General features: G+C 53.0%; 58 protein-coding genes (2 of these 58 cut by a window edge). 24 read left to right on the forward strand and 34 right to left on the reverse strand.

What is annotated here, in order from left to right:
* Positions 1-265: the end of a helix-turn-helix domain-containing protein gene (locus tag TH19_RS06195; RefSeq protein WP_114101461.1), read on the forward strand. 530 nt of this gene lie to the left of the window's left edge; only the last 265 of its 795 coding nucleotides appear in the window; the start codon falls outside the window, past its left edge; it ends in the stop codon at positions 263-265.
* Positions 266-297: 32 nt separating this feature from the next.
* Here the strand turns inward: TH19_RS06195 and TH19_RS06200 are convergent, their stop codons facing one another.
* On the reverse strand, positions 298-990 hold the full coding sequence (locus TH19_RS06200) for a substrate-binding periplasmic protein (protein ID WP_181846327.1): 693 nt from the start codon (positions 988-990) through the stop codon (positions 298-300).
* Positions 991-1,007: 17 nt separating this feature from the next.
* Between TH19_RS06200 and TH19_RS22705 the strand changes: the two genes are divergently transcribed.
* Positions 1,008-1,205: a hypothetical protein gene (locus TH19_RS22705; RefSeq protein ID WP_181846328.1), complete on the forward strand. Its 198-nt coding sequence runs from the start codon at positions 1,008-1,010 to the stop codon at positions 1,203-1,205.
* A 17-nt stretch (positions 1,206-1,222) separates the two neighbouring features.
* On the opposite strand, the gene purL is transcribed toward TH19_RS22705, so the two are convergent.
* The 5 genes from purL to TH19_RS06225 all read right to left on the reverse strand — a co-directional run bounded on the left by purL (position 1,223) and on the right by TH19_RS06225 (position 6,329).
* Positions 1,223-3,436 carry a phosphoribosylformylglycinamidine synthase subunit PurL gene (gene purL, locus TH19_RS06205; protein ID WP_404969479.1) on the reverse strand — a complete coding sequence of 738 codons (2,214 nt, stop codon included), beginning with the start codon at positions 3,434-3,436 and terminating at the stop codon, positions 1,223-1,225.
* Positions 3,430-4,119, reverse strand: a complete 690-nt coding sequence (gene purQ, locus TH19_RS06210; RefSeq protein ID WP_114101464.1) for a phosphoribosylformylglycinamidine synthase subunit PurQ — start codon at positions 4,117-4,119, stop codon at positions 3,430-3,432. Before purQ ends, purL begins: the two co-directional genes overlap by 7 nt.
* Before the next feature lie 80 nt (positions 4,120-4,199).
* Positions 4,200-4,439 carry a phosphoribosylformylglycinamidine synthase subunit PurS gene (gene purS, locus TH19_RS06215; RefSeq protein ID WP_008891731.1) on the reverse strand — a complete coding sequence of 80 codons (240 nt, stop codon included), beginning with the start codon at positions 4,437-4,439 and terminating at the stop codon, positions 4,200-4,202.
* A gap of 123 nt (positions 4,440-4,562) precedes the next feature.
* Positions 4,563-5,327, reverse strand: a complete 765-nt coding sequence (gene purC / locus TH19_RS06220; protein WP_114101465.1) for a phosphoribosylaminoimidazolesuccinocarboxamide synthase — start codon at positions 5,325-5,327, stop codon at positions 4,563-4,565.
* A gap of 222 nt (positions 5,328-5,549) precedes the next feature.
* Positions 5,550-6,329 (reverse strand): NRDE family protein, encoded by a 780-nt coding sequence (locus tag TH19_RS06225; RefSeq protein WP_114101466.1) that lies wholly within the window; start codon positions 6,327-6,329, stop codon positions 5,550-5,552.
* 155 nt (positions 6,330-6,484) lie between these two features.
* Between TH19_RS06225 and TH19_RS06230 the strand changes: the two genes are divergently transcribed.
* From TH19_RS06230 to TH19_RS06240, 3 genes are all read left to right on the forward strand, one after another.
* Complete coding sequence (locus tag TH19_RS06230) at positions 6,485-6,802, forward strand: DUF1476 domain-containing protein (protein WP_114101556.1); 318 nt, start codon at positions 6,485-6,487, stop codon at positions 6,800-6,802.
* Between the two features lie 162 nt (positions 6,803-6,964).
* Positions 6,965-7,642: a response regulator gene (locus TH19_RS06235; RefSeq protein WP_114101467.1), complete on the forward strand. Its 678-nt coding sequence runs from the start codon at positions 6,965-6,967 to the stop codon at positions 7,640-7,642.
* A gap of 123 nt (positions 7,643-7,765) precedes the next feature.
* Positions 7,766-8,473, forward strand: a complete 708-nt coding sequence (locus TH19_RS06240; protein WP_114101468.1) for a CTP synthase C-terminal region-related (seleno)protein — start codon at positions 7,766-7,768, stop codon at positions 8,471-8,473.
* Between the two features lie 66 nt (positions 8,474-8,539).
* Here TH19_RS06240 and TH19_RS06245 read toward each other — a convergent pair whose 3' ends face one another.
* Positions 8,540-9,481, reverse strand: a complete 942-nt coding sequence (locus TH19_RS06245) for a DMT family transporter (protein ID WP_114101469.1) — start codon at positions 9,479-9,481, stop codon at positions 8,540-8,542.
* Between the two features lie 98 nt (positions 9,482-9,579).
* On the opposite strand from TH19_RS06245, the gene TH19_RS06250 reads away from it, so the two are divergent.
* Positions 9,580-10,512 (forward strand): LysR substrate-binding domain-containing protein, encoded by a 933-nt coding sequence (locus TH19_RS06250; protein ID WP_114101470.1) that lies wholly within the window; start codon positions 9,580-9,582, stop codon positions 10,510-10,512.
* On the opposite strand, the gene TH19_RS06255 is transcribed toward TH19_RS06250, so the two are convergent.
* The gene (locus TH19_RS06255) at positions 10,513-11,133 is read right to left on the reverse strand and encodes a YbhB/YbcL family Raf kinase inhibitor-like protein (protein WP_114101471.1); all 621 of its coding nucleotides are present in this window, start codon (positions 11,131-11,133) and stop codon (positions 10,513-10,515) included.
* Positions 11,134-11,283: 150 nt separating this feature from the next.
* Positions 11,284-12,069, reverse strand: a complete 786-nt coding sequence (locus TH19_RS06260) for a maleate cis-trans isomerase family protein (RefSeq protein ID WP_278006877.1) — start codon at positions 12,067-12,069, stop codon at positions 11,284-11,286.
* 418 nt (positions 12,070-12,487) lie between these two features.
* Between TH19_RS06260 and TH19_RS06265 the strand changes: the two genes are divergently transcribed.
* Positions 12,488-13,135 carry a GntR family transcriptional regulator gene (locus tag TH19_RS06265; protein ID WP_114101472.1) on the forward strand — a complete coding sequence of 216 codons (648 nt, stop codon included), beginning with the start codon at positions 12,488-12,490 and terminating at the stop codon, positions 13,133-13,135.
* A gap of 61 nt (positions 13,136-13,196) precedes the next feature.
* Here TH19_RS06265 and purB read toward each other — a convergent pair whose 3' ends face one another.
* A complete protein-coding gene (gene purB, locus TH19_RS06270; RefSeq protein ID WP_114099202.1) occupies positions 13,197-14,507 on the reverse strand; it encodes an adenylosuccinate lyase in 1,311 nt (436 codons plus the stop codon).
* 291 nt (positions 14,508-14,798) lie between these two features.
* On the opposite strand from purB, the gene TH19_RS06275 reads away from it, so the two are divergent.
* The 5 genes from TH19_RS06275 (at position 14,799) to TH19_RS06295 (ending at position 22,983) form a co-directional block, all read left to right on the forward strand.
* Positions 14,799-16,553 (forward strand): HD family phosphohydrolase, encoded by a 1,755-nt coding sequence (locus TH19_RS06275; protein ID WP_114101473.1) that lies wholly within the window; start codon positions 14,799-14,801, stop codon positions 16,551-16,553.
* A gap of 149 nt (positions 16,554-16,702) precedes the next feature.
* The gene (locus TH19_RS06280; protein WP_114101474.1) at positions 16,703-17,227 is read left to right on the forward strand and encodes an RNA polymerase sigma factor; all 525 of its coding nucleotides are present in this window, start codon (positions 16,703-16,705) and stop codon (positions 17,225-17,227) included.
* Between the two features lie 9 nt (positions 17,228-17,236).
* The gene (locus TH19_RS06285; protein ID WP_181846329.1) at positions 17,237-18,337 is read left to right on the forward strand and encodes a FecR family protein; all 1,101 of its coding nucleotides are present in this window, start codon (positions 17,237-17,239) and stop codon (positions 18,335-18,337) included.
* A 139-nt stretch (positions 18,338-18,476) separates the two neighbouring features.
* Complete coding sequence (locus TH19_RS06290) at positions 18,477-21,383, forward strand: TonB-dependent receptor (RefSeq protein WP_147250720.1); 2,907 nt, start codon at positions 18,477-18,479, stop codon at positions 21,381-21,383.
* 67 nt (positions 21,384-21,450) lie between these two features.
* Entirely contained in the window at positions 21,451-22,983 is a 1,533-nt protein-coding gene (locus TH19_RS06295) for a trypsin-like peptidase domain-containing protein (protein ID WP_181846330.1), read from the forward strand.
* 141 nt (positions 22,984-23,124) lie between these two features.
* Here TH19_RS06295 and TH19_RS06300 read toward each other — a convergent pair whose 3' ends face one another.
* The 5 genes from TH19_RS06300 to TH19_RS06320 form a co-directional block, all read right to left on the reverse strand.
* Positions 23,125-24,141: an ABC transporter ATP-binding protein gene (locus TH19_RS06300; protein WP_114101478.1), complete on the reverse strand. Its 1,017-nt coding sequence runs from the start codon at positions 24,139-24,141 to the stop codon at positions 23,125-23,127.
* Positions 24,138-25,112, reverse strand: coding sequence for an ABC transporter ATP-binding protein (locus TH19_RS06305; RefSeq protein ID WP_114101479.1), 975 nt, complete (start codon positions 25,110-25,112; stop codon positions 24,138-24,140). Before TH19_RS06305 ends, TH19_RS06300 begins: the two co-directional genes overlap by 4 nt.
* 21 nt (positions 25,113-25,133) lie before the next feature.
* Positions 25,134-26,042, reverse strand: coding sequence for an ABC transporter permease subunit (locus TH19_RS06310; protein ID WP_114101480.1), 909 nt, complete (start codon positions 26,040-26,042; stop codon positions 25,134-25,136).
* Positions 26,042-26,965 carry an oligopeptide ABC transporter permease OppB gene (gene oppB, locus TH19_RS06315; protein ID WP_114101481.1) on the reverse strand — a complete coding sequence of 308 codons (924 nt, stop codon included), beginning with the start codon at positions 26,963-26,965 and terminating at the stop codon, positions 26,042-26,044. The genes TH19_RS06310 and oppB overlap by 1 nt, the downstream gene beginning before the upstream one ends.
* An 83-nt stretch (positions 26,966-27,048) precedes the next feature.
* Positions 27,049-28,683, reverse strand: a complete 1,635-nt coding sequence (locus tag TH19_RS06320) for a peptide ABC transporter substrate-binding protein (RefSeq protein WP_114101482.1) — start codon at positions 28,681-28,683, stop codon at positions 27,049-27,051.
* Between the two features lie 489 nt (positions 28,684-29,172).
* Here TH19_RS06320 and TH19_RS06325 point away from each other — a divergent pair, with 489 nt between their 5' ends.
* The 3 genes from TH19_RS06325 (at position 29,173) to TH19_RS06335 (ending at position 32,626) form a co-directional block, all read left to right on the forward strand.
* Positions 29,173-30,396, forward strand: a complete 1,224-nt coding sequence (locus TH19_RS06325; RefSeq protein ID WP_114101483.1) for an AraC family transcriptional regulator — start codon at positions 29,173-29,175, stop codon at positions 30,394-30,396.
* Positions 30,397-30,418: 22 nt separating this feature from the next.
* Positions 30,419-31,645, forward strand: a complete 1,227-nt coding sequence (locus TH19_RS06330) for an AraC family transcriptional regulator (protein ID WP_114101484.1) — start codon at positions 30,419-30,421, stop codon at positions 31,643-31,645.
* Positions 31,646-31,771: 126 nt separating this feature from the next.
* Complete coding sequence (locus TH19_RS06335) at positions 31,772-32,626, forward strand: MipA/OmpV family protein (RefSeq protein ID WP_258547845.1); 855 nt, start codon at positions 31,772-31,774, stop codon at positions 32,624-32,626.
* Between the two features lie 113 nt (positions 32,627-32,739).
* Here the strand turns inward: TH19_RS06335 and TH19_RS06340 are convergent, their stop codons facing one another.
* The 4 genes from TH19_RS06340 to sfsA form a co-directional block, all read right to left on the reverse strand.
* Positions 32,740-33,132, reverse strand: coding sequence for a VOC family protein (locus TH19_RS06340; protein WP_114101485.1), 393 nt, complete (start codon positions 33,130-33,132; stop codon positions 32,740-32,742).
* A gap of 36 nt (positions 33,133-33,168) precedes the next feature.
* Positions 33,169-34,029: a RadC family protein gene (gene radC, locus TH19_RS06345; RefSeq protein WP_114101486.1), complete on the reverse strand. Its 861-nt coding sequence runs from the start codon at positions 34,027-34,029 to the stop codon at positions 33,169-33,171.
* Positions 34,030-34,056: 27 nt separating this feature from the next.
* Positions 34,057-34,863 (reverse strand): type I methionyl aminopeptidase, encoded by an 807-nt coding sequence (map, locus tag TH19_RS06350; RefSeq protein WP_114101487.1) that lies wholly within the window; start codon positions 34,861-34,863, stop codon positions 34,057-34,059.
* A gap of 114 nt (positions 34,864-34,977) precedes the next feature.
* On the reverse strand, positions 34,978-35,691 hold the full coding sequence (gene sfsA, locus TH19_RS06355) for a DNA/RNA nuclease SfsA (RefSeq protein WP_114101488.1): 714 nt from the start codon (positions 35,689-35,691) through the stop codon (positions 34,978-34,980).
* A gap of 128 nt (positions 35,692-35,819) precedes the next feature.
* On the opposite strand from sfsA, the gene TH19_RS06360 reads away from it, so the two are divergent.
* Entirely contained in the window at positions 35,820-36,038 is a 219-nt protein-coding gene (locus TH19_RS06360; protein WP_114101489.1) for a DUF6500 family protein, read from the forward strand.
* Between the two features lie 15 nt (positions 36,039-36,053).
* On the opposite strand, the gene TH19_RS06365 is transcribed toward TH19_RS06360, so the two are convergent.
* The 3 genes from TH19_RS06365 to TH19_RS06375 form a co-directional block, all read right to left on the reverse strand.
* On the reverse strand, positions 36,054-36,953 hold the full coding sequence (locus tag TH19_RS06365; protein WP_114101490.1) for a methyltransferase domain-containing protein: 900 nt from the start codon (positions 36,951-36,953) through the stop codon (positions 36,054-36,056).
* 88 nt (positions 36,954-37,041) lie between these two features.
* Positions 37,042-38,007, reverse strand: a complete 966-nt coding sequence (locus tag TH19_RS06370) for a pyridoxamine 5'-phosphate oxidase family protein (RefSeq protein ID WP_114101491.1) — start codon at positions 38,005-38,007, stop codon at positions 37,042-37,044.
* A 24-nt stretch (positions 38,008-38,031) separates the two neighbouring features.
* Complete coding sequence (locus tag TH19_RS06375) at positions 38,032-38,649, reverse strand: glutathione S-transferase family protein (RefSeq protein WP_114101492.1); 618 nt, start codon at positions 38,647-38,649, stop codon at positions 38,032-38,034.
* Between the two features lie 131 nt (positions 38,650-38,780).
* On the opposite strand from TH19_RS06375, the gene TH19_RS06380 reads away from it, so the two are divergent.
* The 3 genes from TH19_RS06380 (at position 38,781) to grxC (ending at position 40,900) form a co-directional block, all read left to right on the forward strand.
* Positions 38,781-39,692 (forward strand): LysR family transcriptional regulator, encoded by a 912-nt coding sequence (locus tag TH19_RS06380; protein ID WP_114101493.1) that lies wholly within the window; start codon positions 38,781-38,783, stop codon positions 39,690-39,692.
* A 62-nt stretch (positions 39,693-39,754) separates the two neighbouring features.
* Complete coding sequence (locus TH19_RS06385; RefSeq protein WP_258547846.1) at positions 39,755-40,519, forward strand: ComF family protein; 765 nt, start codon at positions 39,755-39,757, stop codon at positions 40,517-40,519.
* A 123-nt stretch (positions 40,520-40,642) separates the two neighbouring features.
* Positions 40,643-40,900, forward strand: coding sequence for a glutaredoxin 3 (gene grxC, locus TH19_RS06390; protein WP_114101495.1), 258 nt, complete (start codon positions 40,643-40,645; stop codon positions 40,898-40,900).
* Between the two features lie 108 nt (positions 40,901-41,008).
* Here grxC and TH19_RS06395 read toward each other — a convergent pair whose 3' ends face one another.
* Positions 41,009-41,893, reverse strand: a complete 885-nt coding sequence (locus TH19_RS06395; protein ID WP_114101496.1) for a LysR substrate-binding domain-containing protein — start codon at positions 41,891-41,893, stop codon at positions 41,009-41,011.
* Positions 41,894-42,020: 127 nt separating this feature from the next.
* On the opposite strand from TH19_RS06395, the gene TH19_RS06400 reads away from it, so the two are divergent.
* On the forward strand, positions 42,021-43,082 hold the full coding sequence (locus TH19_RS06400) for an NAD(P)H-dependent flavin oxidoreductase (protein WP_114101497.1): 1,062 nt from the start codon (positions 42,021-42,023) through the stop codon (positions 43,080-43,082).
* A gap of 27 nt (positions 43,083-43,109) precedes the next feature.
* Here TH19_RS06400 and TH19_RS06405 read toward each other — a convergent pair whose 3' ends face one another.
* The 3 genes from TH19_RS06405 to TH19_RS06415 form a co-directional block, all read right to left on the reverse strand.
* Complete coding sequence (locus tag TH19_RS06405) at positions 43,110-44,450, reverse strand: NAD(P)H-dependent oxidoreductase (protein WP_114101498.1); 1,341 nt, start codon at positions 44,448-44,450, stop codon at positions 43,110-43,112.
* A gap of 25 nt (positions 44,451-44,475) precedes the next feature.
* Positions 44,476-45,270 (reverse strand): phytanoyl-CoA dioxygenase family protein, encoded by a 795-nt coding sequence (locus TH19_RS06410; RefSeq protein ID WP_114101499.1) that lies wholly within the window; start codon positions 45,268-45,270, stop codon positions 44,476-44,478.
* A 64-nt stretch (positions 45,271-45,334) separates the two neighbouring features.
* The gene (locus TH19_RS06415) at positions 45,335-46,006 is read right to left on the reverse strand and encodes a GntR family transcriptional regulator (RefSeq protein WP_114101500.1); all 672 of its coding nucleotides are present in this window, start codon (positions 46,004-46,006) and stop codon (positions 45,335-45,337) included.
* Positions 46,007-46,270: 264 nt separating this feature from the next.
* Here TH19_RS06415 and TH19_RS06420 point away from each other — a divergent pair, with 264 nt between their 5' ends.
* Entirely contained in the window at positions 46,271-47,095 is an 825-nt protein-coding gene (locus TH19_RS06420; protein WP_114101501.1) for a carbon-nitrogen hydrolase family protein, read from the forward strand.
* A gap of 81 nt (positions 47,096-47,176) precedes the next feature.
* Here the strand turns inward: TH19_RS06420 and TH19_RS06425 are convergent, their stop codons facing one another.
* Together TH19_RS06425 and TH19_RS06430 are read right to left on the reverse strand one after the other, a co-directional pair.
* Positions 47,177-48,400, reverse strand: a complete 1,224-nt coding sequence (locus TH19_RS06425; RefSeq protein ID WP_147250721.1) for a hypothetical protein — start codon at positions 48,398-48,400, stop codon at positions 47,177-47,179.
* A 113-nt stretch (positions 48,401-48,513) separates the two neighbouring features.
* Positions 48,514-48,915, reverse strand: coding sequence for a VOC family protein (locus TH19_RS06430; protein WP_114101503.1), 402 nt, complete (start codon positions 48,913-48,915; stop codon positions 48,514-48,516).
* 230 nt (positions 48,916-49,145) lie between these two features.
* Here TH19_RS06430 and TH19_RS06435 point away from each other — a divergent pair, with 230 nt between their 5' ends.
* Positions 49,146-49,685 carry a YHS domain-containing (seleno)protein gene (locus TH19_RS06435; RefSeq protein ID WP_114101504.1) on the forward strand — a complete coding sequence of 180 codons (540 nt, stop codon included), beginning with the start codon at positions 49,146-49,148 and terminating at the stop codon, positions 49,683-49,685.
* Positions 49,686-49,760: 75 nt separating this feature from the next.
* Here TH19_RS06435 and TH19_RS06440 read toward each other — a convergent pair whose 3' ends face one another.
* The 5 genes from TH19_RS06440 to TH19_RS06460 form a co-directional block, all read right to left on the reverse strand.
* Positions 49,761-51,077: an FtsX-like permease family protein gene (locus TH19_RS06440; protein WP_181846331.1), complete on the reverse strand. Its 1,317-nt coding sequence runs from the start codon at positions 51,075-51,077 to the stop codon at positions 49,761-49,763.
* A gap of 44 nt (positions 51,078-51,121) precedes the next feature.
* Entirely contained in the window at positions 51,122-51,877 is a 756-nt protein-coding gene (locus TH19_RS06445; protein ID WP_181846332.1) for an ABC transporter ATP-binding protein, read from the reverse strand.
* Entirely contained in the window at positions 51,831-52,271 is a 441-nt protein-coding gene (locus tag TH19_RS06450; RefSeq protein WP_114101559.1) for a hypothetical protein, read from the reverse strand. Before TH19_RS06450 ends, TH19_RS06445 begins: the two co-directional genes overlap by 47 nt.
* Before the next feature lie 74 nt (positions 52,272-52,345).
* A complete protein-coding gene (locus tag TH19_RS06455) occupies positions 52,346-53,839 on the reverse strand; it encodes an alkaline phosphatase (protein ID WP_114101507.1) in 1,494 nt (497 codons plus the stop codon).
* A 383-nt stretch (positions 53,840-54,222) separates the two neighbouring features.
* On the reverse strand, positions 54,223-54,744 hold the full coding sequence (locus TH19_RS06460; protein ID WP_114101508.1) for a class I SAM-dependent methyltransferase: 522 nt from the start codon (positions 54,742-54,744) through the stop codon (positions 54,223-54,225).
* A gap of 116 nt (positions 54,745-54,860) precedes the next feature.
* On the opposite strand from TH19_RS06460, the gene TH19_RS06465 reads away from it, so the two are divergent.
* Positions 54,861-55,295, forward strand: coding sequence for a DUF1178 family protein (locus TH19_RS06465; protein WP_114101509.1), 435 nt, complete (start codon positions 54,861-54,863; stop codon positions 55,293-55,295).
* Between the two features lie 334 nt (positions 55,296-55,629).
* Positions 55,630-57,057, forward strand: a complete 1,428-nt coding sequence (locus TH19_RS06470; protein WP_114101510.1) for a GGDEF domain-containing protein — start codon at positions 55,630-55,632, stop codon at positions 57,055-57,057.
* Here TH19_RS06470 and ubiG read toward each other — a convergent pair.
* Positions 57,054-57,500, reverse strand: partial view of a bifunctional 2-polyprenyl-6-hydroxyphenol methylase/3-demethylubiquinol 3-O-methyltransferase UbiG gene (gene ubiG, locus TH19_RS06475; RefSeq protein WP_114101511.1) — the 3' portion only. Its footprint extends 318 nt past the window's final position; only the last 447 of its 765 coding nucleotides appear in the window; the start codon falls outside the window, past its right edge — the gene reads right to left on this strand; the stop codon is at positions 57,054-57,056. The two genes, TH19_RS06470 and ubiG, sit on opposite strands and share 4 nt — an antisense overlap.

Raw genomic sequence — 57,500 nt, forward strand, 5'->3', positions numbered from 1 at the left:
TCGGGAACTGGTCGTGCTTTATGACGAGGTCACCCGTTATCGCGAACCCGACCATCATCAGGACGCGACGGGCGATGATGCAATCAACAGCCTGATCGTCCCGCTTGTTCTTAAAACCGATGCCGGAACATTGCGTTTTGTCAGTACGACGACGGTTTTTGGTACGCCGGTTGAAGTTACGTTGTCAGAATTGGCAATTGAAACGTTGCTTCCTGCCGATGATGGCACACGAACGATCTTGAAACAGCTTGCCGCTCGTATGTAGCTGGGAAAATCACGGATGTTTCTGTGCGTGATCTAGTGAAATGCCGACCCGATTGCCTGATGGACAGCATTCGTCACTACGGCTTCAATGGTTCCGTCTTCGACCATTTCTGCGATGGCACGATTGATCAGTGCAATTGCCGACATCTCTTTTGATTTTCTGTTGAACGCGATGAAGGTCTGATTTTCATACATCGCACGTTCGCCGCGCACGATCTGGTTTTCAAGTTGAAGTTTCTGGATCCAGATGTCGCCAGCTTCGCGTACGGCAATCACGGCATCGACGCGCTTGCTGATCAGCATAGAGAAATTCTGATCATCGCTTGCTGCCTCTGATGCGAAAAACAGTTCGGCCTGTCGGGCGTTGTCGAACGCATCGCCATAGCTCCATCCGCGAATAACCCCGACATTCAATCCTTCAAGGTCTTTGAGTTCGCTCTCGCTGGTGAACGCTGTCTTGGAACGGTAGATCATCAATCTTTCGCGGTGGATCGGGTCACTAAAGGCGTACTTTTTCTGACGTTCCAGATTTTTGTAGATCCCGGCAACGCCGCCTTCGGCATTTTCCAGATGAAGAAGTGCCCGGCGCCAAGGGACAGCGATGATCTCGACGGGTATCCCGGCCCGGACGAATATCGCCCGAACGAGATCGGGATAGATGCCTGCTGCCAGATCATCATCGCGATACATGAACGGGGGATTGGCTTCATCAACATAGATTGTCATGTTTCGGGCGTGCCCTGATGGTAGAAAAACCACCATGGCACAGCCGAAGCAAAAAAGTATCGCCCAGACAATTGGTCGACAAAGGTACGCCATTTGATCCCCGCCAATCCATGCACAACCAACATATGGGAAGCAGGGCTCGTACAGGCAATAAAGGTCAAACACCTGTCATCGGCAAAGAAAAACCCCGCCAGATTGCTCTGACGGGGTTTTGATTTTCGAGGCGCCTTGCTTACTGAACGGCTTCTGCCATGAAGGATGGCATCCAGCCTTCGTTCAGTTCGCGCAGCTCGGCCAGCGATACTTTGTCACCGCCATCGATGGCAACAGAATCACCACCGGCCTGACCGATGATCACTGCTGCAACATTCGAGCTACCTGCCGCATTAAGAACCTTGTCCGGGTCGCGGGTTGCGATCACATAACGGCCCTGGTCTTCACCAAACAGCCATGCGACTTCGCTGCCAGCTTCCGGAAGGTGCAGGTCAGCACCGATATTGCCTGCAAGGCACATCTCGGCAACCGTTACCAGAAGGCCACCATCGGCAATATCGTGGCAGGTACGAACCAGACCCAGTTCGATCAGTTCACGAACCAGCGTACCGGCACGCTTTTCAGCGTTCAGATCAACCGGCGGCGGTGCGCCTTCTTCGCGACCTTCGATGGTCTTGAGATACAGCGACTGGCCAAGTTCACCGGTTGCAGCACCGATCATGATCAGGGCGCTGTCATCGCGTTTGATGCCAATCGTTGCATGGTGACCAAGGTCGGAAATCACACCAACGCCACCAATTGCCGGGGTCGGCATGATGCCAACGCCGTTGGTTTCGTTGTAAAGCGACACGTTACCCGAAACGACCGGGAATTCCAGTGCGATACAGGCTTCGCCGATGCCCTGACATGCGCCAACAAACTGGCCCATGATGCGCGGACGTTCCGGATTGCCGAAGTTCATGTTGTCCGTGATGGCAAGCGGCTTGGCGCCGGTTGCAACCAGGTTACGATATGCTTCGGCAACGGCCTGTTTGCCGCCTTCGACCGGATCGGCCATGACATAACGCGGGGTGCAGTCGGTGGTGGCTGCAATGCCCTTGTTCGTGCCCTGTACGCGCACAACACCGGCATCGCCACCCGGACGAACAATGGTGTTGCCCATGACCAGATGGTCATACTGTTCCCAAATCCAGCGACGCGATGCAAGGTCAGGCGACGCAATCAGGGTTTTCAGCGCGTCAACATGGCTGACCTTTGCCGAAATGCTGTTCGGGTCAATACGATCCTGTTTCGGGGTCGGTTCCCACGGACGATCATATTCAGGCGATGCTTCGGCCAGCGGATCAATCGGAAGATCACCGGCAACGTCACCATGCCATTTCAGGACCATGCGTTTGGTATCGGTCAGAACACCGATGACGGCAAAGTCGAGTTCCCATTTGTCAAAGATTGCCTTGGCGGCATCTTCGCAACCGGGTTTCAGAACCATCAGCATGCGTTCCTGCGATTCCGAAAGCATCAGCTCATAGGGCGTCATGCCTTCTTCGCGCATCGGGACCTTATCAAGCCACAGTTCGACACCAACGCCGCCTTTGGACGCCATTTCGAACGAGGAAGAGGTCAGACCGGCCGCACCCATATCCTGGATTGCGACGATCATGTCGGTTGCCATCAGTTCAAGGCAGGCTTCAAGCAGAAGCTTTTCGGTGAACGGATCGCCAACCTGAACGGTAGGACGCTTTTCTTCGCTGTCGTCATCAAACTCGGCCGATGCCATGGTCGCACCATGGATACCGTCACGACCGGTTTTCGAACCGACATAGACAACCGGGTTACCGATACCGGCTGCTGCCGAATAGAAAATGTTGTCGGCATCTGCCAGACCCACGGTCATCGCATTGACAAGGATGTTGCCATTGTATGATGCGTGGAAGTTGGTTTCCCCGCCGATGGTCGGAACACCCATGCAGTTACCGTAACCGCCGATACCTTCGACAACGCCGCTCAGAAGATGGCTGGTTTTCGGATGGTCGGCCTCGCCAAAGCGCAGGGCGTTCAGGTTTGCAATCGGACGTGCGCCCATGGTGAACACGTCACGCATGATGCCGCCAACACCGGTTGCCGCACCCTGATAGGGTTCGATAAAGGACGGGTGGTTGTGGCTTTCCATCTTGAAGACAGCAGCCTGACCATCACCAATGTCGATGACACCGGCGTTTTCACCCGGACCCTGAATGACCCAGTCAGCCTTGGTCGGAAGGGTTTTCAGCCATTTCTTCGAGGACTTGTAGGAGCAATGCTCCGACCACATGACCGAGAAAATGCCAAGTTCGTTGATGTTGGGTTCGCGACCCATGATTTCGAGAACGAGATTGTACTCTTCCTCGTTCAGGCCGTGTTCCTTGACCAGTTCCGGCGTGATCGGGGTGTTGAAATCAATAGCACTCACGATGCTGCCTCCACCAAGCTTTTGAACAGATTGCGGCCATCGGTGCCACCATGGAGCGGATCAATCGCGTTTTCCGGATGCGGCATCATGCCAAGGACGTTACCTGCCTCGTTGATGATGCCGGCAATGTTGCGCTGGGAACCATTAAGGTTGGTTGCCGGATCAACAACACCGTTCGCATCGCAATAGCGCAGAATAACGCGACCTTCGCCTTCAAGGCGGTCAAGCGTTTCGCTATCGGCAAAGAAGTTGCCGTCATGGTGCGCGACCGGATAGTCGACAACGTCGCCAGCCTGATACTGGTTGGTAAAGCGGGTGTCAGCGTTTTCGATTTTCAGATGCGTGTTTTTGCAGATGAATTTCAGGCTGGCATTGCGCATCAGCGCACCGGGCAGCAGGCCTGCTTCTGTCAAGATCTGGAAACCGTTACAAACGCCAAGGATGGTCACACCGGCTTTGGCGCGTTCAGCAACAGCGCGCATGATCGGGGACTTGGCAGCCATGGCGCCGCAACGCAGATAGTCGCCATAGGAAAAACCACCCGGGACCATGATGATGTCGGTCTTTGGCAGCTCGGTCTCGCCATGCCAGACCACAACCGGTTTGGTGCCGGTGGCCTGTTCGAGTGCTGCGATGGCGTCATTCTCCCGGTTGATGCCGGGGAAGAGGATGACAGCGGATTTCATGAAATACCGTCTCTCGATTAATGTCCGTTACTAGATCGCGATAGACAGGGATGCGGGTGTGCAAATCCCCGTCAAGGCGCTTAGGCCAGCTCGATGCTGTAGTCTTCGATCACGGTGTTGGCGAGAAGCTTCTCGCACATTTCCTTGACCTCGGCTTCGGCCTTGGCGGCATCGGTGCCATCCAGTTCGAGTTCGATGAATTTGCCCTGACGGACGTCGTTGACGCCATCAAAACCCAGGCCCTGAAGGGCGTGGTGAACGGCTTTGCCCTGGGGGTCAAGAACACCGTTCTTCAGGGTGACATGAACACGTGCTTTCACGAGAAGCTCCTTTAAGTTCGCAGGCGCGGGGCTCGCGCGACTTTGTTTGCAAACAAAACGCTGTCCGATGCGCAATGTATCGGCAGCCATAAGAAAAGGCCGCGCGAGCGCGGCCTTGGGGTGTTATTTGGTCGCGTCTTTGTTCAGCGACTCTATTTCGGCGGACTCAGGCAGAACGCCAAGACGGCGCGCGACTTCCTGATAGGCCTCTTCGACGCCGCCGAGATCGCGACGGAAACGGTCCTTGTCCATCTTTTCGTTGGTCACTGCGTCCCAAAGGCGGCAGTTGTCCGGGCTGAATTCATCGGCCAGAACCAGCTGCGCAAAGTCACCTTCCCAAACGCGACCGAATTCAAGTTTGAAATCGACCAGTTTGATGCCGATGCCGCGCATCAGGCCGCAAAGGTAATCATTTACGCGAAGGGTCATGCCAACGATTTCTTCCAGCTCGTCCGGGCTTGCCCAGCCAAGAGCAAGGATATGCTCGTCAGACACCAGCGGATCGCCCAGTGCATCGTCTTTGTAGTAGAATTCGACGATCGGACGCGGCAGACGTTCGCCTTCTTCAAGGCCAAGACGCTTTGCCATCGAACCGGCAACGATGTTGCGAACCACAACTTCGATCGGAACAATTTCGCATTTTTTGCAAAGCTGTTCGCGCATGTTAAGGCGACGAATGAAGTGGGTCGGGATACCGATTTCTGCCAGACGGGTCATGACGAATTCGGTGATCATGTTATTCAGGACGCCCTTGCCGGCAATGGTGCCGCGCTTCTGAGCGTTAAACGCAGTGGCGTCATCCTTGAAATACTGAATGATCGTACCGGGCTCAGTACCTTCGTAAAGAACCTTGGCTTTACCCTCGTAAATGGGCTGCTTTCTGGACATTGGCGGGATCTTTCACATCTAGGCCCGCACGGCAACTGCGCAGGCACCCTGAAATTCGCGCCCCCCGTATAGCAGTGCTTGGCGAGAAACTCAATTGTCGCTTAAGCTCTATTTACGCAAACTTGATAATCAAAAATTGCAACCGTCGCGGTGTCGTGGGGCTCACAGATGATTTTGCACTGCAACCTTTTGGCAATGCTCTGTTTTCTCTGATCATACCGGTTACAGGTTGACCGGGTGGAACGGGGTCTTGTCGGGTTGTCCATCGGCAAACAGCCAGACCGGACGGCGGGGCAATTCATGTTCGCTGGTGGGAATCGCCGGTAATCCGATCAGGGACGAACAAACCGTCTCAAATCCCATATTGCTGCGCACCAGCATCGCATCGGCACGGATGTCGTAATGTTCGGGATCGGGGGCCTCGATGCCGGTATCTGCCAGCAATGCCTGCCAGGCAAACCAGTCATCGGCTTCGGGGTTGGGCGACGGTGCCGCTCTGAACCGCGGAAGATTGCGCCTTGTGCGTGCACTGTTGGCGGTGTCGTTAAGATCGTGCGCGGTCAGGATCGAAAGACCTTCGGGGATTTCGGTGATCTCGATTTTGCCTGTACCACGATTGGCCAGCCAATAGGCATCCCGGTTATCAGCAACCACCATGTTAAATGGTCGATAGGCACCGCCATCAAGCTCGGCCAGTGACTGTGCGGCATCAATCGCGTCGGCATGGTCAAGGGCCTCAAGCGGCAATTCACCACGGGATCGTTTGTCTGCGGCCGGGCCAAGTGTGCCAAACCGGTTCAGCACGGCAGCAACCACACCGTCTTCGTTGACGCCAAGCCAGGTGCCGCCCGCGGTTTCGTCAAGACCGGCAATAACATCCGGGCGATCATCCCAGTGGCGTGCCGGGGACTTCCAGGGGCGGTTATTCATTTCATCGCGATTGGCGCCAATGATCACCGGCCATTCATGGTCGGGACGGCGCAAAATAATGACTGTGCACATGAGCCAGATCAAAGCGTCATGACAGCTCATTTGTCAAATTCAAAAGTATCAAGCAGAGGGGTGTAAAAGGCCCGCTTTGTTCTCAAATACTAATGCAGGCAACCGATCCCGAACGTGCTGTGGCGGGATGGGAAAAACGTCAAGGAGGGAACGATATGAACAGCTTTAATGATCGCGAACGCGGTTTCGAGGCGAAATACAGCTTTGATCTTGAACAGGATTTTCGTATCGAAACACATCTTTACAAGATGCTGATCGTTTGGGCTGGCGAGCAAATGGGCATGTCCGCTGACGAATGTCAGGCATATGCTGTCAAAACCGTTGGCGAGTTGGTTGCAAACCCGCGTGAGAACAGTGTCGTGGCGCTTCTGCTTGCAGACTTTGGTCGTAAGAATATCGACATCACAGTGTCCCAACTTAACGCAAAACTCGAAGAACTACGTCCGGTTGCGCGTGCAGAAGTCCTGACCTGATGGTCAGGAAACGGGCCTTCGCCAAAAACTTCTAGTTTGCAAACCACTAGGCGGTCTCGTATCCTGCATTTCGAGATTGAAAATCAGTGGGTGCAACCTTTTGGTGTACAATCCTTTGCCAAGCGCAAAGGATGCTAATCAGGTAGAAGAAGGGCAAAGGCTTTGCGTATCCTTTTGGCGGATGATCACGACCTGGTTCGTGAGGCAATATCACTGCTGTTCCAGCAGTATTTCGAAGATTGCGAAGTGGCTGAAGCCGGCGCGCTTGACCCGGCTTTGGATCTTATTGCCGAAAATAATACCTTTGATCTGGTCCTGCTTGATTTGCGGATGCCGGGCATGAACGGGCTTGATGGCCTTAAACGTGCACTGGAAAAGGTCGCACCATCGACCTTTGTGGTTTTGTTGTCCGGTGCCTATCGCAGCGAGGATGTGCGTCATGCAATCGAGGCGGGTGCACACGGATTTATTCCCAAAACCCTGCGTGGTCAGGCGTTGGCAAATGCGGTTCAGCTGGTGCTGGCCGGTGAAAAGTATCTGCCGTCTTCGATCCTCAATGATCTGAGCGACGGCATGGTTGGCGGTGGGGACTCCGACAGCCGTCTTGCCGGCGGTTTCGGAAGCGAAGGCGATTTTGCACGTCTGACCCCGCGTGAACGTGAAGTGCTTGCATTGTTGTCAGAAGGGCGTCCGAACAAGGATATCGCGCGTCATCTGGACCTTCGTGAAATCACGGTCAAATACCATCTGAAAAATATCTATCGCAAACTGAATGTGTCCAATCGCGCACAGGCGGTAAAAATGGCACTGGAAGATATGGCGCGGGCGGGAACTCTGTAGTATCTTCGTCAAAGGCAGCTCTGTTTGCGGCACAAATCCCGGCTCGTGATTTCACGGGCCGTTTTTTGTTGTTCGAGCCGATTTGCATTCCCTCGTAATGTCACCTGAAACGAGGATAAATTCATGACTGTCAAAATTGCGCTGGTTGGCGACTTCAACCCCGATGTTACGGCCCATCAAGCCATTCCCAAGGCGCTTGATATTGCCGGGAGCCAGATTGATGTGCCGGTTACCAGTGACTGGATTTCAACAACTGCCCTTGATGATATTGATCCCGAAGGGCTTCTGGGCAGCTATCATGGCATCTGGTGTGTCCCGGCAAGTCCGTATCAAAGCTTTGACGGGGCGCTTGCCGCCATTGGATATGCCCGAACCCGTAACGTGCCTTTTATGGGAACGTGCGGGGGCTATCAACATGCCGTTCTTGAATATGCGCGCAACGTGCTGGGTTTGGGGAATGCTGCAAATGCCGAAATTGATCCCGAAGCCGAACTTCCGCTGATTGCGCCGCTTGTCTGTGCGTTGATTGATCAGGATGGCGGGATTGATCTGGTGAAGGATAGTTCGATCCATCGTTATTACGGAGTGGACAGGGTGTCTGAAACCTATCGATGCAGTTACGGTTTTAACCGTGACTATGTCGGACTGCTTGATGGGCAACCGCTAAGTGTGTCGGCCTGGGATCAGGATGGAGACCCGCGTGCGGTGGAACTTGATGGGCATCCGTTCTTTATCGGAACGGCTTTTCAGCCGGAACGATCCGGTTTGCGTGGCGAAAGTCACCCGTTGATTACGGCCTTTGTCCGCGCGGCGGCAACGAAAGCAACGTAAAAGCCTGACCAGAATAAAAAAAGCGCCCCCGGAAACGGGGGCGCAGCCTCTGAGAACAGGGAGCTCTCAGGCATGTTCGGGCCGGTTGTGGGCCCGGACATCTTGTAAGGTCGAAGGGGCCGAGACAGCGGGGGATCTGCCCGACTGCATGATGATCACGCCAACCAGAATGACAGATGTCGCGATCAGATCTGTCAGGGTGACTGTTTCACCAAGGATCAATGTGCCGGTGGCAAGACCGATTACCGGCGGGATATAGGTCGAACTGGCAGCCTTGATCGCGCCAAGCTTTTCAACAACATAGTAATAACACATATAGGCAATCCCGGTGCCAAACAGGCCCAGCCCGATAAACAGGCCGACCGTTGCCAGCGGATTGACAAAAATGGCGTCAATGCCATCAAAGTCGCCAATCACCAGCATGGTCGCCGATGAAAGACCAAGCTGATAGGTGCAAAGCGCAATCGGCGAAATCCCAAGCGGGCTCAGGAACTTGCGGGCATAGACAAAGGATAGGCCGACACAGGCCGATCCAAGCGCGATATAGCCCACGCCAGCCGGATCAATGGCCCCGCCGCCACCTTCCCAGGGACGGGCAATCGATGCGATCCCGGCAAAGCCCAGCAATAGCCCGCCAACCGAACGCAGATTGATCGGTTCGCCTTTCAGAAACAGAAGGGCTGCGACGAAGGTGAAGAACGGGATGCCACCGGCCAGAATGCCTGCGATGCTTGAGGGCAAAATCGCAACGCCCTTGGCAAAGGCATAATAGTAAACCGACGCAGCAAGCAGCGACATGACCACAAAGTGGTGGGTATATCGCAGGTGGCCCCATTTCAGTTTGCCGCGAACCAGTGCAATCAGACATAGCGGAAGAAAGCCCATGGTTACCCGCACCATAACGATTTGCATCGGGCTGACATAGTGGCTGGCTGTCTTGTTAAACAGATAGGTCAGCCCCCAGACAAGGGCTAAAAATCCGAAAACGATATAGGCATTCTTCTTCATGTCGGAAAATCCGGATTGCGATGTTTCACGACATTTACTTGTTTGCAGTGTATTCTACAAATCATGCTATCTGGATCATAATATAGAAAAAATGCATTATGTCGCTTTATCCGCCGCTTAAATCGCTTCCGGCATTCGAAGCTGCCCTGCGTCTGCAAAGCTTCTCGCTGGCGGCAGAAGAACTGAATGTCACACCCGGCGCGGTGGGGCAGCAAATCCGCAAGCTTGAAGAATGGCTGGGCGTGGAGCTGTTCACCCGTTCGGTTCGGCAGGTCTATCCAACGGCGGATGGATTGGCCTATGCCGCCCGGATTGGTCCGGCCTTGCAGCAGATTTCAGATGCCAGCGCACAGTTGCGCCATCGTCAGGATCATTCCGTTCATTTTGTCATGCCACCCAGTTTTGCCGCCAAATGGTTTTCACCGCGGATGGCGCGGTTTCTGATCATGCATCCGACAACTGCCCTGCATGTCGGTTCAACCGAAGAACGGCCGAACTTCGATCATGACGGGCTTGATATCGCGGTGCGTTATTTTGATGGTAATGATGACAGCCTTGAAGCTGTGTTGCTGTATCGCGGGCAGGCGGCTGTGTATTGTGCGCCGTCCTATCGCGATGAATTGGGGCTTGCAACGCCGGCCGATCTGGTTCGGGCAACCCTGATCAATGATACCAAGCATCACTGGTGGTCGGACTGGCTTGCGACCTTTGCCGGTATTGCGCCGGAACAAAGCCGGTTGATCAAGCATATCGATATTGATCAGACCGCAATGGTAATCGAGGCCGCCATTCACAATCAGGGCGTGGTGATTGCCAACCCGCTTCTGACCGAGGAAGATGTAAGCGAAGGCAAGCTCGTTCATCTTTTCCCGCAACATGTCCTAACGGTGCCCCTTGGCTATTATCTGGTCCATCCGAAAAAGCGCGAATTGCGCAGGCAGGTCCGGCTGTTTCGTGACTGGTTGCTTGATGAAGCAAGCGAACTTACACAAGTTTACTCCCCAATCGGTGTGAGCCGATCGGGGAGGTGATTAAAGGTCGCGGTTCATTGAATATGTGCCCGTATAGCAGGCCTTTGCCAAAACATGACCATCAATCGCGGTTAACAGTTCAGGGCCACCGAAGGGCTGTGGCAGAGGAACTTCATTAACGTCGAGTGCATAAATGGTAAAATGGTAGCGATGAATAAGTGCATCATTCCAGGGAGGGCATGGGCCGTCATAATCTGCATAGTTTCCACCCATAGTGGGATGGTCAGCAAACCAATTGGTGTAGTTGTTCAACCCTGCTTCGCCATATGGGCGAGCTCCAGGCTTCTTTCCCGTTGGTGTCACCCTATTTGAAGCCTGACCCTCGTCAATTTTGGTTGTTGACGGCGGTATATTTGCAACGACCCAGTGGTAAAAGTCGACCCTTGGTAAGTCTGGGGATATTGTTTTGCCCTCAATATTGACGTTCTCACCAGAAGATGGAACATCCGAATCATGGCAAATTAGAGCGAACGATTTGGTGCCTTTGGGGATGTCTGTCCAGAAAATGGCCGGATTGATGTTCTCTGCCAATTCAAACCGTCCTTCAGTAGGGATTTTACCAAAGGCAAATTTATTGGGTATTGGCGCGCCTTCGTTCCATCCTTGAATATGAAGCTTCATTATTAGGTTTCCTTTTCCGTGTGTATGTCAACTCGGTGGTAGTTATAAGCGCGGAGGGCTGCCCAAAGAGGCTGGCAAGTTGTTCCGGGGCAATATTGTTATTACTGGCCTCGGAAACTGGATTGGGCTGGTTGCATTCAGATCGTGAGTTCAGGTGGCTTGAATGCGTTTGGATGGTAAACCTCCGGAAAGTAAGGCTCCTCCTCCAGGTGCAATTTCGGAAAGATTAAGCATCTGCAAAATTTTCCGGGTCGTGGCCACTGCCGCAGACAAGGTCGGAAGACCAGATGCGCGTTCAATCATTTCAATTGATGGCAAAGAGGGCATCTGCACACAAGCAGATGCAACGATTGCATCAACACCTGTAAGGTCGAGTTTACGCCACAGTTCAGCAGGCGCGCACGGATCCTGAGCTGCGACCGCCAAATTGTCAGGAATTTCCAGTGCCAGAAAGTCGTGAACTTCAATCCCTTCATTCTCAATGTAGTTGACTACCATTTCAGTGAGTGGCCGCATGTATGGGCAAATTATAGCAACTTTCTTCGCGCCAAGTTCTTGAATGCCGTCGACCAGTGCTCCTGCTGAATTGAGAATAGGTGTAGGACAACCGTTGTCCACGGTTGCTTGGTATAGAGTTTCTGATGATGTTCTGTGGTAACCCAGCCCCATCGACATGATTGCAACAAGGCAGGCATATGCTTGGACTTCTACTGCGGCGTCAGACAGTTCTTGAGCGCAACGTTTACTATCGGCATCCATTGCCTCCAGCTCTTCCTTGATCACGCTTTTCATGCGCATGCGTGACGAGTGAAAGGTGAAGCGATCTGGCAGGATATGTTCACGTGCTTTAAGAAGTGCAGGAATCTCGGTTTCCATAGTGACATTGGAACTCGGTACTATCATTCCGATCCGTCTGGTTCTTTCCGAAAATGGCATATTGGTCTCCGTTTCATTTCTCGTGAAAATTACAAGGAAGAATCCATGGTTGCGTCCGGACGCTACGTCGCAATCTTAGGGAAGATGCACGGAAGCAGAATGGTAACAAGCATGCAGGCGACTGAGAGCCAAGAAGGTTTGTTTTGATCAAGGAGCATCTGCGCGACGTGATGCCGGAGATCGTTTGTGGACCACTGGTGCGGTAGATTGAGTTCTCTGCTTGGGTTCGGTTAGGAATAAAAGTGCTACCTGTAGGTGTGGGCGATAGGATGGTTTTGATCACTGAATGTCTCTTTGTGTGTTCGTTTGAGTTTTATCTGTATACATATAAAATTTATAAGAATGCAATAAAAAACTATTGCGTGTCGACTTATGGCCTTGTTCTGGATAAAATCCTCGCAGAAACAGGGGATTGTAAATGGCGCGTGTAGCCGACCAACTTATCGAAGAACTTAAAAACGAAATTCAATCAGGTGTACTTAGCCCCGGGGACCAGCTCGAAGAGGCAGCGCTTGCCGAAAGATTCGGGGTTTCACGAACACCGGTACGCGAAGCGGTGAGATCACTTGTTGAAAGTGGGCTCTTGGAAACGCGGTCGCGCAAAGGGGCCTTCGTCAGAGTTTTGTCGATAAAGGAATTGATTGATCTGTTTGAAGTATGTGCCGAGCTTGAAGGAATGGCGTGTCGGCTGGCGTCAGAACGTTTGACAGATGCTCATCTGAAGAATCTTTTAGAAGGTCTGGAGGCCTGCAATCGGGCTGTTGAGAAGGAAGATACAGAGGCTTATGCCGCTGCAAACCTTCAATTCCATACTGCTATACATAAAGCGTCAGAGAATGATCGGTTAATTGATCAACTTGCTGACTTGTCCAGGACGATCAATCCTTACAGATCGATGCCTTATGGAATTCGAGGTCGGCTTGAGCAGTCATTTGAGGAGCATGTGAACATTAAAGATGCGGTGTTGGCGGGTAATGGTGCAGAAGCCGATTTTCTTATGCGTGATCATATGATGCTGCAGGGGCAGCGCTTGCCATTGCTGCTCAGGGCGTACGGACACGAATAAATCTGGAACAAAAAAAGCCCCGGCCAATGACCGGGGCTTTGATATTTGATCCGGGTTGCCGTTAGTCGGCAAACACGCGGGCAAAGATCGTGTCGACATGCTTGGTGTGGTAACCAAGATCGAACAGAGCTTCGAGTTTATCCATCGGGATACGTGCGGTAACGTCTTCGTCGGTTTTCAGAAGCGACAGAAGATCGCCTTCGCGGTTCCAGACCTTCATCGCATTGCGCTGAACGATGCGATAGGAATCTTCACGCGAAACACCATACTGGGTCAGGGTCAGCAGCACGCGCTGCGAGAAGACCAAACCACCCATCTGGTTAAGGATCTCGTCCATACGTTCCGGATAGATCACCAGATTTTCGACAACGTTGGTCAAACGCATCAAAGCGAAATCAAGCGTTACGGTCGCGTCCGGGCCGATATTACGTTCGACCGAGCTGTGCGAAATGTCGCGCTCGTGCCACAGGGCAACGTTCTCCATTGCCGGGATTGCCATCGAACGCACCAGACGGGCAAGGCCGGTCAGGTTTTCGGTCAGGACCGGATTACGTTTGTGCGGCATCGCCGAGGAGCCTTTCTGCCCCTTGGAGAAGAATTCTTCAACTTCGCGAACTTCGGTACGCTGAAGGTGACGAATTTCGGTTGCCAGATGCTCGATTGAGGATGCGATAACACCAAGGGCTGCGAAATAGGCGGCATGACGGTCACGCGGGATAACCTGGGTCGAAACCGGTTCCGGTTTCAGGCCAAGCTTGGCAGCGACATGTTCTTCAACGCTCGGATCGATGTTGGCAAAGGTGCCAACTGCACCGGAAATGGCGCAGGTCGCGATTTCTTCGCGGGCAACAACCAGACGATCACGGTTACGTTTGAATTCCGCATAGAAAGTCGCAAGCTTGAGACCAAAGGTCACCGGCTCTGCGTGGATGCCGTGCGAACGGCCCATGCAGGGAACGTCTTTGGTTTCATAGGCGCGCTTTTTAAGGGCGGCCAGAAGCTTGTCCATATCTTCAAGCAGGATGTCGGTTGCCTGAACAAGCTGCACGTTAAAGCAGGTGTCCAGAACGTCCGAGCTGGTCATGCCCTGGTGGACAAAACGGGCTTCTTCACCAACCTGTTCGGCCAGTTCGGTCAGGAACGCGATCACGTCATGTTTGACTTCGGCTTCGACGGTGTCGATGCGATCAATACGGTCCTGGGTATAGGGCTTGTCGCCTTTTTCCCAAACAAGCTTGGCGGATTCAGTCGGGATAACACCGAGTTCAGCCAGTTTGTCAGCAGCGTGTGCTTCAATTTCGAACCAGATACGGAATTTGTTCGCCGGTTCCCAGATGGATGTCATCTGCGGACGGGAATAACGGGGGATCATGCGGTCGCCTCCGGGCATAATGGTTGGGCGCCGGGGCATGATGTGAATGATCGGAATGCGTGATCAGTTGCACGATCATAAGGCCGGCACGCTTTCACCGCGTCGGATAGTCCATTCCGGGCAAATTGGCAACCCTGCAGACGGTATGGCAGGGATGTGATGTCGGTTTTCGCGGCAAAAACTTGTGATTTGTTAGAAAAATCGCAACTTAGGTAACATATTCACTATTGATCGATAGTGTGTCAGCGTAACGATGCAAACAATCTGATTGTTGAGTGGGCGAGAAAATTAATGGCGCGTGAAGCCGACAAGGCGCAGAGTCACCGCAAAGAAGTGACCGAAAGCCACAAAAGTGAAGAAAGCTATCTGGCAAAACTGGTCGATCTGGGGATTGCTCTTTCAGCCCAACAGGGGCGAGAGGAGCTTAACCAGAAGATTCTTATGGCTGCGCGCGATTTCACCAACGCGGATGGCGGGTCGCTTTATCTTGTGAATCGCGAAGAAAGCGAACTGCATTTTCGCATTCTGATGAACGATACACTCAACACCTTTTTCGTCAGCGGTCGCGAAGCCGAAAAGCCGTTTCCGCCCTTGCCGCTTTATGATGTCGAAGGCAAACCGAACTATCGCAATATCGCGACCTATGTTGCGCTAAGTGGCAAGTCGATTAATATCGAAGACGCCTATTGCGCCGAGGGATTTGATTTTACCGGCACGCGCGCCTTTGATGCCAAAACCGGTTATCGGTCCAAATCGTTTCTGACGGTTCCGCTTAAAAACACCAGCGGGGCGGTGATTGGTGTTCTTCAGCTGATCAATGCGCGTGATGATCAGGGCAATGTGATTTCTTTTGATAAAGAGATCGAACCGATCATCAGCGCACTTGCCAGTCAGGCCGCCGTCGCCATTGAAAACAGTCGTTTGCTGGTCGCGCAGCGTGACCTTATGGAAAGCTTCGTGCGTGTTCTTGGTCATGCGATTGACGCCAAATCCCCACATACGGCCGATCATTGTTCCCGGGTGCCGGTGATTGCCAGAATGCTGGCACAGGCCGCGGTCGATGATAAGCGCGGACCGTTCTCCAATTTCTACCTGACCGATATGGAATGGTACGAACTTGATCTGGCGGCCTGGCTTCATGACTGCGGCAAGATCGTAACACCCGATCATGTCATTGAAAAAGCCACCAAGCTTGAAACCATCCATAACCGCATTCACGAAATCCGCACCCGGTTCGAAGTTCTAAGACGCGATGCCGAGATCGAGATGCTCAAACGCAAACTCGCGGGTGAAGACCCCGATATTTGCGAAACCGATTTTCAGATCAAGGTCTCGCAACTTGAAGCGCAATTTGCGCTGGTTGCCGATGCCAATATTGGCGATGCCGAGATTGATACGGATGCGATCTATGCATTGCATGATATTGCCGAACTGAAATGGACCCGGCATTTCGACCGGACACTTGGTCTGTCATGGGCGGAAAATGAACGACTGAGCGATGCTGATCTGGCATCCCTTCGCGAACCGGGAACAGAAAACATTCTGATGGATCGTGAAGATCACATCTATCAGGGCTTTAACCGCGGCGAGCTTTATAACCTGTCCGTCCCGCACGGCACCCTGACCTCTGAAGAACGGCAGGTGATCAATGATCATGTGGTGATCACCCAAGATATGCTTGCGCAACTGCCCTATCCCAAGGAACTGCAACGAATTCCCGAAATTGCGGGTAACCACCATGAAAAAATGGACGGATCTGGCTATCCGCGCGGCCTGACCGGTGATGAAATGGGTATCCTCGAAAAGGTGATGGTGATCGCCGATATATTCGAGGCCCTGACGGCTGTTGATCGCCCCTATAAACGACCCAAACTGTTGTCGGAATGCATCGCCATACTTGCTGATATGCGCGACAAGGGGCAGATCGATAATGACCTGTTCGAACTGTTTTTGGTCAGCGGCACCTATATCGATTATGGCCGCCGATATCTTCGTCCCAATCAATGCGACGAAGTCGATATCGAACAGTTCATTATTTCAACGTGACGTTTCTGGCTTATGTCGGTGGAGGAAAGCGGGAACCTTTGTTGCTCGTTGGAATGCGAATGTAATTAATAACCATTTGCATTTAAGGTTGGTTGGTGTATTGCAGTAACCTGCTTCCGCCATCCCCGCCAATCACACCCAAACGATTTATGCTTTCGCAGTCGGGCTATCCAAACAATTTGCTTCGTGCTTTCGAACAGGAACGTGAAAACCTGTTGCGTCTTGCTGCGCGCAGGTTGGGTGATTTGGAAGAAGCGCGCGATATTGTCCAGGACGCATTCATCCGTGCTGCGGGGGCATCGGATCAGTCGATTGATGATCGACCTGCCTATTTGCGGACCATCGTGATCAATCTGGTGCGTGATCGTATGCGCAGGCGCAATAGCGCGGGCGTGATGGTTGATCTTCAACAGGAAAGTGATCCGCTTGAATGGACAGCGGCAGATACCCCGTCTGTCGAACAGGTAATCTACCATCGTCAGCGGCTTGAAGCCTTTGAGAAAGCACTTAGAACCCTGACGCCGCGATCACGGGAAGTCTTCATCTTGCGAAAGTTGCATGGTAAGAGCCATGATGAAATCGCATCTGTGACCGGACTGTCGCAGTCCGCGATTGAAAAGCACCTGTATCGTGCATTATCGGCATGCCGCGATATTCTGGAAAAACTCGACTAGGCGATGATTGTGAGTGACAAGCCGCAACATTGGGACCGGGGCCCAGTCAGCGACAACCTGTCTGATCAAGACGAGGTTACTGATGCCCTGATGTCCGACGACCTGATGGATCTGGCGATCGCTTGGCATGCCCGAAAGGGTGTAGACGATCCAAATTCCGACATTTATGCAGAATTCAGGGAATGGTGCCAGCGCAGCCCGGATCACCAGATTGCCGCGGACAAAGTAAATGCGTTCATGGCCGATGACGGGTTTAATAACCTGCTTGCCGGTTTGGAGGCAGAACTTCAGACGCAACCGGGCAGTCCGAATAAGCAGGCGCGAAAGCCGGCATCCCGGAATTTCGAACCGGCAGCATCCAGGACAAGACGCCTCGTGCGAAGGATGGGTCTGTTTGCCGGGATTGCGGCAACGCTTTCGGTTGCGGCTGTAATTGCCCTGAGCAGTCTGAATATTGCAGGGGGAGGTGACCGGGACCAGCGTCTGGTTGCGGAACGTTATGCTATTCACCAAACTCTTTCAGATGGCAGTCGGATCACACTGGCACCCGGAGCTGTTGTATCCTGGGCGATGACGTCTGAACAAAGACATCTTCACCTTGAAGAAGGTGCGATAACAATCGAAGCATCTCCGGATAAAAACCGGCCAATGGTGGTTTCAACCGCATACAGTGATGTAACTGTTGTCGGTACGCAATTCATTGTCATCAGTGATCCGCACGGTGATGAAATTGGTGTGGCCGAGGGTATCGTTCGCGTTCGCGAACGTCAAAGTGGCGAATTTGGCGAAGTAACCCTGACAGCCGGACAGGGGATCATATTGGATCAGACGGGCAAGCTGATCCGACGCGAAATAACAGCGGCACAAATTGAAAAAGTGTCCGAGGGATGGCGTCTGTTTGCATCAAAGCCCCTTGTCGATGTTGCGGCGGCAATTCGACGCCAAAGCGGTATAAAGCTTGTGATCGATCCGGGCGTTGCCGATCGTTTGGTGCGCGGGCGTCTTAATGTTGCAGACGGCGAAAAGACCATCGGCCTTCTGGTCAAGTCTTTGAAAGTCAATCGATATGACTTGCCGTTCGGGTATGTCCTGTTGACGGATCGCATCTGATTTTCCCGATAAATGCTGCCCTGATTTCCCCTGGGTTTGGGCTTCTTTCAAAAAAGTAAGAAAAATCTGTCCGGTTTGTCTGATACGTCGCGTCCGTATTTGCGAGTGATACGCAATAACGGATATCAGGCGACATCTGATGACTATGAATAACGGGGTTTCCGACTTGATGCTTTGCTCCAGTAAGTCGGACGGGGGGAAGAAATGGAAGCTTATGTCAGGGGTGGCATGTGCTTCCATGCTGATTGCGATCTTTGGTGTTTCTGCTCATGCCCAACAATCAGGGCCCGCGGCAAACACAGGTGTCACACCTGAAACCGAAAATACCCCGGCCATTATCGTTACCAAGTATCCGTTCGATATTCCGGCGCAGCCCTTGATGCAGGCTTTGGAAAAAATCTCTGAGCTTACGGGGCATCCTTTTTCCGCAGTCGACGGGGTGAACCTTGCCCAGGATGGCAATGCGCTTTCGGGAACGTTTGATTTGCAATCAGCGCTTCAGGCTTTGTTCGATGGAACCGACCTGACCTTTTCGCTGATCAACGGTCAAATTGTCGTTCTTGAACGCTATGCCCCGGAAACGAATGACGAAACCATGACGGCCCCGATTGTGGTGCAGGCCAGTCGGGCACCGGGTGTTGCGCTGGGATCGGGTTCTGCCAGTGGGTCGACGGTTTACAGCTCGGAACTGATCAAGGGATTTGTTCAGGGCAATAACGATCCAAACATGATTTTTCGCGCCAATCCGAATGTTCAGTATGTGGCGCCGGGACAGCGTGACGATGGTGCTTCGGCAACAGCCGAACAAGATTTGCGTCCGCAAACTCTGAGCATTTCAGGCGGGGCAATTGATCAAAACAATATCCGGCTTGACGGGATTGGCATCAATTCAATTGGCGGTACGGATTCAAGTTACAACGGTGAAAGCAACCTGCCTGACGATGATAAAAGCTCGATCAATGCGGATGATCTTTACGGGCTGCACCCGCAAAGTGTCTATGTCAGCGCATCGATCCTGGAGCAGGCTGAGATTCTTGATAGTAACGTCTCGGCCAAATATGGCGGCTTTCAAGGTGGTGTAATCAATTACACGGTCATGGACCCAAGCGACACACCAACTTTTTCGGCCAATATCAGCCGGGCTGGGTCGAACTGGACGGACTATCATCTCAAATCTGAGGATACGCCGGATACAGAGGCACGCGAACCGCGATTTAGTCGCCTGAATTTTGGGTCCCATGCCAGTGGGCCTGTTGCCGAAAACTGGGGGCTGTTGTTGTCGGCAGAACGCAAGACGGCAGAAACAACCAAAACAGCAGGTGATGACTATTTCGGGCGCCAGGTAACGACCCAAAGTGAAGCCGACAACATTCTGGGCAAGCTGCAATTCAAAGGTGACAACGGGGTCAAACTGACGACCCAGATTATCTACGCACCTTACACGCAGGAATGGGCGGCGACCGAAAACTATAACAGCGAGATGGATATTACCGGCGACGGGGTCAGCACCTATGTCGGACTTGAAACGCCCATCGACTATGAAGGTTTCGGTTTCTCGAACCTGAAACTCGATACCAAGCTGTCTTTCAATACATCGCAAAACGCCCGGGAGTCCGAAAGCAACATTCGGCGACAGATCCGTTCAGGCGTAGCCGGTTCCAAGTACGAGAATTTATGTGGTGCAACCAACTGCTATGACGGCTGGTATGGTGATCTGAGCCAAACCGAGCAGGATCTGGGATATACCGCTGATTTGACGGGGGACTTGTGGGGGGGAGATGTTCTGGTCGGCGCCGATCTGCACACCATTCGTGCCAACCGTCGGCGTCCTGAAGATGTTTTCTATTACTACTCGACTTCGGTGAACAGCAACATTGTCTGTGCTGATGCTGACGATGTTGCTTGCGATGATGGTGACCAGGTATCAAGACGGCGCGTCAAGTATAACAGTTTTTCGGGCACGACAAGCTTCGCCACCGGGGCACTTTATGCCGAATACGGAATGCTTTTTGATGCAGTTCCGTTCGGAGAACTCGAAGTGCGTCCGGGACTTCGTCTGGAACGCGAGACTTTTCTTGGCAATACCAATCTGGCGCCGCGTTTTAATGCGACCTATTACACCGATTGGGACATCAGCTTCACGGCCGGCTGGAACCGCTATTATTCTGCAAATATGCTAAGTTATGCCCTGCGTGATGCAACACCGGCCACCACTGTCGAAAGCCGTACGGGCACGACCAGCGGGACCGACATCATTTACTCTGACGACTGGTCATATTTGTCGTCGGGGACGAAATACAACTTCAGTGGTGCGGGCCTCAAAACCCCCTTTACCGATGAACGTACTGCTGCCGTTTCCTTTCCCTTGCCGTTCCTTGGTGGAACAACGCGCCTGAAATGGATCGAGCGCGAAGGCAAAGACCAGTTTGCGCGCGATTCAACAGACAGCAGTCTTTCGACCTATACCCTGTCAAACGACGGATCGAGTTCCTATTCGTCCTATTCGGTTGAATGGAGCAAGCAGATCGGTGGCGACCCGTGGGGTGGTCGTCATGCTTTCAGTATCAATGGTCAATATTCCGAACGGCGTACGTCAAACAACACCTATTACGTTACCAGCGACGAGGACGAAGGGGTCTACTACAAAGGTAACGTGATCCAGACGATGGATTTGAATGTTCTGACCGGAAATCTCGACGAACCGATCATGTTCAACGCCACTTTGTATTCCAGTTACCTTGATGACAGTCTGCGTACGGGCCTGACAGGGCGGTACACGATGGGCTATGACACGATCAAGGATAGCGGATCGAATATTACGGTCGATGGCGAGTCTTATGACATCTACGAAGACGGCTATAACAAGGCCCGCTTCGATTTGGATATGACGCTTGATTACGACGTCATCCGTGAAGAACACGGTGTTCTTACGCTCAATGCCTCGATTGACAATGTGCTCAATCGCGGGGGGAACCACACGCTGTCATCGGCGAACCCCTATCGCAAAGGCCGGACGTTCTGGCTTGGCCTCACATACACCTACTGAAATTTCCACAGTTGGCACGCCAGCTTTGCGCTGGTGCGCCTTTCTTTGTCCAAAGGGAATACCCGCAATGAGAGTTTCGATATCCCGTCTGATCGCCATTGGCATGGTGTCAGGTTTGTTGGCAATGCCGGGCATTGGCATGCCGTCGCCATCCTTCGCCGCGACCGGCGAAACCATCCTTTCCGATATCTACAAGGATATCTCGATGGGGGTGGTGCGTATCAATGTGGTCAAGAAAAGCTACAACGAGATCGTCGCTGAAGAACGCGAGAAAAAAGAAAATGGCGAAGATTTCTGGCTTCCCCCGGACGAGCGCCGCAAAGATGACAATGATGACGAAGATGAAAAGGAAGACCCGAACGAACCCAAACATGACTGGGAAAAACAGCGTCGCAACAAAGCGACCGGGACAGGTTTCTTTGTCTCGCATGATGGTCTGATCGTTACCAACGAACATGTGGTGCGTGATGGTATGCGATTTATCGTTGTCCTGAATGATGATCGTCGTCTTCCGGCAACACTGGTCGGCAAGGACTTCCTGACCGATCTTGCCGTCCTTAAGGTCGACATGCCAGATGGCGTGACGCCGCTGAAATGGGGCAGTGCGCATGCCAGTGCAATCGGCGATGAGGTTTTTGCGGTTGGTTATCCGTACGGGTTTGATCAAAGTCTGACCACCGGGGTTATTTCCGGCAAGCAGCGTGAACTGAGCAAAGGGCAATATAACCCTTACATTCAGACCGATACTGCTGTGAATAAGGGGAATTCCGGCGGGCCGCTTTTGTCGATGGATGGCAAGGTGATTGGCGTGAACTCAGCACTTTATACCCGCTCTGGCGGGAACGAAGGACTGGCGTTTTCGATCCCGTCTGAACATGCACAGGGCATCATCAAGCTGTTGATCGCAGATGGCGAGATCAAGCGCAGCTGGTTTGGCATCGGTTATAGCGAAGTCAAAAAAGGCATGGGCAAGCTTCTTGGGATGGATCGCGACGAAGGCATGTTGATCGCGCGCGCGCCTGATGATGAACCTGCTTACAAGGCCGGTATTCGGGCCGGTGACGTGATTGTCGCCGTCAATGGCGAAAGTGTTAAATCCCGGATGAGTTTCCGGATGCAGGCGGCAATGGTCAAAGGCGAAACCACTGTGACGGTCTGGCGTCATAACGGATATCGCAGCTTTACCCTGATCCCTGACGACATGGATGAAGCCAAATCCCGTCGTCGCGCACAGGAACGCGAAAAACTGGGGATTGGTGATAACAAGAAGGATGATGGCCGGATGGAAATCATGGGTATGGATCTCGTACCTGCCAATGAAAAGGCCTGGAAGAAGCTTGAGCTTCCGGTCGGAACAACCGGTCTTGTCGTCGACCGCATGGAAACCATGAGCCAGGCATCACGTGCCGGTTTTGATAAGGGTGATTTTATCACGCAGGTAAATGATACTTCCATGGTTACCCCCGAAGATTTTGAAAAGATCATGCAGGCGGCGCTGGATGAAAACGCCCAGTATGTTCTGGTGCGTTATGTGCGCAAGGGTGAAGACCGGGTTCGCATGATGGACGTGCTTGAGATGATCAATCTCGAAGCATACTGATAGGGACACATTTTCCGCCAGCGGGCCGTCCTGATCGGGATGGCTCGCTGGCTGATCATTTGCACTGAACTATCCTTAAAAAAAAGACCGCCACAAGGACGGTCCATCAAGTTCAGGGTGCAATTTATGGGGGCTTCTTATTCAGATGCTTTCATGAAAATGACAGGCGACTTCCTGGTTGCTTGATACATGTTCAAGCTTTGGTGTTTCCCTAGCGCATTGGTCTTTGGCAAAGGGACAGCGCGTTCTGAAAACACATCCCGATGGCGGCGAAAGCGGACTGGGCAAATCGCCGGTCAGAACGATGCGCTCCTTGTTGCGTTCGATCTCGGGATCGGGGATCGGAACCGCTGAAATCAGCGCCTTGGTATAGGGATGTTTCGGGGCGGCATAGATGCTGTCACGATCGGCCAGTTCCATGACGTTGCCGAGATACAGCACCATGATCCGGTGACAGATATGGCGAACAATCGACAGGTCATGGCTGATGAAAATCAGGGACAGGTCAAATTCGCGCTGCAATTCCTGCAACAGATTGACGATTTGCGCCTGAATGGAGACATCAAGTGCCGAAACCGGTTCGTCACAGACGATCAGTTTCGGTTCAAGGATCATGGCACGTGCAATGCCGATGCGCTGGCACTGACCACCCGAAAATTCATGCGGATAACGATTGATCATCTGCGGCAAAAGCCCGACCCGCGCCATCATGCGTTTGACCCGTGCCTTGATCTCTTCCTTGCCCAGTTCCGGTTTGTGCGTGACCAGTGGCTCGGCGATGATTTCGCCAATGGTCATGCGGGGGTTAAGGCTGGCCAACGGATCCTGGAAAATGATCTGCAAATCACGGCGAAGCGGCTGCATTTCACGGTGCGGGGCACCGACAATATCTTTGCCAAGCCAGGCGACCTTTCCTTCGGTTGGGGCAATCAGTTGCAGGATCGCCCGCCCAAGGGTCGATTTGCCACAGCCGGACTCCCCGACAACACCAAGCGTTTCGCCGGGATAAAGATCAAAATTCACCCCGTCGACGGCCTTAAGTTGCCGGTCCGGTGCAAACAGGCCCTTGCCCGGAATGGCAAAATGAACTTTCAGGTCGCGAACTGACAGGATCGGGGAGCTGTCTTTTTTGGGGGTATTCGGATTTATTGCGGTCATTTGCCATCCTCCCGGAAACAGGCACTGGCGCGGCCCTGGTCAAAGCTTTTCAGAACCGGACGTTCGGCGCTGCAACGATCCGTGACATAGCCGCACCGCGCCTGATAGGCGCAGCCGGTCGGAAGGTTTTGTAAGTTGGGTGGCTGGCCGGGAATGGCAAACAGGCTTTCTTCGTTGGCGTGATCAATGCGCGGCATCGATTTCAGAAGACCCTCGGTATAGGGATGATGGCTGTCGTAATAAATGTCGCGCACCGATCCGGTTTCGACAACACGACCGCCATACATCACCATCACCCGGTCACACAATCCGGCGACCACGCCAAGGTCGTGGGTGATCATGACCGTGGCCGTGTTGAAATCCTTTTGCAGATCACGCAGAAGATCAAGAATCTGGGCCTGTACGGTGACATCAAGGGCGGTGGTTGGTTCATCGGCAATCAGAACTTCCGGGTCACATAGCAGTGCCATGGCAATCATGACGCGCTGGCGCATCCCGCCCGAAAATTCATGCGGATACATGTGAACACGCTGGGCCGCACCGGGGATGCCGACGCGATCAAGCATTGCTATGGCACGGTTAAGGGCCTCGCCCTCGGACATGCCGCGATGTTCAACCAGGACCTCTGTCATCTGTTTGGAGATTTTGAGATACGGGTTCAGTGACGTCATCGGATCCTGAAAGATCATCGACATCGAAACGCCGCGGATCTTGTTCAATTCGCGCGGTGGCAGGTTCAGGATTTCGGTATCCTTGTATCGAACCGATCCGGTTGACGCGCCGTTTTTGGCCAGAAGGCCCATGATAGACATGAAAATCTGTGTCTTGCCCGAACCGGATTCGCCGACCACGCCAAGGGTCTCGCCGGGATCCAACGCGAAATTGACATTATTGACGGCCTCTACCTTGCCATCAGGTGTCTGAAAGCTGGTCGTCAGATTTTCGACAGTCAGAATATGATTGGTTGTCATGTTAACGATCCTTGCCTTCCTTTATCTGTCCTTCGGATCAAGCGCATCGCGCAGACCGTCACCGATGAAGTTGAAACAGAACAGGGTCAGTGCCAGGAACACCGCCGGATAGATCAGCATCCAGGTGGATGCTTCGATCACCTTGGCCCCTTCGGAAATCAGTACCCCCCAACTGGTCAGCGGTTCCTGCACGCCCAGTCCAAGGAAAGACAGGAAACTCTCGGTCAGGATGACCTGCGGGATGGTCAGGGTCATATAGACGATGACCGGCCCCAGAACGTTGGGGATGATATGGCGGAAAATGATCTTGAAGTTCGAAACACCTGTGGCGTGGGCTGCTTCGATAAACTCGCGCCGACGCAGGGATAGGGTCTGACCACGGACAATGCGTGCCATGGTCAGCCATTCAACCGCACCAAGGGCCACAAAGATCAGGAAAATGTTTCGACCAAACACCACCATCAACATGATGACAAAGAACATGAAGGGCAGGGAATAAAGGATATCGACAAACCGCATCATGATGTTGTCGATCCGGCCCCCGAAATACCCGGCAACCGCACCATAGGTCACCCCGATGGCAAGGGATACCGCGGTGGCAAGCAAACCAACCGCAAGCGATACTCGTGCGCCATACAGAACCCGGATAAACAGATCGCGTCCATTCCCATCGGTGCCAAAGATATGGCCGTTTTCCCAGTTCGGGCCTTCCTGAATGTATCCCCAGTCGATCTGGTCATACTCATAGGGGCTTAGAAGCGGGGCGAATATCGCCAACAAGGTAATGATGCCCAAAACGATCATGGACCCCACGGCCGCCTTGTTGCGAAACAGACGGATACGCGCATCGCGCCACAGGCTGCGACCTTCGATCTCGTCGGGCGCACCGGCCGCTTCCAGCATTGCTGTCTTTTCAGATTTATTCATCATCAGTGTGACTTCAATTTTGGATCAAGAAGGCCGTAAACCATGTCGACCAGGAAATTCAGCATGATGATCATCACCGCATAGACAATGACCACACCCATCACCAGCGGATAGTCACGGTTCAGCGCCGCCTTGACGAAATAGGTGCCGATACCGGGCACGCCAAAGATGCTTTCGATAACAACCGATCCTGTCATCACCGCCGCCGTTGCCGGGCCAAGATAGGAAACAACAGGTAAAAGCGCGCCTTTGATCGCATGGCGGTTGACCACAAGCTTTTCACGCAACCCCTTGGCGCGTGCGGTTCGGATATAGTTGGAATGAAGAACTTCGACCATCGATCCACGGGTCAGTCGCGCGATATAGGCGATCTGGGGCAGGGCAAGGGCAATGGTCGGTAATATCTTGTACTGGATTTCGCCATCCCCCCATCCAGCTGTTGGCAGGATCGAAAGATACAATCCGAAGACAAGTGACAGCAGCGGGGCCATGACAAAGTTCGGGATGGCAATGCCGATCATGGCAACACCCATGACCGCAAAATCAACGGCACTGTTTTGCCGAAGGGCCGCATAGGTGCCGAACGCCACGCCAAAAACAAGGGCGATGGCAATCGCACTTAGCCCAAGCTGCATCGAGGCGGGCGCACCGGCCATGATCAGTTCGGCAACACTAAAGTCGCGAATTTTGATCGACGGGCCAAAATCACCCTGAAACAGTTTTCCGATATAGATGCCGTATTGTTCGATCAGCGGTTTATCAAGGTCGTAGGCGGCCTTGATGTTCTTTTCGATTTCCGGCGGCAATGCGCGTTCCTGATCGAACGGGCCGCCCGGTGCAATACGCATCATGAAAAAGGCCACTGTGATCACGATGAACAAAGTCGGGATCGCAATCAACAGCCGCCGAATGGCGTAAGATAACATAATTCTCTCTCATCCCCGTCGGGGTGGCCACAGGCTGCGGGTGGGAGGAAAAACCACACAGCCTGCGGCACGGAAGACAGGATTTACTCAGCGATGTCGAGCCAGCGGGTCAGGTGACGATCCGGGGCATTGTCGATCCAGCCTTTGATCTTTGGCGAGATCAGCTGTTTCGAGACATAGTAGTAAATGGGGATGTAAGGCTGCGCTTCCATCATGATGGCTTCGGCCTGATGCATCAGGCTGGAACGCTTTTTCAGGTCTCCTTCATTTTCTGCTGCCAGCATCAACTCGTTGTAACGCGGGTTGTCAAAGGCGGCATAGTTCAGCGGGCCGGTACGTTCTTCGCCAAGGAACAGGAAGTTCTGGGCATCGTTGTAATCAGCAATCCAGCCAGCACGGGCAACTTCGAAGTCACCAACTTTCAGATCTGCATAGTGGATTTTGCCTTCGGAATTGAACAGTTCGGCTTCGACACCGATCTGTTTCCACATGTTTTGTGCCGCAATCGCGATACGTTTGTGGTTTTCCGATGTGTTGTAACGCAGGGTGAATTTAAGCGGGTTGTCTGCACTGTAACCGGCTTCTGCCATCAATTTTTTGGCTTCTGCAAGTTTCTCGGCATAGGGCAGGTCTTTCCAGGCAGTGTATGCCGGTTCTGCATAGTTGCCGGTTCCCGGTGGAACAAAGGAATAGGCCGGAAGTTCGCCGGTTTTCAGAACCGCATCAGTGATGGCTTCGCGGTTCAGGGCAAGGGAAAGTGCCTTGCGCACGCGGACATCCTTGAATTTGTCCTTGTCGGTGCGGATCGCATAATAGTAGATGCCGGCATATGGTGCGATGCGCAGGCTGTCGGCCAGATTATCACGCAGCCAGGAAATCTGTTCGGATGCGATGTCGCGGGCCACATCAAGTTCATTGGCGCGGAAACGGTTCTGCATCGCAGTGCGATCTTCGTAGGTGTAATAGATCACCTCGTCGATCGGAACATTGGCGGCATCATAGAATTTGTCGTTTTTGACCAGTTTGGTGTGAACGTTCGGCAGCCATTCAACAAGTTTGTAGGCGCCGTTCACCACGATATGCTCGGGCTTTACCCAGTCCTTGCCGAATTTTTCCACGACATGACGCGGAATGGCAAACGCGGTCTGGTGGGTCAGCTGTGCAAGGAAATAGGGGGCCGGTGCGGTCAGTTTGACCTCAAGGGTGTGATCATCAATGGCTTTAACGCCAAGCTTTGCGCCTTCCTTACCGGTATTTACCGCCTCGGCACCTTCGATGATGTAAAGAAGGGACGCATATTCCGCACCCAGTTCCGGATCAAGAAGGCGTTCCCAACCGGCGATGAAATCCTGTGCGGTTACCGGCACGCCATCCGACCAGTTGTGATCACGGATTTTAAAGGTATAGGTCTTGCCGTCTTCTGAAACGGTCCAGCTTTCAGCAGCACCGGCAACCGGTTCGCCATCCGGGCCATAGGTCAGAAGGCCAAGCGACATATCATCGGAAATACGGCTGGTCTGAACGGTGGAAATGAAATGCGGGTCCATGGATTGCGGTTCGCCGTCATTGCCGATGCGCAGGATTTTCTCTGCGTGGGCATAGGTGCTCGACAGCATGGTCATGGAACCGGCGATCAAGGCAGTACCAAGAACAAAGGCGCGTGAGGATTTCAGCAACCCGTTCACGAGACCCTTTTTGGTCTTCGTGTTGTCTGACATGTGTGATGTCTCCCTTGTTGGTTATGATTTGTTCGTACCTACTCCCTGAAAGTACGTACGCAAAAATACTGAGGCCGCATTCTGTCAACTTCAAGTAGGATTTCGCGAAATTGACGCAATTGGTCGATATTTGCGTTGTTTTGATGGTTTTGAGGTGTAATTTTGCAGTTGATTGCAAAATAGGCCAATTTTCTGCGGTTTTTGTTGCGTTGCGATATGCAGATAGCTTTTTGACATCTTTGCCGGTGCAACGACCGCACTGCGCCTAATGGTTGCAGATTTCCTGTGAAGTATTTCACATTTAAGGGTTTTTCGGACCGTGCCGCGATTCGAACAAGTCGAGATATTCATCAAAATCCAATGCCGAAATCGGTCCTTGGCACCGTGAATAAACCGTGATGGCGGCAAATATCCGTTGAGAAACAAACCGCCACGCGATACGGGTTACTGCGTATTGGTAAGTCCAACTGCGGAACGGCACCGTTCAAGATGTTTGAAACCATTGATATCCTGTCATTCGTAATTTCCGTGACCGGGGTGGTACAGGCGGGATTCCTGTTCATGGTTCTGCGCAATGAAGGTGCGAGTGCCTGGCACACCAATCGCTGGATGGGGATTTTCCTGTTTGCGTTGTCGCTGTCCTTTGCGCGCATTGTGATTTTGCAGCTTGTCGGTACGGCAATCGCGCTTTTGCTTGAACCGTTGCTTTTCAGTGCCTATTTCGCGTTGGCACCTGCAGTTTATTTGTATTTCCGCGAAATGTCGGGCGATGTACCTGATCGCCCGTGGCGTCATTTTCTTGCCGCTCCGATTGCCTGTATCGCGGTCGGTGTTCTGATCGCGATGGTGTTTGCCCGCTATGGCGATGATCTGCTTGCTGGCAAACCTCTTGAAATCACGTTTGAAACGGACTTCGGTCTGAGCTTGATGGCAAACGGATTGCTGGTCGGCTTGTTTATCTTTGTCAGCATCTATCATGGCGCACTTACGCGAACCGCCATTCGATATGCCCGTATCCTGAAGGCAAAGGGTGATCCCGAAAGCCTGTCTCGACGTCGCTGGATAAACGGTGTTGTTCCTTGCCTTCACGCGGCATTGATTGCCTTTGCGCTGTCACAGATTTTGCAAATCGCGTCGCACGACATGCGTTGGCCGAATATCCTGATCAATCTGGGATTTGTTCTGGTTTTGCTGCGCCTGAATTTCCTGTTGGCCAGTCAACCGTTTCGTACAGGCCAGGCAGCTGCAGACGCAATGCGGGGTTCTCCCCGGTCTGGCCGCACGATCATGAAGGATGATGACCAGACCGCGCTGATTTGTAAAAAGCTCGAACAGGTGGAAGCCGAAGGGCAGCTATTGTTTGATCCGCTTCTGACAATGCCAAAACTTGCCGTCCGGATTGGCGTGACGCCGAACCAGTTGTCGCACACGCTCAATAACGTACTCGGGCAATCATTCTTTGAATATGTGAACTCCGTGCGTGTTCACAAAGCTGCCCGGCTTTTATGTTCCGAGCCCGAGCGGACAATTCTTGATATTGCGACAGAGGTCGGTTTTAACTCCAAATCGACTTTCAATCTTGCCTTCAAGCGTGTAACGGGTATGACACCCAGTACCTATCGCGTGCATAATTCTTCCGACCGCGAAAATAGCCGCTCGGCGGATAGCGCAAATATTCAACCGGTTGTAACAACCGGTATTTCAGCCCCGTAATCTCGAAACTGGACCTGTCAGAATGGTGACCGAAACCCCGAAACTTGTTCTGATGGTGATTGCCGTTGTCGGACTGGCACAAGCCGGTTTTCTGATTTCACTTCTGCGCCAGGAGGGCAAGCGTGCCTTTCGTGCAAACCGTTGGCTGATGGTTTTTGCCCTGACGGCCTGTCTAAGCTTTATTGAAGACATCACCGATGTTTTTCTAACACCGAGATGGATGTTGTTGGTCGCACCGGTTTTCATGTCGATGACCTTTGCCTTTGTACCGTCAATTTATCTGTATTTCCGAGAAATCGCGGATCAGCCGGTACGTCGGCCCATCTATCATTTTCTGGTTTTGATTCCAGTTTTGGTGGCAACGTCAGTCGCAGTATGGATTTTGTTTGATCAGTTCGTGCCTGAAATAATCCACGGCACCGATGTCGAAATCGATCTTGCTTTGGATGAGAACCTTTTGTTGTCGGTCCTGTTGATGTCGACCTTTATCGGGCTTTATGTGCAGCTTTTTGCCTATATGCCCAAGATATGGAAAGTCGCACTTGGCTATCTGCGACAAGCTGGCGAGCAACTCGGTGCGGATCAGGTTGCTTTACGCCGCTGGATCCAAGAAATCCTGATCGGCATCACCGCGATTTTTGTGATCTTCACAGTAACCTCGGTGATCGATATTTTCGTTGATGATGGTACCTGGCTGACAACAATTGTGCAGGGCAGCTTCGCCCTGGTCTTTTTCCGGATGTGTCATCTGATGGCGTCTTCGCCAGCCCTTTTTGTCCAAGCCGAATGGCAGGATACAGTCCGTGATGAACAAAATGATCTGCTGTCTGACCGATCAGGAAGCGGGGGCGTCACATCCGATGATGGTAATAGCACGAAGTCACTTCTTGATGACGATGATGTCAGGCGTATTTGTGAGCGATTGAAACGGGTCGCGACCGAAACCGACATGCTGTTTGATCCGCTTCTTTCGATGCCGAAACTGGCAAATGCAATTGCCGCGACGCCAAATCAGTTATCCTTTGTCCTGAACCAGCATCTTGGCAAAAGCTTCTTTGATTTTATCAACGAAGCCCGCACCAACGAGGCATCAAAGCTTCTGATTGACGCGCCGGATCGCACCATTCTCGATATCGCAACCAGTGTCGGCTTTAATTCCAAGTCGACTTTCAATCTTGCCTTCAAGAAAATCACCGGCAAGACACCAAGTGCGTATCGCACCGAAAATCTTGATAAATCAGATATTTGACGGGTACGAATGATCATTCGTACCCCGAACAGGTCTTTGTCCGGTTCGATATTATAGAGCCGGACGCCAGCCAATCCATATTCAGGCAGGTTCTGCACACCTTCTCATTTCAAGGTGTTTAAGTAGATGTCTGAAACTTATGTATTGCGTCGTGTCGGGAACAGTTTGCTGTTTGCCGGTGTGACGTTGTGCCTGACCGCACTTCTGATTTTGTACACCACTCCTTCGCAGGCCCAGCAGGCGAAAAAGGAAACGCTTCGCGATCAGGTAAATCCGAAAACCGGTGATGCCCTTGATCCGTGGTTTGGTGGAAATTGGCAGATCGGCGCCTTTGGCGGCGCGTCAAACAATCCCTATCGCGGGACCGATGATGTTGAACTGGGGCTGTTGCCGGTTGTTGCCTATGATTCGGAACGCATGCATATCGGTGTTGATGGTATCGATATCAAATTCTTTAAAAACGATGTCTTTAGTGCATCACTGATCGGATCAATCCGCACCGAACCGTTTGATAATGGCGATGGCAGTTACCTGCGCGGGATGGAAGAACGTGACATGGCCTTTGAGGCCGGTCTTGGTTTTTCCGCCAATATCTGGCGCGGTTCGTTGATCACCAACTACCTCACCGATGTGAACGATGCCCATGATGGTCATCAGGTTGATGTGTCTTATGTCGTCCCGGAACAATGGGGCGATGTCAGTTTCAGCTGGGGCGGCGGGATCACCTGGCAAAGCGATAAGCTGGTGGATCACATGGTTGGTGTCCGCCGCAAGGAAGTCCGCAGTGACCGGGCTTATTATGCGCCTGATGCTGCCTTCATCCCGCATATCGACTTCACGGTGACTTATCCGCTGACAGAACAAATCATGCTGATCGGAACGCATGGTTTCCACTATCTGCCTGACGAATACACCGACAGCCCGATCATTGATGAAGACTATGTTTTCAGTGCCGGTATCGGTCTTGTCTACAGCTTCTAGGAGCTGACACGATTTCTTTCGTCTAACCCCACACTTTCCGATGTGCAGTCATGCCATCGGCGTGGGCCGGTCTCCCCCAATTCATCGACTGGCCCACGTACCTTTTTACTTTGCTACTGCCCTGTCAGTTCAAGCAGGTCCCACTTGTTGCCATAAATATCTTCGAACACCGCGACCGTGCCATATGGCTCGTAGCGCGGTTGTTCCAGAAACTGGACACCGGCCGCCGTCATGCGGGCGTGATCGCGGGCGAAGTCATCGGTATTGAGGAAAAAGCCAACCCGCCCGCCAGTCTGATTGCCAATGGCCTTGGTTTGGTCTTCGTCGCTTGCCTGTGCGAGTAGAATACGGGTTTCCTCTGCGCCCTTGGGGGCAATCACGACCCAGCGTTTGCCGCCCCCCAAGTCGCTATCTTCAATCAGATCAAACCCGACTTTGTCGGTGTAAAAGGCGATGGCTTCGTCATAGTCGCGCACGACCAGCGCGAACAAACCGATATGGGGCATGGTTGTTTTCCGGCAAAAGATGAAATGAAGGGATGGCTATATCAGGCCAAGCGTCTTGAAGGAATTATATCCGGCATGGCTGATGATGATGTGGTCATGCACGGTGATATCCATGGCCTTGGCAGCATCAACAATCTTGCGGGTCATGTCGATGTCCCCCTTTGAGGGCGTGGCATCGCCGCTTGGATGGTTGTGCACAAGAATGATCGCCGATGCATGAAGTTCCAGCGCGCGCTTGATGACTTCACGCGGATAGACCGGTGTGTGATCAACTGTGCCATGTTGATGACATTCATCGGCAATCAGGCGGTTTTTGCGATCCAGAAACAGTAAATGCAGTTCTTCGGTCTTAAGGTGCCCGATCCGCACCCGACAATAATCAATCAGTTGTTCCCAACTGGCGATCACCGGCAATTCCATGGCGCGTTCGCGTGACAGATGTCGTGCGCTGGCCTCGGCGATTTTAATGGCGGCGATGCCGGCATCCCCCAATCCCTTGGCTGTTTGCAAATCTTCGGGACGGGCGGCAAGGACATTGGCAAAACTACCGAATTGGGCAATCAGGGCTTTGGCCAGTGGTTTGACATCACCACGCGGCATCGCCATGCACAGCATCAATTCCAAAAGCTCGTAATCGGCCAAAGCATCCGCACCGCCCTTGATAAAGCGTTCGCGCAGGCGCTGCCGGTGGCCGTGATAATGGGGCTTTGCGGGTTTGGGCGACTTTGATGCAGCGTTACCATCTTGGGATGGACTTTCTGCACCCACGGTGGCCGATACGTTTGATGCCACATGGTCGCGGGTCTGATCAAAAAAGACCCGCGTTCCGTCATCAATTTCAGATGGGGTGGGGATAGTCGGGGCAGAAGCAGGTTTGCGATCTTCGGTTTCGCTCAATTCTGCTTCCCCCGTTTTGGCCCTTGTTTATTCTGCCGCGGCGGGCAGGTTATAGGGCGGCTTGTCCAGACCGGCCGGGGATCGGGTAAAGATTTCAAACCCGTCATCCGTCACGCCGAGCGAATGTTCAAACTGTGCGGACAGTTTGCGGTCTCGCGTTACCGCTGTCCAGCCATCTGGCAAAATTTTGCACGCATAGGTTCCCTGATTGATCATCGGTTCAATCGTAAAGATCATGCCCGGCTCAAGAACCAAACCTTCGCCCGGCTTGCCGTAATGCAGGACATTCGGCGCATCATGGAATACCTGACCAAGGCCGTGACCACAAAAATCACGCACGACCGAGAAACGTTCGCTTTCGGCATAGGACTGGATCGCATGGCCAATATCGCCAAGGGTCGCGCCCGGCTTTACCGCATTGATGCCACGCCAAAGCGACTCATAGGTCACATCGACAAGGCGCTGCGCCATGATTTTTGGCGTGCCTGCGATATACATGCGCGATGTATCGCCATACCAGCCATCAAGAATAACCGTGACATCAATATTCATGATGTCGCCATTGGCCAGTTTCTTGTCGCCGGGGATGCCGTGACAGACCACATGGTTGATCGATGTGCAGATCGATTTCGGAAAACCGCGATAGCCAAGGCAGGCCGAAATCGCATTGTGATCACGAATATATTCATCACACAGGCGATCAAGTTCACCCGTGGTCACACCCGGCACGACATGCGGGGTAATCATATCAAGCACTTCCGCTGCCAGCTTACCTGCGGCGCGCATGCCTTCAAATGCTTCGGGGCCGTGAAGTTTGACTGTTCCGTTCGCCACCCGAAATCTCCTTAATCTCAGCGAGGTATATCTGTGTTTTATAGTCCAATGACATAAAGCCAGACGCCGAAATTGGCAAGGATTGGCTGATATGCAGGGATTTGGGGGCCGGGTTTAAAGACCGACAATCGGTAACGCGGACCGGACGGTCACGGCATTTGTATCAATCGAACAATCATAGGCAATCGCTTCGACCCCGTTGCTGCGTGCGGCCTTGAACCGTTCGCCGTAATGGGGATCAATATCGGTCGACAGGGTAAAGCGATCACAATCGGTGCGCTGGATCAGATAAAACATCACCGCCCGATGACCTTCGGCAACCATATCGGCCATTTCATCAAGATGCTTGGCCCCGCGCGCGGTGACGGCATCTGGAAATTCGGCAAGGCCGGGCATATCTTCGTCGCGTTTCAGATGCACATTCTTGACTTCGACATAGCAAAGCCCGCGTTCGGGATCAGAAAGCAGAATATCAATTCGTGAGTTTTTGCCGTATTTGACTTCACGTTTCAGATTCTCATAACCCGCCAGTTCCGGGATTTTGCCCGACAGGATCGCTTCCTCGACGATGGCATTGGGGTGCGCCGTATTGATCCCGATCCATGCATCGCCGATCTGGCACAGTTCCCAGCTATATTTCAGTTTGCGTTTCGGGTTATCCGATTGCGACAGCCAGACATCAATGCCCGGTTCCTTAAGCCCGATCATCCCGCCCGGATTGGCGCAATGGGCCGTGATCATCTCGCCATTATCAAGTTCGATATCGGCAAGGAAACGTTTGTAACGCTTGATCAGTTTGCCATGAATCAGGGGCTGGGGAAGTTGCATGTCGAACCTTTCGGGAATTCTGTCCTGACAGAAACTGTCATGTGAGGCGCAGGATCAGGGTGCCAATTTCGCGGCAAACCGTTCATACATCAACCCCTTGCAGCCAGTCTGATTTTATCGGAGCCATCATGCGTCAAAGCCTGCGCGACAAAATCATTGCCGTTTGTGATCGTAAAATCACGCAAAAGGGGCCGGATGTCGGCCTGTCCTTTTATGCGTTCTTTGCCAACCGCAATGATGATCCGGCCCTTTTGATGGAGGCAGCAACATGGTGGATCGAAACCCACCAGCTTGATCATTTCGAAAAAGCCACCAAAATTCGCGAGATGGTGCTGGCGGGCAAATAGCCCGCCAAGCAGGCATCACTGTTTTTGGGCGTCATCGCCAAGGAAATCAACCAGACTGACTTGTCCAGATCCACGGCGCAGTGGTTTGGGTTGGCTTTCATCAGGTGCCCAGGCCGTCAGATAGATCACCTGAAACTTCGCATGAATGCGGCCGTCTTCGCGGGCGTGGCGTTCGTGATAAATCGCGGCAGCACGGGCAAGGGTGCTGCGTTTGGTAAATTTCTTTGATCGTTTGGCAATCAGGTTGCTTTCACCCATCCCCGAAAGGTCACGCATCAGTTTAAGCGCATCGGGATAATCAATGGTGATGTCATCGGCATCAACCACGGGCAGGGCAAAGCCACTGCGCTGAAGCAATGCACCGGCATCTTTCACATCAACAAAGGGCGAAACGCGGGGCGAAACACCACCTTCTTCCTCGGCCTCGGCGGTCATCAGGGCTTCACGCAAATCACGCAATGTATCGCCGCCCAGCATACAGGCCAAAAGCAACCCGTCGGGTTTAAGCGCGCGGCGCGCTTGCAGCAACATGCCCGGAAGATCATTGACCCAGTGCAGCGACAGGTTGGACAGGATCAGATCAAGCGATCCTTCGGCAAAGGGCAGGAATTCCTCATCCGCGACAAGGGTTGGCTTGCCATTGCGGACCTGGGCATTCTTGGCGTAACCGTTCGAGATATCAGACTGATAAAACGTCTCGATCCCGCCGCGATTGCCAATGATCTGACCCAACTCGCCACTATGGCAGCCAAGATCAACCGCCAAGGGGAATTTGCGCGTGGTATCGTCAAGCCGGTCGGCAAGCCGTTCGGCGGTTTCGGCAAACAGGAAATTGTAATCCTGTGCCTTGGTTGCGGCGCGGTCGCGGCGCAGCTTTAAGATGTCTCGATCAAAGACAGTGATCGGATCGGCCATGAGGCGGGATGCTCCGGCAAAAGTCGTTAAAAATGTTACGACCTAGATAGAGCGTCTTGGTCCGCCACGCAATCGGCCATCAAGCCAATCAGCCATTCGCGCCGCTCATGCGCAACGGAAATGCACCGCGGCGACGGACCCAATGGTTTGGTCGAAACGCGACAAGGCGTTCTGCCCCGTCAAAATTTGCCACCATCGCACCACCCAAAATGATTTCGGCGTTCCCTGTGATCTGCAATATGTCGCCATTGGTGAAATCAACAAATACCAGCCCGGCCCGCGGATTGATCAAAAGATTGCCAAGTGTGTTAAAGAACCGGTTTCCGGCATAGTCGGGAATGATCAGGGTGCCATCATCCTCGATATGGACAAAGCCCGGGTTTCCACCGCGGTGCGACACATCAACGTCGCGTCTTTGGTCACCGTGATCAATATAGGACGCGATGAAAAACGTGTCGGCTTGGGCAATCTGTGCGCGGGCTTCATCCGAAAGGTTGTTTTCGCCACGCGTTATGGTGTCGCCCTTGGGCGCAGGATGATGGGAGGTGCCCAGATCGCGCGGGGTGATGTATTTCGGGCAATTGCCAAAACTGTGCCCCACCGTGATGTCAAAGGATGCTTCATTCGTGCGGCTGATTGTCCCGTTCAGGCGGTTGCGCCGACGGGTATGAAGCTCGATCCCGAGTAATCCGATGGCATCGCCATCTTCCATCCCGGCATCTGCGGGATCATCGCCGTCGCGGGGCAGGGATACCGCAAGATGATAGATGTCGGTGGCAAACAAAAAGCCCGGTTTGTTGGCGCGAAGGGTTGCCCACGGCCTGCCATCGGGGTCGACACTGCCCAATACAACAAATGGCAATTGCGGGTAAAACAGGCGGTGCTGTTCGATCAGATGATCGCGCAGCACTTTGCGTCCGACTTCATTCATGCGCGCATCGACACCCAGAATTTGCTGAAGACGGATTTCTCCAGCATGCCAGGGTGTGGGGGCACCTTCTGACACTGGCGGTCGGGGGGAGTGCGGGTTTTGGGTGTCGATGCGATCTGACATGGGGTGTCTTTCAGATTGGGGGGCTTATGCAGATGCCAGCATTTCAGCCGGGGCATGCATGAAGGGCACAAAGCCCGGCAATTTTTCGATCCGCGCAAGCCAGTCGCGGACCTTGCCATAGGTTGCAAGATCAACATTGCCCTCGGGCGCACGGGCGACATAGCTATAAAGCGATATATCGGCGATGGTCGGATGATCGGCCGCCAGCCAGTTTTGGGTGTTCAGATGGGCTTCCATCAGGGCAAGGATGGCATGGGCGCGTGCAATTACCTCGTCGGCATTAAACGGTGCGCCAAACAGGGTGACAAGGCGGGCAGCACAGGGGCCAAAGGCAATCTGGCCTGCCGCAACCGATAACCAGCGCTGAACCTTGGCCGCACCTTCCGGATCATCGGGCAGCCAGTCTGTCGCGCCCTGCTTTTTGGCAAGATAGACCAGAATGGCATTTGAATCGGAAATTACCGTGTCGCCATCCTGCAAGACCGGGACTTGCCCAAACGGATTGATCGCCAGAAATTCCGGCTGTTTGTGTGCGCCTTTGGACAGATCAAGTTCAATCAATTCGTGATCCAGACCCAAAAGGCCCAGCATCAGGCGGGCGCGGTGGGCATGTCCGGAAATCGGATGATGATAAAGCTTCATGGCAGGTTTCCCTGTGCTTGCGGTGTGAATGTTGGTCCATCTTCCATGTTTCACTAAAATTATGGAATTGACGTATTTGGCAATTTATTGTTCCGTTAATTGAAATAATGAACGGATGAAACGGGGAAGCCATGGATCGCTTTAATGCTATGCAGGTCTTTGTGCGGGTTGCCGAGGAACAGGGGTTTGCCGCGGCTGCACGTGCCCTTAATATGAGCCCGGCAGCCGTCACCCGAACCATAGCCCAGCTTGAAGACATCATTGGCGCACGGCTTTTGACCCGAACCACCCGCACTGTGACGATGACCGAAGCAGGGGTGCAATATCTGGCTGATTGCAAACGGTTGCTTGCCGATTTGCACGAAGTCGAAGCCGCGGCCGGTGGTGCCTATGCCAAGCCAAGCGGGGTGTTGCGCATCACCGCCCCGGTGCAGTTCGGGCAAATGCATATCGCCCCGATTGTCGGGCGGTATCTTGATCAATATCCCGATATGCGTGCGCATCTGCTGTTATTTGATCGTATCGTCAATATCGTCGAGGAAGGCATCGATCTTGCCGTGCGCATCGGGCATCTTGCAGATTCATCACTCAGTGCCGTACGACTGGGACAGGTGCGCCAAGTGGTCTGTGGCGCGCCCGAATATTTTGAACGCACTGGTTTCCCGCTAACACCTGCTGATTTGGCAACGCACCGGATTGTTGCCTCAACCGGATCATCAGCACGCCTGGACTGGCATTTCAAATCGCCAACCGGCGGGCGCAACATTCATTTGTCACCCGACGTGAAATGGCAAACCAATTCCATCGAAGCCGCACGTGAAGCCACCATGAACGGTTGGGGAATTATGCGCATGCTGTCCTATCAGGCAGCGCCCTTTATTGCCGGGGGCAAACTGATAACGGTACTTGATGATTACAGACCCGATCCGGTGCCGGTCCATCTCGTCCATCCCGAAGGCCGCCATGCCCCGGCAAAGGTCCGAAGCTTTATCGATCTGGCAGTCGAAACCCTGCGATCAAACCCGGTTCTGAATTCCAATTAATTCAATCTGCGCGTGTGATATGATCCTGTGATTGTGGGAAATTCGGGGATTGCGGGATGGTAATGGCGTTATTGCGCACGGTTGGCCGGATCGGGGTGGATGCCATCCTGCCGCCGCGCTGTGGCGGATGTGGTGTGATTACCGAAACCACCCATGCGGTTTGTGCCGATTGCTGGGCGGGCTTGCGGTTTATATCTGCGCCACAATGTGCCTGTTGCGGCTATCCGTTTGAACTTGATGACAGCGCTAACATCATCGGGGGCGAAGGGGTTGACGGGCGGACCCTGTGTGGCACTTGCCTGCAAAAGAAACCGGCCTTTGACTGTGCGCGGGCCGCACTGGTGTATGATGATCACAGCCGCGATTACCTGTTGCGGTTCAAGCATGCGGATCGCACCGATCTGACGCCGCTTCTGGCGCGCTGGCTTTATCAATGCGGGCAGGGGATATGGGATCAGGCGGATTTGATCGCCCCGGTTCCGCTGCATCGGCGGCGGTTGCTGTATCGTCGTTATAACCAGTCGGGATTGCTGGCAACCAAACTTTCGAAGATGACAGGTGTCCCGTGGGACGGTTTGGTTTTGGGGCGGCAGCGCAACACACGCAGTCTTGGCGGGCTGGGGCCGTCTTCGCGCAAGCGTGAGGTCGGCGGGGCTTTTGCGATCAATGAACGTCGGGCCGCACAATGCGGGCTTGATGGTGCGCGGGTTGTTTTGATTGATGATGTACTGACAACCGGGGCGACCGCCAATGCCTGTGCGCGGATTTTAAAGCAGTCAGGGGCACTGCACGTATCTGTGATCACAGTTGCACGTGTCGTACGATGACGCGTTGCAAAAAATCTGTTATATAACCGCCATGAAAACAATTTCAGGCGCCGTATCAGATGCCAAAGCCCGGTAAAGCGGGCCTTTTTTATGATCGGCTGCAAGTAGAAGGATGATTGCCCCATGGCAAAAGTTGAAGTTTACGCCACCGAATGGTGCCCCTATTGCAAACGTGCCCGCAAGCTTCTTGAAGAAAAAGGTGTGAAATATCAGTTGATCGACGTGATGATGGAGCCGAAGCGCAAAAAGGAAATGATGGACCGTGCCAATGGCCGTCATACCGTACCGCAGATCTTTATCAATGACGAACATATTGGCGGTTGCGACGATCTGATGGCGCTTGATGCGGCCAACAAGCTTGACGCAAAACTGTCTGCCTGATCGCCGTTAACCGGCGTCAGTGACATTAGTCATACAAAACCCCGGTCGGACTGGCCGGGGTTTTTCTTTGGTCTGATGATTGGAAAATTGTTGGGGCAAACCCGGCATTCACCCCAAATCGACATCTGATGTCTGGGTCAGAATTTGGCGGAATTCGGTAAAGGCCCTGGTGTCAAAGCCCGGACGTGTCGCCAGATGTGTATCGACGCTCATCAATGGATGTTCCTTGACGGTGCCAAGATGATGCATCTGATTGACGATGTTGCGCGGCATGATGCTGATGCAGCTTCCCGCCGCCGTACAGGCAAACATGGCATGATAGGAACGGACTTCCTGAACGGCAAAATGTTCGCGGATACTGCCAAAGCCGGTCAGCCATTCCTCTGCCAGCATGCGATAGGTACATCCGGCTTCAAAGGCCGCCAGTGATCGTATTTTGATGTCGCTTGCATGTTTGATATCGGGGTGATCGGCGGGCAGTAAAAGAACAAGTTCTTCGCGAAACAGTGGAACGGTATCAAGCGTACCGGGTTCAAGCCACCAGTCACCCGATGGAATGGCAATCAAGGCACAATCGATTTGTCGCGCCAGCAACTGATCAATCAACTGTCGTGTCGGGCTTGTGGAAAGTTCGATCAAAACATCGGGCCAGGCCTTGTTGAAGGCGGCCAATGGCGCGGGCAGGCGACTGGCAACCGTGCTTTCCATTGATCCGATGCGCAGGGTTCCTTGCGGTTCTGATGGATTGACGCTTTGTCGGGCTTCCTCGGCAAGGTTCAGTATATGTTCGGCATATTCTAGGAATTTCGCACCCTCTGCCGTCAGGATCATGCGTTTGCTGTCGCGCTGGAACAGGGCAACGCCGATCTCGGTTTCAAGGTTCTGGACCCGCGTTGTGACATTCGATGGCACCCGTCCCAAAAGTTCGGCTGCACGCGTGATGCCCTGTTCTTTTGCGACCGTCCTGAAAACGGCAAGGGATGCGATATCCAAAGATATTCTCCAAATTCGAATTGACTCGTTTTTAAATTCTCATTTAAAGAATAAATAGCAGAATTAATTCTTAAAGAAAGAAAATCATAGGCGGAGGGATTTGAAGCTCCGTTCGGGAAGGAACGTCATGCTGGATCAAATTGGTGTAAAACTGCCGATCATACAGGCCCCGATGGCCGGGGTTTCGACCCCGGAACTTGCATCGGAGGTGTCAAATGCCGGTGCGCTGGGGTCTATCGGTGTGGGGGCAACCGATGCCGCCGGGGCACGTACGATGATTGACGAACTTCGGGCGCGGACCCATCGGCCCTTTAACGTCAACGTGTTTGTTCATCAATCACCCACCCCCGATCATATTCGCGAAGCCGCATGGCTGGATGTGCTAAGACCAAGTTTCGAGGTATTCGGGGCAAAGCCCCCGCAAAGTCTGCGCACGATCTATAAAAGCTTTGCTGATGATCGCGACATGCAGGCATTGCTGATCAAGGCCAAACCCGCCGTGGTCAGCTTGCATTTCGGGTTGCCGTCAGCCAATGTGATCCGTGAACTGAAAAACGCAGGCATCAAGCTTCTGGCGACGGCGACAAGCATTGAAGAAGCCCGCAAAATCGAGGCCGCCGGTATTGATGGCATTGTTGCCCAGGGTATTGAGGCCGGGGGGCATCGCGGCATGTTTGATCCGGCGTCACCTGATGACGGTTTGGGGACGGTTGCGCTGACCCGATTGCTGGTGCGCGAATGCACCGTGCCGGTGATTGCGGCGGGCGGGATTATGGACGGGGCGGGAATTCGATCCGTTCTTGATCTTGGGGCGGTGGCGGCCCAGATGGGGACGGCCTTTATTTCCTGCCCGGAAAGTGCGGCGGATGACGCATATCGTGCGGCCCTTATGGGTGAAGCTGCCCGGCATACTCGGATGACCGATGCCATTTCCGGGCGGCCTGCGCGCGCGCTTGGTAACCGTTTCACGGCGTTGGCGGAAGCCCTTGATCTAAGTCCGCCAGATTATCCGATTGCCTATGATGCCGGTAAGGCGCTTAACGCGGCGGCCAAGGCGCAGGGGGAATTCGGTTTCGGGGCGCAATGGGCGGGGCAGGGCGCACCGTTATCGCGTGCAATGCCTGCACGCGAACTGGTGGCGAATTTGATGGATGAATATCACAAGGCAGGACAAAGCCGGGCGGTTTAAGGCCCGGCTTTGTCTTTGCGCATTCTGTTATCCGCCAAACGTGGCTTCCATTTCCTTGCGGAATGCAATTGCCGGGTCCTTGGCATCAAATTCGACATCATCCCATGTCAGGGTTTGATCCATCGCGACCGGGCGTTTGATTTTAAGATGATGGGCAAGGCCAATCGGCAGGGCATTGCGTGCGCGCGATGTGCTTGCCGGGGCCAGTTTGCCATAAACGGTATAACCGCCTTCCCCATCGAGCATTTCACCGGGTTTAAGATCGCGCTTGGCAGTGGCAACCGCATCGCCCGACCAGGCGCGTGATGTGCCGGTTGCCTCGTGACGCAAGGCCGCCGATGCCACCGAAATGCCCAGTTCCAGCCCGATCAGGTGATAGGGCTTATACATGGTTGAATATTGTCCGCTTGGATCGGTCAAAAGACCATATTCGTTAAAGCAACGTGCGACATAGTCGCTGGGTGCTTCGAAGGTGACGTAAACGCCCCAGCGCAGGTCGCGAAAGACCGGGCGTGTGTCACGTTCAAGACTTGAAACAACCTCGACCGTGCCTTTGCGATCAAGGATGCCGCCACTTTCACGCGGGCAAAGCAAACGGGGAAGATCATCGACCCCGCAGGCCGGGAATTGCAATCCGCAATCTTGGGGCACAAGATCACAGGCATTGGAAACAGCGGCCATTTCAATGGCGGATTTGGTGCCATCAAGGAAGCTGTTGAAAATTTGCGGGTTCATGCCGCCTGCCTGTGCCTGCTCTGGCGTCAGACCATAGTGATGCCAGACATCATCAGGTGTGACATGGTGATAGATCGGAAGATATTTGGTGCCCTTGCCGGCACACGTTACCGGCAGGCCGATGGCACGTGCCCAATCGACCATTTCCGAAATCAGGGCAGGCTGATCGCCATAGGCCATGGAATAGACAAGACCGGCGGCCTCGGCCCGCTTGGCAAGAAGCGGACCGGCAAGAACGTCGGCCTCGACATTGACCATGACGATATGGCGACCATATTCGATGGCCTTTAGCGCAAAGCGAATACCCGCCGACGGGCTTCCGGTTGCATCAATGATGACTTCCAGTCCATCAGCCGCAATCAGGGCATCGGCATCCTCGGTGATCCAGGTGGTGCGGTTTTTATACGCACTTGCCGGATCGGTTGCCGAAAACCGGTCGTCGGACCAGCCAACGCGGCGCAGGGCCGCCTTGGCGCGGTCGATGCTCAGATCGGCAATGCCCAGAACGTGATAGCCCGGGTGATGACCGGCCTGACTAAGAAACATTGATCCGAATTTACCGGCACCGATGATGCCAACCCGAACCGGATTGCCATCATCAGCACGCTTGCGCAGTTTTGCATCGAGATTCATTTAACTTCACTTCTCTGGTGGGCTGTTACGCGGCGGATCGCTTGGCGACCAGTTCTTCAAGGCAGCTATCCGCAAGCGGTTCAATCGGTGTGAAATCGCGATGCGCGATCCACGGTTTACGATTGAATGCCCGGATATGGTTCGAAACGGCGCACAGGCTGAGATAGACAATCGTGCGGTCAAACGGGCTGATATTGGGCGGGCTGGCATGGACCAGATTGCCGTGGAACATCACAACCGATCCTGCCGGACCAATCGGCGCTTCGCAACCGCCTTCGGCGGCAAGTTTGCTGACGGTTTCACGATCAAGCGTCCAAAGCGGATAGGACGTGGTTTCAAGATCATGTCCGGCCTGAAGCACACCTGCTTTATGGCTTTTGGGAATAAAAAGAAGCGGGCCGTTGGCCGGGGTCACATCTTCGAGGAACAGGGCAATGTTAAAGGCACGCGGTTCGGGCATTTCATCATCGCGTTGCCATGTGCCGTAATCCTGATGCCATTGCCAGACAGCGCCATCAAAGGCGGCCTTGGCGTTGATCTTGTACTGATGCATGTAAACCTGTTCTTCAAGATACTGAACAACCGGTTCAATCAGGCGGGGATGCGCGCCAAGACGGCGGTGGGCTTCGTTATAGGTATGTGCGGCAAAGGCGGTTCGGGCGACGCCGGATTTTTCACGCCAGACCTCTTCGCGGTCGGATGCGTAAATTTGTTTGGCTTCGGATAACAGCAGGGCGGCTTCTTCGCGTGAAAAAAGTTCAGGCAAAAAAACAAAGCCATCCTCGCGAAATTTCGCGAGTTCGTTCTCACTGAGTTTCATGACGTTTCCTCCGCGCCGCACATTCTTGTTTTTTATGTTGCGGCCTGATGCCCGTATCGGGCGGTTAATTGGTTTGGTGATCGGTTTCCTTCATCTTCGAAATCAGGCGAATCTTTGCATTGCGTGTATGCTTGTTCGCCAGCATTTGGGCACGGTCACCATCGCCGGCGCAAATTGCGTCGGCGATGGCTTCATGTTCCGTCCAGACCGGATCACGGGATGCTCCGGTCTCCAGATAGGCATGCATCACGCGCCGCATTTGCAACCATACGGCCGCTGATGCTTCGGGCAAAAGGGGGTTGCCCGAAAGACGGTAGATCGTTTGATGAAATGCGACGTCGGCTGCAACAAGTTCTGCGGTGTCGCCGCTGCCCAGGGCGTGGTTTCCCTGTGTGATGGCAGCCCGCAAAGCCGATTCCCGGTCGGAGGCCATGGAATGTGCGGCAAGACGGGCGGCGAGCCCGTCAAACGCTTCTCGCAGGTCATAAACGTGACGGACCAAATCGGCATCAACGGCAGCAACGCGGTAACCGCGCCGCCCCATCGGTTCGACCAGTCCGTCACGACGCAGCAGCCCCAGAGCTTGCAACACGGGTTGCCGCGAGACATTGAGTTCCTCAGCCAGCGCTTCCTGACGCAAAGGTGTCCCGGGAGGGAGAGCACCGGAACACAAGGCATCAACCAGGCGGTCATGCACTTCGTCAGTCAGACTTTTACGACCGGAAAGAGGTTCCATCTTCAATCCTTCTTAGGTGTACGGAATACTGTATACACTAATTTCAACCAAGGGAAGGTGTAAGTTCGTCTGCTGACTCTGTTTGGTTGTGCGAAGGGGTGGTTGATGTGCAAGAAGTCCCGATTTTCCAAGGGATTGCGCGGAAAAGAGCAGGCGTGACTGACTTCACAGTGATGCGGGGCGCGCGCTATTCGAATTGCGTATTGTCGTAACACCTGGGCGGGGCCATCATAAGTATGACAACGATAAAAAGGAGAATGCATCATGACCCGTTTCATTGCTGCCTGTGTTCAGGTCAATTCCCAGGACGCCATGTCCGATAACCTTGCGCGTGCGGCGACCTATGCACGTGATGCCCATGCGGCAGGTGCCCGGTTGATCGCATTTCCCGAAAATGTATCGATGATGTCTTTTGGTGGCGAAAATGTCCGTGCGGCGGCCTTTCCGGAAGGTGATCATCCCGGTCTTGTCTTTTTCTGTGATCTGGCCACGGAACTTCAATCAACCCTGATTGTCGGATCACTGCATGTAAAGGTCGAGGGCGAAGACCGGGTGGCAAACCGGTGCTTTGTGATTGGTCCCGATGGCAAGGTGATCACGTCTTATGACAAGATTCACATGTTTGATGTCGATCTTGCCAATGGTGAAAGTTACCGCGAAAGCAAAACATTCCGTCCCGGCGACACTGCCAAACTTGCGGAGACCGAATTCGGCAAGGTCGGTGTTTCAGTCTGTTATGACGTGCGGTTCCCGCATCTGTTTCGGGATTATGCCAAGGCCGGGGCAAAGATCCTTAGCATCCCGGCGGCCTTTACCCGAACGACCGGGCAGGCACACTGGCATACGCTTTTGAAATCGCGGGCGATTGAAAATGGCTGCTTTGTCATTGCCGCTGCGCAGTGTGGCGATCATCCGGGCGGACGTCAGACATTCGGCCATTCCCTGATCATTGATCCGTGGGGCGAAGTTCTGGCCGATGGCGGGACCGATCCCGGCTTTATCACGGCCGAGATCGATCTTGATCGGGTGGATGAAATCCGGCGCATGGTGCCATCCCTGCAAAATGGCCAGACCTATAAGTCATACTGATGACTGCTCACGTGACCGTGTATTGATAACTATCCATGTCAGGCTAGTTCTGACTTAGAGTGGTCGACTTTGCCATCTTGGTTACCTTTGAACATGGTTTCTGTACCCCTTTCTAGCGTCGATAAGAGATCGTTCTGAAACGGTGAAAGGAGTTCGTGTCTCTCTAGCGAGAAACTCTAGGAAACTTTCTTGTATTATTTTCGTCTGACCCACGTAAATTTTAAAATCTTCAGGTATGCTTGTGATTCTGGGGTTTACGATTATTAACTTTTTGTTCGATGATTTTGATATCCACTCACGGAACGTTTGGTTGATGTGGGTATCTCCAAACCCATATCCAATCACAAATAGTTCATCTACGTAGCCCAGATGCCTTTTAAAAAGTGGAAGTATTTCGCTTGGGATGCTCTGTGAAGCTCTGTCTTCAAATTTGTGCATTCCAGTTAGCACAGAGCGCCTCAAAAATTGGAGGGTCTTTTGATCGTCAAAGAATGCTATTTCGTTGGTGCATTTAAAATCAGGTATAGTTGCTATCAGTAGATTAATTTCACGTAATAGAGAAATAATATGTCTGTAATTTGTGCATTCATCAAAGTTTATTTTTAGATATTTCTTATTGTCGTCATAAAGAAAAATATCTAAAGCGCCATGAATCTTGAATAAATTTATTCCTCTATCGTTGATGTTATTCATAAAATTTAGTGGTTCTTGATGAAATTTGTCACAGTTAAATTCATCGAATTTTATTCGAGAATGGTTTTTATATTCATTTTGAATTAGTGGGATGCTCATTCCCCTGTTATAAAATCCTGTTTTGTATGTTATGTTGTAGTGGCTTGCCAATATCTCGATGTTTAGATCGTGGTTGGAAGTAAAAATCCAAAATGGGTAATCAACATCTAAAAATTTTTGGAATCTGTAATAAAGATCTAGCGTGTTTTTTATGTATTTTTCATTTTTTACTTGTCGGAAAATTAGTAAAATCGATACTAGCTCGACTAACCAACTACGCATGTGATGGAGGTCTTGAAACAGGTCCTTATTGTTGTGAGTGCGACCTATTTCGACCTCAAGTGCGCCGATAATCTGTTCGTAATGTAGTTCTGAATTTGTAAGGAGTTTGGAAGTAATCTCAATTGTTTGATTCTTCCTTCCCTCACCACACTTTTTCCAGTGTTCATTGAGATCGTTCAACTTATTCGGAGTGAGCCAATCACGAATTTCGTTGGTGATATCCCATACTAGTGGAAGGCCAAAATCATAGGATGCTCCTGCTCCGAGAAACATCCCTCTCCAATTTTTCATTTGTTGAATCTTGGTTGTTAGCTTTCTAAGCATGCTAGCATAGATGTAACTGACGCTGAACAAACGATTCTTTGCGACTGTAGTAAGTAGGGTTGTGTGCTGTATCGAAGTGGTCAGCGATAACTGACCACTTCAAATTCAATGTTATCGGCATCGCGGAAATAAAACCGGCGACCGGGTTCATAGTCGGCGTGGTTATGGGTGTTGAAACCCGATGCCTTGATCTTTTCTTCGGTCGCGTCAAGGTCATCGACCACTACAGCAATATGGTTCAGGCCGCCCCGGGTTTGATAGGAAACATCGCTGGCCGCGTTGGCACCTTTGTTACCGTCAGTTTTGCCCGGGGAGTAAAGGGCGACATAACTTGACGTTCCCCCGACATGATAGGTTTGGCCTTCATAGATCGACGGACCTTTCCAGCGCACTTCCCAGCCAAACCAGTCATACAGGTGTTGCGCGGTCTTTGCCGGATCAGAAACAGTAAAATTGACGTGTTCCAGGATTGCTTCACTCATGGCGTTTCCCTTTCGGTTTTCCGGGGTTTGTCTGTGTTACTCCTTGTTGGTAATTCCTTAACTAAGGTTTAGGTCAATAGATAAATCACAATGAAATATATCAATAAATATCCTTGATGGTTTCGATGCTCACACGTCCTCACGAAACAGTGTCGCAACGTCATTTCGAATTTTGACTGCTTCGGTTCACGATTGGGCATCAAGGAAACCCAAGCGGAGAATATGTTGCGATGATTAAACAGTTTCTGGCCGGAACGGCCATGCTTGTTGCCCTGTCTGGTGCCGCAGCGGCCGGCGAGCAATATGTCGATGAAACCGGCTTTGCGATCAGCGGATATGACGCGGTGGCCTATTTCAATCTGCCCCAGACAAATGATGGCATGATGCAGCCCCATGCCGTACCGGGGCGCACTGAATTCACGACCGAGTATAATGGTGCAAAATGGGCCTTTGCGACGGCTGAAAACCGCGACATGTTCCTGGCTGATCCGACGAAATATGCGCCCAAATATGACGGTCACTGTGCATATGGTGTTGCCAAGGGCGCAAAGGTCCCGGCCAACCCGAACCTGTGGCGGATTGTTGATGGCAGTCTTTATCTGAACATCACCCCCGAAGTTGCCGAAACATGGAACGGTGACATTGCCGATTATATCATGGATGCGAATGATGAATGGTCGGACCTTGAACCCAAATCGGCTTCAGATGACAGCTGGATGGGGATGAGTGACAATGACGGCACATATGATATGGCCGCTCCGATCATGTAAATCCGAGCCCCTGAGGTAAACAAAACACCCCGGCAGATGGTTCTGGCCGGGGTGTTTTCGTTGAGGATTTCGGGACTAGGAACTTCGCAATGCTGCGACCACCGGACGCCGATAAAGCATAAAGGCCGGAACCGTTGCCAAAACCAGTCCGATCACAACAAAGCCGCCTGCCAGCATCAATTCGGATGATCCAAGCGATGCCTGCATTGCCATCCCGGTTTCGGCGGTAAAGATGCGTGAAACCGATTGCGCGACCATCCAGCCAAGGCCAAGTCCGCAAATTGCGCCGGTCACCACCAGCAGGGAGACATAGCTCCAGATTGCGGAAAAGACATAGCTTCTTGGCGCACCAAGAGCACGCAGCACGGCAAATTGTTTGCGATAGAGCTGCATCAAGGCCAGCACTGCTGCCAAAATGGCGGCGACGACCAATGCCTGTGATCCAAGTGCCATTGCCCGCATGACCGATCCGGCATTGCCCAACAGGCGATACATTTCCACCAGAACCTCGGCCGGGAAGAAGGCTGTGGAATGATCGGTGCGATAGTCGGATCGAAGGGTATAGGCCGCCGCAACTGATTTGGGGCGCACCACAATGGCGGGAACACCGGGCAATTCATCAAGATCAAATGGCGGGCCGATGCGTATCACGTGATGATGGTCATCATGATCGTGTGCATGTTCATGTTCATCTTCGTCGTGATCCGCCGCGTGATCGTGATCATGATTGTCATCGTGGTGGGCGTCGGCCTCATCGTGTTCATGATCGTCATGCGCTTCGTTGGCGTCATGATCATGTTCATCACCGGCAAGTTCATGATGCCCGGTCGGCAGGGCATGAAGATCCCAGACCTGTTCGACGGCAACAATGATGGCGCTGTCCCATGGGGTGCCGGTGGGCTGCATTTTGCCAACTACATGAAGTTCCGCACCGTGATGGTGATCAAGAACGTCTTCCGGGCCATGGCCGTGGCTGGGTTCAAATTCATCGCCAATGGCAAGGGGAACGGCGGCACCGATGACGGCCTGTTCGATGGTTTTAAAGACATGTCCGCTGGCAAGGCCGCCCGACAGATATGTCACAAATTGCGGGGTTGATCCGACGATTGAATGCCCCTTCCAGCTATCACCAAAGGCAAGCGGGGCGGCAATCTCGACGCGGGGATCATCAAACAGCTTTCCCCAATGTGGTCCATCAAGAAGATTGATCGCGCTATGTTGCAGGAAGATCGAATTCATGACGATTTCGGTCTGGCTTCCGGGGGCGGCGATCAGGATGTCAAACTTATCAGCCGCCTGTGCGCTGCCCTGACGCAGTGCACGTTCCTGTGCCGTCAGGCCGACACCGATGGCAACCGCGACCGCGATCAAAAGAACAAACAAAATGTTCATGATCCAGTGGCGTCGAAGACTGGCCATTACAATCGGAAACGGATTCATGCAATGCCTGCCTTTGCCTTGATGTTAGCGCTATCATCAATCAGTGCGCCCTTGTCAAAGCGCAACACACGCGCACAGCGATCAATTACATCCATATCGTGGCTGACGGTGATGATGGTGCGGTTTGGACCGGCGAGTGAGAACAGGATATCGGTTGCGGTTTTTGATGCTGCGTCATCAAGGCTTGCGGTTGGTTCATCGGCCAGAATGATCGGCGGATCAAATAGCAGGGCACGGGCAATAGCCACACGTTGCTGTTCACCACGTGACAGGTCAGATGTGCTTTTACGTGCGAGTGGTACGCCAACCTGATCAAGAAGGTCGTGGGCGCGTTTGCGGGTGGCTGCATCAATGCGCCAGCCGACAAAACTTGCCGGGATCAGAACGTTTTCAAGCGGGCTGACCTCGTCAATCAGGTGGAAATCCTGAAACACAAAACCGATGGAATCGCGCCGCCAGCGATCTGTCGCGCCTTCGCCAAAGGTTGTGATATCCGTGCCATCCCAAATGATCTTGCCGTGGCTTGGCTTCAAAAGGCCGCTGATCAGATAAAGCAGGCTGGATTTTCCCGAACCTGACGGGCCAGAGATGCCGACGGTTTCACCGTGGTCAATCGCAAGGTTGCCGATCTGCAAAACAGGATGGGTGTCTTTGCCATATTGCAGGCTGAGTTCCCTGATTTCCAGAAGGGGCAAACCTTTGGGCTCAGAGGATTTCGAACTGGGCATCGACAAGTCGGACAAGGCTGACAAAACCGGTTTCCTCATCTTTGGCTTCACCGAGCTCGAGAATGCCGGTGGTCATGATTGGTCGATTAAAGGCGACGGCATCAACGATTTTACTGGTGCGGACAAACACGATGTCGCTGGGCCAGTCCGCAGATGTTTCGCAGAACGGGCAGACGGCCATCGGGCGCTGTGTCAGAACGAAAAACGATGCGTCGGCCTTAAGTGGCGGCGCCATAAAGCCGGGGACATTGATGACTTCGCGCGAGGCGGCAAAGGATTTTGCCTGATCGGAAAATTCGGCCTGTGTTTTGTAAAGGTCGCGAATTTTGATCTTTTCGCGGGCAAATGCCGGCTTGGCGAATACCAGCCCAAGGGTGGCAGATGCGCCAGCGATGAAAGTGCGGCGTCCGATACGCATGCGGTCGTCTCCGTAAAACAGAAGTACCGGCCGCAGCGAACTGCGACCGGTCAAGATGCTGATCAGGGGATGGCTTATTTGGAAGCCATGCGGTCCTGAATTTTCGAGGCATGTGCCATGACGTGGTAGATGAAGTTCTGTTCAACCACACCCTTGAACAGGTGCGACCACGGACCGGCAGCAAAGATGGCAACGTCGTCACCCGCGTGGGTTTCGCTGCTCATCGGGACAAGTGCCTGCTGAAGGTAATCAATGTCGGTGGTGTCAACATTGGTCAGGTCAGCACGAACTTCGTCTTTCAGCGCACCCGGGCCGTTCATGTAGCCAAGGGTGGTGTAAGGTTTGCCATCATCACCTTTTTCTTCGGACAGGCCGAGGATCGGGTTGCCGCGGCTTGCATAACCGGAAATGGTCATGGTGTGCGCGTGGTCGGCGGTAACAATGATCAGGGTGTCGTTCAGGTTAACTTTACCCATGGCGGCCTTGACGGCATCGTTCAGAGCAACGGTGTCTTCAAGCGCACGGGCAGCATTGCCATCGTGGTGGGCGTGGTCGATACGACCTGCTTCAACCATCAGGAAGAAGCCCTTGTCGTTGTTGCCAAGGATATCGATGGCTTTTTCGGTCATTTCGGCAAGCGACGGTTCGCCAGCTGCGTCTTTGGCACGATCTGCTTCGTATTCCATGTGCGAACGGTCAAACAGGCCAAGAACCTTTTTGGTTTTCGCCGGGTCAAGCTTGTCGAACTGTTCCTGGTTCCAGATATATTCTGCACCGGCACCAGCTGCCTTTACCCATTCTTTCGGAAGATCGCGACCGTCAGAGCGCTGGCCCATTTTGCCCTTGTCTTCCGGGTCTTCCATGGTTTTGTCCATGAACATGCGACGACCGCCGCCCATGGCGACTTCGAAGCCGTCACCGCCTTCTTTCCATTCGATCATCTGAAGGGCGATGTCCTTGCAGCCGCCTGCCTTTGCTTCTTCGGTCAGGTCGCTGTCGCTTTCCCAGTTACGGTCGGCGGTATGCACATAGTTGGCAGCCGGGGTTGCGTGGGTCAGGCGTGCGGTCGAAATCCAGCCGGTCGACATGCCTTTTTCTTCGGCCTGTGCTGCGATGCTGATCAGCGGATTGGCTTTCTGTGCTTCGCAATCACGACGGGCAACGTCCTTGGAAACGCCGATGGTGCCGTTATTAAGCTTAACGCCGGTAACCATTGCCGATGCGGTCGGTGCGGAGTCCGCGATCTGTGCATCATGGGTATAGGTTTTCGAAAGTGCGACGTTCGGGAACTGACCGAAAACCAGGCTGTTGCTTTCGCCATCTACACCGCGCTTCTGACCTTCGAAGATGCGAGCAGCGGTAACGGTCGGGATGCTCATGCCATCACCAACGAACAGGATGATGTTTTTCGCACGGTTGGTGTTGTCCTGTTCCATCAGCTTCTGCTGAAGGGTCTGCTGTGCAGCAAGGAAATAGGAATCGTTGGCCTGCGGAAGCTGATCTGCCGCATAAGCAACGTTTGCGCACATGGCACCTGCCAGCGCGGAAGCCACAAGAAGGCGTTTCATTTCGATAGTCTCCCTTATCGAATAATATGTTCGCTGTTATCTGCCAAACAGCGAATGCGGCGGGAGTCTAGTGTCTGTGAAAGGCGCTTTCGTGAAGCAAATATGATTGATCTGTTACAACGTTCAGATGAACCGTTTTATGCGGATTCCCATGCAGTCCCGGTTCATTTCGTTTGGGAAGACCGGATTGCCCGGTTGCGGTGTAATTCTATTTAAGTAATTGTTTTTATAATGTATTTTTTGAATTTCTGTTCGAGCGTGGAATCTACAAATAACCGACTTGTCGATCCACGATTCCGAAAGAGGCAGATGTTCACTTGAATGCCGATATCGCCGGATCGAACATCGAATTCCTAGCAATCCGTCCGGGAAATTTCGGCTGCTTATGGTTTGTGCGCGACAATTGCTTGTCGGACGGATGCGGGCTTTCCTGTTTCAGGATCCGTGACCGGGCCTTGCTGATATGCGGTGATTTGCCAGTCTGCAAACAGCGCGTTCAATTCGTTTTCATGCAAAAGAAAGTCGGGTGATCGCGGCCGACCATAGATTTCATTTCCGACCATGAATGTCTGATAGATCAGGGTTCCGCCGGAGCGGGTTGCATTACGCAAGTCATCAAACAACGGACGATACAGGTAATTGACCACTACGATCAGATCAAATTGCTGATCGCCCAGCGGCCAATGTCCGGCTTCAAGATCGGCTTCCTGCCAGGTAATGGTCGATCCTGTATCGGTGTCTGTGCGTGACAGGTCACGATCAATGGCTGTGACATCCCAACCCTGTGTGGCCAGCCAGAAACTGTGCCGTCCTGTGCCGCAGGCAAGATCAAGGGCACGGTTTGATCCGGGGGTCGGGGCAGGGCAGTGCTGTGTGATCCAGTTCGACGGCAATTGGGATGACATTTTTATAAATCTTGTTTATTGAAGGTTTCGCACGTGTCTGGCGGATTGCGTCAGTTCACGCCATATTACAGATAACTTCTTGTTCTGCGACACATTCGGTTTCCACAAGTACCATCATGATTCTATTTCAGCTTAAATGCGAACATGATCACGAATTCGAAGGCTGGTTTAAAGACGGGGCAACCTATGACGCCCAGGCCGCCAGTGGTGATCTGTCTTGCCCGGTTTGTGGAACTTCCAGTGTGGGCAAGGCCCTGATGGCACCGCGTTTGCGGACATCGCGCCAAAAGGAAGTGGCCGCTGAAAAGCAGCAACAAAAAGCCATCGTCGAGGCAACCAAAGCCGCCATTGCCGAAATCCGCAAACAGGTCGAAACCAATTGCGAACATGTCGGCAGTAAATTTGCCGAGGAAGCCCGCAAAATCCATTACGGCGAAGCCAAGAAGCGCGGCATTTACGGCGAGGCCTCCGTCAAGGAAACGGCTGAACTGGTTGAAGAGGGCATTGATGTCCATGCCTTGCCTTGGGATGACCAAAAGAAAAAGAACTGACCCCCGGTTTGGGCATTGCAGCCAGACCGGATTTGCCTTTTACATCTATTCTTCAATCATGATTTTCTAAAACCCGTGCCTGCGGGGTGTGGAAATCCGGGATTTTCCAAACAGATTTGTAATGGCCGGATGGCCGGAGCCGTTGAAAAGCGGTGTGTCGTTATTATTTAAATTTTAGAAGACTATTCAAAAGTGGTGGTTGGGCGATTTGGTATAGGTTTGGAGGGCATGATTTGATCATGGCCGTTGATGTATCGCCTCAACCCGTGCGTCGATCCGCAATATTGCGCGTGACTGGATTACTCGGGGCTGCGACGAATACCGGGGAATCAAAGTGACGTCACGTACCGCAATTGTTGATTATGTGCCCTATGTGCTGGGGGCAATCGGCGTCGGGACCCTGGTCTTTGTCGCTGCATTGTTTGGTATCCTGACACGGCCCGAAGGTTTGCTTGCGGTATTGTGGCCTGCGAATGCCTTGTTGCTGGCGGCATTTGTGCGTGTTCCGGCCATGAATACACCGGTCGGCTGGATTGCTGCATTTGGCGGCTATATGATGGCCGATATTTTGACCGGCAGCGACGTTAACAAGGCGGCTTGGCTTACACTTGCCAATATGGCCGGTGTTGCTGTGGGCCTTTTGCTGATCAGCAAACTTGATCCCGAAGACCGTAACCTTCGCCGACCAACGGCGGTGCTTTATCTCTGCCTGACAAGTGCTGCGGCGGCGGTCGGGTCCGGCCTGATGGGCATCGCTGTGGCGATCATTGTCTTCCATTCCGATCCGTTGATGGCATTCGTATTCTGGGCCAGCACCGAGTTTTCCAACTACGTGATTATCCTTCCGTTTGCGATGACTGTTTCGCGCTGGCCGGACTTGCTGAAAGGCTGGCGGGCGCTTGCGCTGCGTGTGCAGCTTGACTGGAAAGTGCTGCTTGGGGCGATGCCCGCACTTTCACTGGCCTTCAGTTTGGTGATGGTCTCGTTCGTCAGTGGACCCGGCGCAATTGTTTTTCCGGTGCCTGCACTTTTGTGGTGTGCGCTTAGTTACCGACTGAGTGTCGTCGCAACTTTGATCACAATGCTGTCGCTTTGGCTGATGGTCGAGCTGGAACTTCATCTGTTGGCCACCCTTCCCAAAGGGGCTGATCCGTATTCGGGTGTGATATCGACCAGGCTGGGTATTGCGATGCTTGCGCTTGGGCCTTTGACGGTTGCATCGATTGATCGCGCGCGGTCAGCCCTTGTCGAGCGTCTCGATCATGCGGCAAACCACGATTATCTGACGGGCCTTCTGTCTCGCGGGGCGTTTATGCCACTTGGGCAGGAGATGATTGATCAGGTTGCCGCCCGCAAAGGCCGGTTGACCGTGATGGTGATGGACCTTGATCACTTCAAGGAAATCAATGACAGCCACGGGCACGCAACCGGCGACCGGATTTTGGTGGAAGTTGCAAAGGTCATTCAACGCAGTTTGCGCGGTACCGATCTGTTTGCCCGTCTTGGCGGTGAAGAATTTGCTGTCCTTGTCCCCGATATTGCCAAGGTTGATGCCCAAGGGTTGGCACAGCGTATTCGCAAGGCTGTCGAACAGGCCAGTATTTCAACAGCCAATGACGTGCCGATCCATACGACCGTCAGTATTGGTCTGCTCTGCCGGGAACCTGATCAGGCCGTAACAGTCGACAGCCTTCTGAACGAAGCTGATCGTGCAATGTACGAAGCCAAGGAAAACGGGCGTAACCGCGTGGTCGAACGTTAAGCTGCTGCCGGTTTGCGCGCAATGACCATGTAATTGACATCAAGGTCACGCGGGGCGGGATACCATTTGTCATTGATCGGGTTATAGGCAACCCCGGTGATATCGGTCATTTCCAGACCGGCACCGCGCAAATAGACCGACATTTCCGACGGTTTGACAAATTTGCGCCAGTCATGGGTGCCCGCAGGCAACCAGCGCAGAATATATTCAGCGCCGATTTTGGCCAGTGCCAGTGACTTGATCGTGCGGTTAAGGGTCGCCACAAACATAAGGCCACCCGGTTTAAGCACCGAGGCACAAGCCTGCATGAAGAATTGCGGGTCATCGACATGTTCGATGACTTCCATATTCAGAACGATATCAAACTGCTTGCCCTCATCGGCCAGCATTTCCGGCGTGCAGCAGCGGTAATCAATTTCAAGACCGGATTGCGCAGCATGGAC

Origin of the sequence: Thalassospira profundimaris (genome assembly GCF_003326675.1) — a bacterium.
Lineage (GTDB): Bacteria > Pseudomonadota > Alphaproteobacteria > Rhodospirillales > Thalassospiraceae > Thalassospira > Thalassospira aquimaris.

Coding starts and splice junctions, on each gene's coding strand:
- TH19_RS06200 (WP_181846327.1), bottom strand. CDS start 990: ATGACAATCTATGTTGATGAAGCCAATCCCCCGTTCATGTATCGCGAT.
- TH19_RS22705 (WP_181846328.1), top strand. CDS start 1,008: ATGGTAGAAAAACCACCATGGCACAGCCGAAGCAAAAAAGTATCGCCC.
- purQ (WP_114101464.1), bottom strand. CDS start 4,119: ATGAAATCCGCTGTCATCCTCTTCCCCGGCATCAACCGGGAGAATGAC.
- purC (WP_114101465.1), bottom strand. CDS start 5,327: ATGTCCAGAAAGCAGCCCATTTACGAGGGTAAAGCCAAGGTTCTTTAC.
- TH19_RS06225 (WP_114101466.1), bottom strand. CDS start 6,329: ATGTGCACAGTCATTATTTTGCGCCGTCCCGACCATGAATGGCCGGTG.
- TH19_RS06230 (WP_114101556.1), top strand. CDS start 6,485: ATGAACAGCTTTAATGATCGCGAACGCGGTTTCGAGGCGAAATACAGC.
- TH19_RS06240 (WP_114101468.1), top strand. CDS start 7,766: ATGACTGTCAAAATTGCGCTGGTTGGCGACTTCAACCCCGATGTTACG.
- TH19_RS06245 (WP_114101469.1), bottom strand. CDS start 9,481: ATGAAGAAGAATGCCTATATCGTTTTCGGATTTTTAGCCCTTGTCTGG.
- TH19_RS06250 (WP_114101470.1), top strand. CDS start 9,580: ATGTCGCTTTATCCGCCGCTTAAATCGCTTCCGGCATTCGAAGCTGCC.
- TH19_RS06255 (WP_114101471.1), bottom strand. CDS start 11,133: ATGAAGCTTCATATTCAAGGATGGAACGAAGGCGCGCCAATACCCAAT.
- TH19_RS06260 (WP_278006877.1), bottom strand. CDS start 12,069: ATGCCATTTTCGGAAAGAACCAGACGGATCGGAATGATAGTACCGAGT.
- TH19_RS06265 (WP_114101472.1), top strand. CDS start 12,488: ATGGCGCGTGTAGCCGACCAACTTATCGAAGAACTTAAAAACGAAATT.
- purB (WP_114099202.1), bottom strand. CDS start 14,507: ATGATCCCCCGTTATTCCCGTCCGCAGATGACATCCATCTGGGAACCG.
- TH19_RS06275 (WP_114101473.1), top strand. CDS start 14,799: ATGGCGCGTGAAGCCGACAAGGCGCAGAGTCACCGCAAAGAAGTGACC.
- TH19_RS06280 (WP_114101474.1), top strand. CDS start 16,703: ATGCTTTCGCAGTCGGGCTATCCAAACAATTTGCTTCGTGCTTTCGAA.
- TH19_RS06290 (WP_147250720.1), top strand. CDS start 18,477: ATGACTATGAATAACGGGGTTTCCGACTTGATGCTTTGCTCCAGTAAG.
- TH19_RS06295 (WP_181846330.1), top strand. CDS start 21,451: ATGAGAGTTTCGATATCCCGTCTGATCGCCATTGGCATGGTGTCAGGT.
- TH19_RS06300 (WP_114101478.1), bottom strand. CDS start 24,141: ATGACCGCAATAAATCCGAATACCCCCAAAAAAGACAGCTCCCCGATC.
- TH19_RS06305 (WP_114101479.1), bottom strand. CDS start 25,112: ATGACAACCAATCATATTCTGACTGTCGAAAATCTGACGACCAGCTTT.
- TH19_RS06310 (WP_114101480.1), bottom strand. CDS start 26,042: ATGATGAATAAATCTGAAAAGACAGCAATGCTGGAAGCGGCCGGTGCG.
- oppB (WP_114101481.1), bottom strand. CDS start 26,965: ATGTTATCTTACGCCATTCGGCGGCTGTTGATTGCGATCCCGACTTTG.
- TH19_RS06320 (WP_114101482.1), bottom strand. CDS start 28,683: ATGTCAGACAACACGAAGACCAAAAAGGGTCTCGTGAACGGGTTGCTG.
- TH19_RS06325 (WP_114101483.1), top strand. CDS start 29,173: ATGTTTGAAACCATTGATATCCTGTCATTCGTAATTTCCGTGACCGGG.
- TH19_RS06330 (WP_114101484.1), top strand. CDS start 30,419: ATGGTGACCGAAACCCCGAAACTTGTTCTGATGGTGATTGCCGTTGTC.
- TH19_RS06335 (WP_258547845.1), top strand. CDS start 31,772: ATGTCTGAAACTTATGTATTGCGTCGTGTCGGGAACAGTTTGCTGTTT.
- TH19_RS06340 (WP_114101485.1), bottom strand. CDS start 33,132: ATGCCCCATATCGGTTTGTTCGCGCTGGTCGTGCGCGACTATGACGAA.
- sfsA (WP_114101488.1), bottom strand. CDS start 35,691: ATGCAACTTCCCCAGCCCCTGATTCATGGCAAACTGATCAAGCGTTAC.
- TH19_RS06360 (WP_114101489.1), top strand. CDS start 35,820: ATGCGTCAAAGCCTGCGCGACAAAATCATTGCCGTTTGTGATCGTAAA.
- TH19_RS06365 (WP_114101490.1), bottom strand. CDS start 36,953: ATGGCCGATCCGATCACTGTCTTTGATCGAGACATCTTAAAGCTGCGC.
- TH19_RS06370 (WP_114101491.1), bottom strand. CDS start 38,007: ATGTCAGATCGCATCGACACCCAAAACCCGCACTCCCCCCGACCGCCA.
- TH19_RS06375 (WP_114101492.1), bottom strand. CDS start 38,649: ATGAAGCTTTATCATCATCCGATTTCCGGACATGCCCACCGCGCCCGC.
- TH19_RS06380 (WP_114101493.1), top strand. CDS start 38,781: ATGGATCGCTTTAATGCTATGCAGGTCTTTGTGCGGGTTGCCGAGGAA.
- TH19_RS06385 (WP_258547846.1), top strand. CDS start 39,755: ATGGCGTTATTGCGCACGGTTGGCCGGATCGGGGTGGATGCCATCCTG.
- grxC (WP_114101495.1), top strand. CDS start 40,643: ATGGCAAAAGTTGAAGTTTACGCCACCGAATGGTGCCCCTATTGCAAA.
- TH19_RS06400 (WP_114101497.1), top strand. CDS start 42,021: ATGCTGGATCAAATTGGTGTAAAACTGCCGATCATACAGGCCCCGATG.
- TH19_RS06405 (WP_114101498.1), bottom strand. CDS start 44,450: ATGAATCTCGATGCAAAACTGCGCAAGCGTGCTGATGATGGCAATCCG.
- TH19_RS06410 (WP_114101499.1), bottom strand. CDS start 45,270: ATGAAACTCAGTGAGAACGAACTCGCGAAATTTCGCGAGGATGGCTTT.
- TH19_RS06415 (WP_114101500.1), bottom strand. CDS start 46,006: ATGGAACCTCTTTCCGGTCGTAAAAGTCTGACTGACGAAGTGCATGAC.
- TH19_RS06420 (WP_114101501.1), top strand. CDS start 46,271: ATGACCCGTTTCATTGCTGCCTGTGTTCAGGTCAATTCCCAGGACGCC.
- TH19_RS06425 (WP_147250721.1), bottom strand. CDS start 48,400: ATGAAAAATTGGAGAGGGATGTTTCTCGGAGCAGGAGCATCCTATGAT.
- TH19_RS06430 (WP_114101503.1), bottom strand. CDS start 48,915: ATGAGTGAAGCAATCCTGGAACACGTCAATTTTACTGTTTCTGATCCG.
- TH19_RS06435 (WP_114101504.1), top strand. CDS start 49,146: ATGATTAAACAGTTTCTGGCCGGAACGGCCATGCTTGTTGCCCTGTCT.
- TH19_RS06440 (WP_181846331.1), bottom strand. CDS start 51,077: ATGAACATTTTGTTTGTTCTTTTGATCGCGGTCGCGGTTGCCATCGGT.
- TH19_RS06450 (WP_114101559.1), bottom strand. CDS start 52,271: ATGCGTATCGGACGCCGCACTTTCATCGCTGGCGCATCTGCCACCCTT.
- TH19_RS06455 (WP_114101507.1), bottom strand. CDS start 53,839: ATGAAACGCCTTCTTGTGGCTTCCGCGCTGGCAGGTGCCATGTGCGCA.
- TH19_RS06460 (WP_114101508.1), bottom strand. CDS start 54,744: ATGTCATCCCAATTGCCGTCGAACTGGATCACACAGCACTGCCCTGCC.
- TH19_RS06465 (WP_114101509.1), top strand. CDS start 54,861: ATGATTCTATTTCAGCTTAAATGCGAACATGATCACGAATTCGAAGGC.